Raw genomic sequence first — 57671 nt, forward strand, 5'->3', positions numbered from 1 at the left:
CGGTGATCGTCATACCGGTAAATAACCTGCGTCGGTATCTCAGCGGGGCGGCCATGACATGCGGACACGATGAAAACCCCCGCCAGACTGGCGACAATGCGTGAAATCATTTTCATTTTGCCGTCAGCCCTAAATCTGGGTTGCACTTCATGTGATCCCATCCCTGATAATTTTTAACCTTGGGGACTTTTTGCGGGGCGTCTTGCCAGTTGGAAAGAAATCCCGATGTAGAATTTATTAAGTGTGTGTTTTGAATAAATTGAAGCCCCCAACCATTGGTAATATGTCCTGCATCTAAATGCACTTTTTCGCCGTCAATAATATAATCAATGCCCGTTCCCCCTTTCATTGCACGCGGATCATCAAACGGCGCAGAACTGGTATATAACCGCCCGTCTTTTGCGAGCCAATACGCCCGATCATCAACAACGGTTAAAGAATGAAATTCTCTGTTATTGGGTTGGCGACCTCCTGACATTGATACAGGTTGCCATGTTTTACCATAATCTTTTGATACTGTTCCGTCTCCGTAATCATCCCAGTTAGTGACAACCATATAGCGCTCAGACGGATGAATATATATTTGACTAAATGCCTGATAAAACTGGTCAAAAATTTCTGTTTTAATGCCGCGTTTTGTGTCCGTGTACCACAACGCCCCCTGACAATAAAACCCCTTTAATTCTAAATAACGGTGATCGTCATACCGGTAAATAACCTGCGTCGGTATCTCAGCGGGGCGGCCATGACATGCGGACACGATGAAAGCCCCCGCCAGACTGGCGGCAATGCGTGAAATCATTTTCATTTTCTGTTTAATTCCTTTTCATTTAACCTTGGCGGCATAGACCACTGATAAACGGGTTCATCAGTGTTATAGGGTTCATTACGTTGCGCAGGTTTAACGCGGGTTCGCGGGCCATAGTCATTCAGTACCCCAAAATCACCGGCGGCTAAAAATTTATCCGGTTTGTTCATGAATTTTTTTGTAGTATCAAATGGAAGTTTTCCGCTTTTATAATATTCATAAGTTCTTTGATCATAACTCCGTCGCCAGTCCGCATCTTGTAACAATTTCCGCCAGAACGCGCCGTTCTCAATTACGTGAGATTTGCACTGGCCGATTGCCAGATCGTAAGCCATTGCATGAGACGGCGCTTTATCACTCATAACGATTGATGAGTGCTGACTCAGTAAGATTGATTCCGCGCCGCCGATTTCTTTTGCGATTTCTTCGTGTGTTTTGGTGCGTAAATATGAAAAATGCCTTGTCCCTGCTAATTCCACTATAGAGGCTTGAGTTATGGTGATTGATGGATTTCCCGCATAAAGGTTATACGTTAAAAGCGCACACTCTTCTTCCGTGAAATTTTTGTTGGTATCCATTGATCTGTATGGCTCATAAATCGATGCCGGTCTGTATTCATGTACCGTTGTTTGACTGGCAAGGTTTGCGCTGGCTATATCCACATCCGGGCCGCTCATTTTTGAATGATATTTTTCCGCCCCTTCGTTACCCTGGCCTTGCAATGCAAACATGAAAGAATCGGGCAATTCCTCCCCCGTTATGCTCACATCACGGAACGTGTAAGCGACATTAACGACGCCATGCATAAAACCAGAATAATTATCACCGGCGTTTGTTATCGGCCCCGCAAACTGGTACGGCTCAGTGCGTTTAACCCCAACAAATTCATCCTGCGCAAAAACGCGCTGACGCAAATTAGGTATTGTGCTGGCGATTTTGTCAGGCACGCCACGCCATCCGAAACCCTGTATAGGCCGCATAGATACGGTCTGATCGTTCGGACAAAAGTAGTTATAAACCTTGCCAAAATTGTTACGCCGGTTACGCGGATCCTGATACCACGCCCCCGCTTTTTTAATGCAAATCGTATCGTATAATTTTTGGGTTTCGGCATCCGTGTGCAACCCGTCCCCCTCCCTGTAATTCTTATTATCCCGCATGATTGCGCAGAAGTTTTTAAACGTTTCTTCACGGCCTTCCGTTGTTTGCTGATTATCCGGCATCCCGTTTTCTAACATGAGATCAGTTAATGAATAAGGGGAATGATTGAAAATGACGCAATCTGCGGGATATTTCCCCCGTTGTTTAAGAATCATATTTGCTAACATGGTGATAATCGTCCCCTGGCTATGAGCGACGACGTTGATCACGTCTTTTGCAGTTATTGGGTTATCGCGAATTTCAAACATCAGATTCGCCAAACGTTGCGCCGCGAATACCTGATAAATCCGGTGCGGGTTGTCGTAAATCGGATGGGTTCGATCACGCGCATCGTTTTGCGTCTGGCTTTTGATTGGTTTCATTATGAAGCCATTTGCACCTGGCCCGAACATGTCCGGGATATTGGTCGTTGCATTGGCAAACATCCCGCCGCATTTCGCGAAATTCAGGTCTAAAACGTTGCAAAAATTATCAATCTTTTTCCCGTCAAACCTTTTTAAAATATGTTCTTCGTATTCCTGAAAGGCGTCATAAGGTAACGGTATTTCCTGACTGCCATACATTCCCCGCATTTTGTCTATATAGTCTTTCTGGTCTTGTACGTAGGTATCATGATCAACCGGCTTGTAACCCCAGTAAAACGGAATGACCGGCGACGCTACATCAGATAACACTTCCTTTTGTTTTTTGTCCGTGACTGTCTGGCGTTTTCCGTCCGCGTCTGTGATTTGGAATTCTTTTTCTGACCATTCGTGACACACTAAATCATCACGGCCTAAGCGCTTATTCAGCCCCGCTATAATTCCGCGTTCCTGATTCTGGTATGCCTCCCCGACATCGTTCACGCCGTGGACCAGGATCACAATGCAGGGCATCGGGCGCGGGACTTCACATTTAGTGACGTAAGACGACGGCCCCGCATCGGTCGGCACGCCGATACAACCGACGGCCAAATACTGCGGCGGGCGTGCAGGGGCTTTTTTATCTGTGCTGTCTGACATAGTGATTTCCTTATTCGTCGTCGTGTATCAGTTTAATGGAATAGCTTTCCAGCTCGGACGGCCTGAGCAAATCCGAATGACCGTTAGCGTCGGTTATTCCTGCGGTCTTTACGCCATTTTTGAAGATTTCAAATTTCTGATTTGGCAGACCGTGATCCGGTTCGCCTGGTGCGTGGAGTAAAAATTGATGTGACAATTCACCCTCTTTGAAAACGGGTAACGTTTCCTGAATGCTGTCTTTCGGTAAATAACGCACGTCCATAGTTTTAAACGTCACCCCTTGCGGCGCGATGATCTCAACCTCGCCGTTCTTTATGCGCAGCCCGGCCCCGCCGCACATCAAAACCACTTCTTTTTTTGCATTGAAAGAAATACGCCCGCTTGAACTGGTTGTGATCACATCACCAAACGCGGTCAGCTTGATTTCATCCTTTTGCGCTTTTAAATGAATGGGGCCGCCCGCCGCTGTGAGCAGAATCCCCGCTTTACGCACGAACACAGAAACCAATTCCGCCGCCGCGACAGTGAAGCGCCCAAAGGCGTTTAATGAAGTGTCTTTATGCGATGTGGTGATCACGTTTTCACCGGCGCTGATCTGCGCGGTTTTCGGCGTCGTCTGGGCGATCCCCGCGTCACCGTAAAGCGCAATCACCGGCGCGGCCAGCTGGTTAACGCCCTGGCTTAATGCCTGCTGTTTTCCGGCATCCGTGGCGGGCGTGTCGCAGCTGGTGGCACTGGCGGCCAGAGATTTAGCCAGCGTTAATGCGGCGGTCAGCTGGGCAACCGTAGCGGCCATGTCTAATTGTTTGCCGTTGGCTCTCAGCTGGGTTTCTGTGGTGATGTGCAAACCCTTGTCAGCACGTAACGCGCCGTAAAAGTCGGTGCGAACCTCGAAACCCTCCCCGCGTTTCTGGCCGCTGCTGTCAACTAAATGGCCGGTGTTTACCTGCGTTTTGCCGTATTCCGTCGCCAGCTTGATATGTTCCTGATCCCGCTTATCCTCCATCCGCAGTTTGTTATTACGCGGCGTGCGGATCACATTGCGTGTGTTGTTTTGGTTTGTGACTAAATCGGGGTTTGTGGCATCGTGCAGGGCGTGCGCAATGTATGGCCGTTCGGGATCGCCCTGGTCAAAAGCAATTGCAACTTCTGTGTTATCGAGTAAAGGAAAATGAAAACCGTAAGTATCACCGGCATAAGGGCGGGCCAGCCTCACGGCGGCGCTTTCAAATCCCTTTTTCCATTCGGCTAAATCAAAATGAAATTTGATGCGGTAGCGTCCGAACGCGTCAATATGTGCCGTTGCGCCGTTGTATTCCATCGCTGAAACGCGGGCGGGAACCGTGCCGGTAATAACGGGGCGCGGCAGGCGCTCCGGCCTGTAACACACATCTTCACTGTACGGAATGCCGCTTAATTCTGACCTGTACGCATTTTTGCGGGAACCGCTGGCCGTCATGGCCGTTACAACAAAACCGTTTGTGAACGCCGCCGGAAGGTTGCCATCAATGTCTAACTCCTTCCCTGGTGTTACGTCCGGGCTATCTGTTATCGCGGTGAGCCGGGTTTGTGCATTTAAAAAAAGCTCATGCCTGATCCGTGCGTAAAAATAGCTGGTTTCCGCCATCTGGCCGTTGCCGATTTCGTACCGGTTGCCCGGTTCGTTGTGAATGTCAGAATAAAAGTATTGTTCGCCGTGTGTGGTGTCGTCTCCGCGTGTTGCGTCTGCGGTTTCCGTGGTGGTGTCGTAGTTGCGCAGCGGGTAATGATAGTTTTTCACCATCACACTGGCCGTGGCGACGTTATGACGGGCTTTCAGTTCTTTAACAGAATAATCATTGCCAGACATTCCCGCTTCGTTGTAGAGCTTTATATGATTATTTAAAAGGTAAAGGCTTTGACTGTCTGCAAAAACCATCGTCACGATGTCGTCATGTTTTGGATGTTTTTCGAAACGGAACCAGATCCCAACCTCAGACAATAACCGGCGGATAAACTGCAAATCAGTTTCCCCCCACTGTGTGATCATTTCGCGGCGCGGATAGACCCATTTCAATTCGTCGAAATTGATTTCGTAACCTTCAAAATGATGTTCCTTGAGGATTTGTTTTACTAAATCCGGCACGGCAATATCCTGATAAATTGCAGACCGCCGCCGGTTATCCATCAGGGCCAAAGGATGGTATAAAATAACTTCATACAAGGATTCATCGGCTGACGTGCTGATCCGTTCAAAAGACGTTACGACCCCCTCAACCGTCCGGTTTTTTTGCCAGAGTGCCGAACCGGCCATGTATTCCGAATATTCGGGATTCGGTACGCGCATTTCAAAACTGGCGTATTGTTTCAGCAGACTGACGGCGGGAATATCTTTTTGATGTGAAGTAAAGCGGATTGTATACTTATACGGTTCACTTAATGCTTCATGACTGGTAAATGATTCGACATCGGCAATAACATCAGAATTTATTATATTTAATAAATATCTATTCTGACTTTCAATAGGATTGAATATATTAGGGACGAGGGATATCACCTGATCTGACATGTTTTTTCCTTGTGTGCAATTTCCATTTATACCTGGTGTTATTATACCCCCCAATTTCTACCGAAAATAAAAGGATTTTAAAAATGACATCCCCGTTGATTGTAACCGGCGACACGACAACGCATGGCGGAACGTTGGGCGAAGGTGATATGAATTTTTATGTAGACGGTCATTACGCAGTATTAACCGGTCATGGTTTTATGTGCCCGCTGTGTAAAGTAAGGGCTGTTTTCTATTCCGGTGCGCCTAACATTGAAATCAATGGAAAGCAGCGCATCAGGCAGGGTGACGCTGCCAGCTGCGGCGCAAAGGCATTACACAAGGGCGACGGCGTGCCTGAAATGGGGTGATTATGTTTTTATGAAATTATGAAAAATACATAAAAAAAACCGCCTAAGCGGGTAATGCTGATCGGTTAATAATCCGTTGAGCTAACCAGACGGTCATTCACCGCGCTCAGCTCTGTGATTGCTGGCCAAAAACACCCGGTGAAGACGCCATCCGGGTCCTGTTTGATATTACTCAACAACGCTGGCACGAAGAGGCCAGGCCCCCCCTCTGGCATGGGTTGACGCTCAATGCTGTCGATGGCGTTGTCTGGCATACGCAGGACAACGCTGAAAATGCCGAGGCCTTCGGCAAAGCGTCTAATCAGCATGGTGAATGCGGTTATCTTGCTGACTTATAATCTTATTCGCTACCAGATGATCAAGATGGCGTTCAGTCTGAAGGGGGATTATCTGCCGTACCAGTTGAGTTATGCGAGGAAAGTGAGGGAAAAGTGGTCGAAATATCCCTTAAAAAACAATGCCGGCCACCTTAAGTGACCGGCATTAGGCCGAAGCCTCCCTTCTCAGACCCCGACAATGCTTACCATTAATGGCTACGCATGTACTCGTCCATGTCTGTTTTCAGGTTATCGGACTTGGTGCCGAAGATTGCCTGAACACCAGAACCCGCCACAACCACACCTGCCGCACCCAGTTTTTTCAGGCCAGCCTGATCAACTTTGGATACGTCGGCTACGCTGACGCGCAGACGGGTGATACAGGCATCAAGGTTTGTGATGTTTTCTTTGCCACCGAAGGCCTCGACCAGAGAAGCTGACATTTCTGAGCCACCCTGTGTTGAGGTTTCGCTGCTTGAGTCTTCGCGGCCAGGAGTTTTCAGATCCAGTTTAGCAATCAGGAAACGGAAGACGCTGTAGTAAATCACTGCATAGACCGCACCCACGATTGGGAACAACCAGATTTTGCTGCTGTTGCCGCTCAGTACGATAAAGTCAATCAGACCGTGGGAGAAGCTGGTACCGTCACGCATGCCCAACAGGATACAGATTGGGAAGGCCAGACCGGCCAGAATCGCGTGGATCACATACAGGATCGGCGCCACGAACATGAAGGAGAATTCGATTGGCTCGGTGATACCGGTCAGGAACGCGGTCAGCGCAGCGGAGATCATGATCCCGCCGACTTTTGCACGGTTCTCAGGTTTCGCTGAGTGCCAGATAGCAACTGCTGCAGCTGGCAGACCGTACATTTTGAACAGGAAGCCGCCTGACAGTTTACCCGCAGTTGGGTCACCCGCCATGTAACGTGGGATGTCGCCGTGGAAGACCTGACCGGCAGAGTTCACGTACTCACCGATTTGCATCTGGAATGGAACGTTCCAGATGTGGTGCAGACCAAACGGAACCAGCGCACGTTCAACAACGCCGTAGATACCGAATGCCACAACCGGGTTCTGATAAGCAGCCCACTGTGAGAAAGTTTGGATACCTGTACCGATTGGCGGCCAGATGAAGGACAGAACCACACCCAGAATGATGGCAGCCAGACCAGAAATGATCGGAACAAAACGTTTACCCGCGAAGAAGCCCAGATATTCAGGCAGCTTGATGCGATAGAAACGATTGAACATGTATGCCGCAATCGCACCGGAGATAATACCGCCCAGTACGCCGGTATCCGCTAAGTGCTTAGCGGCAATTTCGTCAGCCGGCAAATGCAGAACCAGAGGTGCGACAACCGCCATGGTTTTCACCATGATGCCGTACGCAACAACCGCAGCCAGTGCGGAAACACCGTCGTTATTGGTGAAACCTAATGCCACACCGATAGCGAAAATCAGAGGCATGTTAGCGAAGACTGAACCACCGGCTTCGGCCATAACATGGGAAACGATCATTGGCAGCCAGCTAAAGTTTGCAGAACCGACGCCCAGCAGGATACCTGCGATTGGGAGTACGGAAACTGGCAGCATTAGCGATTTACCGACCTTTTGAAGGTTTGCAAACGCGTTCTTAAACATAATTGAGTGTGCTCCTGAGTAATGATGCTTTTTGTTACTTCATGCGATTTCGCTTAGTAGCGAACCGCTTTGCAAAGGCTCTGAGAGCCTTTTGCTGTCGGGTGTCTAAGCACCCCTTTTAATTTTTACGAAGGGTAAAATAATTCGCTTTGTTAATGTTTGATGGCAGTCACGTTTTTCTGAAAAATGCGGTAACAGTGTATTAAAAACCCGCACTTACCCACACAAAATCCGAAAAACACTCCCCTGGCATCGTGAAAAACGGGGCCAAGATACCCCATTAAGGTGATTAATTACGAGATGAAAAATAAATCCGAGACAAATGACTAAGCGAAAGCTTAGGTCAGGGAAGATGCATCGATGTGAAATAATCGTGAAAAGTTTGCTGTTGTCACTTCGGCCAGCTGTTCGACGCTAACGCCTTTCAGAACAGCCATGTAATCGGCCACATCACGCACGTATGCAGGCTGGTTTTCTTTACCGCGATGCGGAACCGGTGCCAGATACGGAGAGTCGGTTTCTACCAGAAGACGGTCTAACGGCACATAACGGGCGACTTCGCGTAAGGATTCAGCATTTCGGAAAGTCAGGATGCCGGAGAAGGAGATGTAGAAACCGAGGTCTAACAGGAATTCTGCGGTCGGGATATCTTCGGTAAAGCAGTGCAGAACGCCTCCGCATTCACCGGCTTTCTCTTCTTTCAGGATATCGAGTGTGTCCTGACGCGCGTCACGGGTATGGACGATCACTGGTTTGTTCAGCTCGCGACCAATGCGGATGTGCTCACGGAAAGAATCCTGCTGCAATTTCAGCTGATGTGCTTCTTTCTGATAGAAATAATCCAGACCCGTTTCCCCCATCGCCACCACTTTCGGGCCGGCAGCCAGACGTTTCAGCTCAGCGAAATCATAGCCATCATCGATGTTTAACGGGTGAACACCACAGGAAAATGCCACGTCCGGGCGTTCGCCAATCTGCTGTGTCATTGCCTGATAACCGGGCAGCGTCGTTGCAACAGCCAGCATAAATTTAACATCGCGCTCGCGGGCTTTTTCCAGCACGTCATCAACGCCGGAGTGCAGCTCGTTATAATCCAGGCTGTCGAGATGACAATGGGAATCGACTAAAAACATAATAGTTAACTCATTACTTAGTAAAAGGATTCAGCGCGAAAGCGCGGAACTGAAAATAGAGGGGGAAACAGCGCCCTGAAGCATCTGTTCCCATTCCAGCAGTTGTTCGGTCAGCAACAGTTCGCGATTAACCCCCACGATGGAGAGTAACTGCTGGCGGCAGTGCATCCAGGCGGTGACAGACTGTTGCAACGAAACATTAGATTGCGCACCGGCAAGCAGACTTATCAGTGGTTGCTGGTCATGATTAATGATGAATTGCCCAGCCCGTTGCTGCCATTTGATAGCATCAAGCAGCAGCGTCGCCAGCCAGTACAGACGGTCAGCGGCATCGTCATGGTTGAGTTGCGGCAACAGTGAGAGCATATCCTGCTGCTGGCACTGTGTATAAAGCTGCTGACACAGTATCACGCGTTGTTTCCAGCGCTCCGGTTGCAACAGCGCCATCGCCGAAAGCGGCGCACCGTTGCTCAGCCGCAAGGCGGTCTTAATCGCCACCGGATCCGCGCTGAGCTGGCGGTTGATCCACTGTACGGATAACGCCTCTTCCGGCACCGGCAGATGCCAGTAGAAACAGCGGCTGCGGATAGTGGCCAGCAACGCTGAAGGTTCACGGCATCCCAGCAGAAAATAAGTCCCGGCTGGTGGTTCTTCCAGCGTTTTGAGTAAGGCGTTGGCGGCGGCCTCCGTCAGCATTTCCATCTGCGGGATCCACACGACTTTCGCACCGCCCTGCTGCGAGTAATTATACAACGTTTCAATCAGTTGGCGGACAGGGTCGATACCCAGCGAACTCTTACCTTTTTCAGGCAGCAGGGTATGCCAGTCAGGATGGTTTCCGGCGATCATCAGCTGGCAGCTGTGGCATTTACCGCAACTTTTTTCCCCATCTTTATGCTGGCAAAGCAACCAGCGGCTCAGGCCATAGACCAGTGCGTCATCGCCCATTCCCGCCGCAACGTGCATCAGCAGGGAATGATGACCACGCCCGGTCTGATATTGCCCGATTAACTGGCGGTAAGGGCCGCTGAGCCACGGATACCAACTCATGACATCTGGCCTTTTGCAGTTTGTTCATCGAACCAGTTTTTTAACGTCAGTTCGATAGAGGCTTTGACCTGTTCAATGGTCTGCGACGCATCAATGGTTTTGATGCGGCTGTCGGCGGCGGCGAGTTCGAGATAACGCGCACGCGTACGCTCAAAGAAGGGCAGCGCTTCCTGCTCGATACGATCCAGCTCACCGCGCGCACGGGCGCGTTGCAGACCAATAGCCGGTGGTAAGTCGAGATAAAGCGTGAGATCAGGGCGGAAATCGCCCAGCACGGTGTCGCGCAAAGAACTCATCAGTTTTGCATCAATACCGCGTCCGCCGCCCTGATAGGCTTGCGAAGAGAGATCATGGCGATCTCCTACAACCCAGGCGCCACGCGCCAGAGCAGGTAAAATCACGGTTTCAACCAGCTGGACGCGCGCGGCATAAAGCATCAGTACTTCCGCCTTCACGGTAGGTTTTTCACCGTCAACGCCGCGTTTGAACAAATCACGCAGCTTTTCGGCCAGTGGCGTACCGCCAGGCTCACGGGTAAACACAATTTCTTGCACCCCATGCTGGCGCAACGCATTCACAACCACGTCATGTGCGGTGGTCTTCCCTGCCCCTTCAAGGCCTTCGATTACAATGAAGTTACTTTTCATTCTTGTTTTTCAGAGCCTCTAAATACACACGAACCGCCTTGTTGTGGTTCACAAGGTTAGTGCTGAAAGTATGCCCGCCTTTGCCGTCAGCGACAAAATAAAGATACGGCGTTTTTGCCGGATTCGCCGCAGCCTGGAGCGACGCTTCGCCCGGCATCGCAATTGGTGATGGCGGCAAACCGGTAATGACGTAGGTATTGTAAGGCGTCGGCGTTTCTAAATCTTTTTTGGTGATATTGCCGGTGTAACTTTCGCCCATTCCATAGATAACCGTCGGGTCAGTTTGCAGACGCATTCCGATACGAAGACGGTTAATAAAGACAGAGGCCACTTCAGGGCGTTCATCTTTTACGGCGGTTTCTTTTTCGATAATCGACGCCATCGTCACCATATCGGCGGGTGTTTTATACGGCAGCGAATCGGCCCGGCCTTTCCAGATGTCGGCAACGGTTTTTTCCATCCGTACATGCGCACGTTTGAGCAAAGAAACATCGGTCATCCCGGCGGTGTAGTGATAAGTGTCAGGATACAGCCAGCCTTCTGGATTTTTGCTGTCAGTCATCCCTAACGCTGCGGCAATCTCTTCGCTGCTTTTACCGCTCAGCTCATGCTTAAGATATTCCGATTTATCCAGCACCTTCATCCAGTCGCTCAGTTTGAAACCTTCCACAAAGCGAATGCTGAACTGCGCTTCTTTACCGCTTTTCAGCAACTCCAGCATCTGGCGAACGGTCATTCCTTTCTCAAGACGATACGTCCCGGCTTTGAACTCGCTCAGTTCAGGCTCGAGGCGCAATAACCACGGGAACCAGTGACTTGATTTAATCAGTTTTTTATCAATGAGCAGCGTTTCCAGCGCCACACGCCCCGTACCGGCTGGCAGGGTGAAAATGGTTTCGCTGCTGACGTTGATCGGGCGGTCGGCGAACTGCTTCACTTTATGGTAACTCAGCGCCGCCAGCCCAAGCAGGATCAGGACAATCAGGGCGAAAAATTTCGTTTTTTTGTTTTTCATTGTCGGTTCACTTTTTAACAGCTTTGGTGCAGGAAATCGTACAAATCACGTGAAGAATAATGCCGTCTGTCCACCTGCGACACAGGCAAAACGGGCATCAGTGCGTTACAAATTAGGATCTCATCAGCATCGGACAGAATTTCAGGCGGCTCACTGACAATGTGCAAAGCCCACGTGGTCGCTTCAAGCACCCGGAGCAGGTGCTGACGCATAATGCCGTCAACGCCGGACTGCGATAAATCCGGCGTAAAAACCTGATTTCCCTTACGCCAGAATAAATTGGCCGCACAGCATTCTACCAGGCAACCGGAAGTGTTAACGACCAGCGCCTCATTAGCATCTGTCTGGTCCAGATCCATGCGGATCATCACTTGTTCCAGGCGATTCAGATGCTTTATCCCAGCCAGCAACGGGTTTTGGCTCAGGGCCACCGGGCTCAGCGTTAACTTCACACCCTGTTGCCGCCAGAGCGAGTATTGCACCGGATAATCGGAAACGGAGACAATACGGGTCGGTTCGCTGCATCCTGCAGCACTGTAACCACGCCCGCCCTTTCCCCGGGTCAGAATAGCTTTAACAACTGCCTCACTTCGTTGCCCGGCAGCCTGGCGCATTTCATGCTCCAGTGCTCCCCAGTCAACCCCCGTAATCCGCAAAACAGAGGCAGCCTGTTGCATACGCCGGATGTGTTTTGCAAGAAATTGAATTTCGCCGTGGATCACTCTGGCTGTCGTAAAGCACCCGTCGCCAAATTGTACCGAGCGATCTCCTGCCGGCAATGTCGTTTGCGCCACACCGTTAATCCACATGGTTACTTCCTCCGGGCATTAAGGTTCTCTGAGAGAAGAGCCTGCGTGAGCGGGCTTACTGCATCAAGTGGAGCATTCTTACTTTATCGTACCGGGCCACACTGAGAGCTGAAACACGCGGTTTGTTGAGCTGCCGTTTGGCACAAACCGGGTCATTTGTGCAGACAGCAAAAAGGCCCAATAGCGGGCCTTTTACGGACGAACAGGTTTTGACCGGATTCAGATCTTGCGGAATACCAGCGAACCATTGGTACCGCCAAAACCGAACGAATTACACAGTGAGTAATCCAACGCTTTTACCTGACGCGCTTCATGCGGCACGAAGTCCAGATCACAACCTTCATCCGGATTATCCAGATTGATGGTTGGAGGAACAGCCTGATCGCGCAAAGCAAGCAAGGTAAAGATGGATTCCACTGCGCCCGCTGCGCCCAGCAAATGCCCGGTCATGGATTTAGTCGAACTGACCAGCACTTTCTTCGCATCCGCACCGAAGACAGACTTAACGGCCTGCGCTTCAGCTTTATCACCGGCAGCGGTAGATGTCCCGTGCGCGTTGATGTAACCAATCTCGGAAGCAGAAATACCGGCATCGCGCAGTGCATTTTCCATTGCCAGAGCAGCACCCGCGCCGTCTTCCGGCGGTGAAGTCATGTGGAAGGCATCGCTGCTCATGCCAAAACCAACAATCTCAGCATAAATTTTCGCACCACGTTTGCGGGCATGTTCGTACTCTTCCAGCACCATAATGCCTGCGCCATCGCCGAGGACGAAACCATCACGATCTTTATCCCAAGGACGGCTCGCCGCCTGAGGATTATCATTACGGGTTGAAAGCGCACGTGCCGCGCCAAAACCACCCACACCCAACGGTGTACTGGCTTTTTCTGCGCCACCGGCCAGCATGACGTCAGCATCGTTATAAGCAATGATACGTGCCGCATGACCAATATTGTGCACGCCAGATGTACAAGCCGTAGCAATAGAAATACTCGGTCCACGCAACCCAAACATAATGCTCAGATGACCGGCAATCATGTTAACGATGGTTGAGGGAACGAAGAAAGGACTAATTTTACGCGGCCCGCCGTTAACCAATGAGGAATGGTTTTCTTCAATCAGACCGAGTCCGCCAATACCAGAACCGATCGCCGCACCAATGCGTGTCGCGTTCTCAGCAGTGATTTCAAGCCCGGAGTCCTGCATCGCTTGAATACCGGCAGCAATACCATACTGAATAAAGGCATCCATCTTGCGGGCATCTTTGCGCGCGATGAAGTCTTCACAGTTAAAATCTTTTACTAAGCCAGCAAAGCGCGTTGCATAGGCACTAGTATCAAAATGGTCGATTAGGCTAATGCCACTCTGACCGGCAAGGAGAGCGTTCCAAGTGGACTCTACAGTATTGCCGACAGGAGACAGCATGCCCAGTCCAGTCACTACAACTCGACGCTTAGACACGTGTGTCCTCCAGGGAGGGAAAAAAGTAGTAATACCGTGGGATATAAAAAACTTAGGCGGTCAAATGACCGCCTAACTATCTAAACTTAAAGCATGTACGCTTACTGTTGGCTAGCGTTGATAAAATCAATAGCTGCCTGAACAGTAGTGATTTTTTCAGCTTCTTCGTCAGGGATCTCGGTATCAAACTCTTCTTCCAGAGCCATAACCAGCTCAACGGTGTCGAGAGAATCAGCGCCAAGGTCGTCTACGAAAGATGCAGCATTCACTACTTCTTCCTGTTTAACACCCAGCTGTTCAACGATGATTTTCTTAACGCGTTCTTCGATAGTGCTCATACTCTTAAATTTCCTATCAAAACTCGCTTTCGCGATGGTTTTCGTAGTGTATAAAATGTTGAAAAAGATGCAACTAAATCCAGGCTGGTCAAACCACGAATTTGCTCTATTTTGCGGTTTTTACCGCAAAAAACGCAAATAATTTCGTAATTTTTAAATCATGTACATGCCGCCATTGACATGTAATGTTTCACCCGTGATGTAGCTGGCCTCGTCAGAGGCTAAAAAAGCAACGGCGCTGGCAATTTCTTTGGCATCGCCCAACCGGTTGGCTGGAACTGATGACAAAATGCCTGCGCGTTGATCATCTGTCAACGCCCTTGTCATATCCGTCTCAATAAAGCCGGGAGCGACGACGTTGACAGTAATGCCACGTGAAGCGACTTCACGTGCCAAAGACTTACTAAAACCAATCAAGCCAGCTTTAGCCGCCGCGTAGTTCGCCTGCCCTGCGTTACCCATGGTGCCAACAACGGAACCAATTGTAATAATCCGTCCACACCGTTTCTTCATCATAGCCCGCATGACAGCTTTTGACAGCCGAAACACTGAAGTCAGGTTCGTGTCCAGGATATCCTGCCACTCATCGTCCTTCATTCGCATGAGAAGGTTATCACGGGTAATGCCGGCATTATTAACTAAAATATCAATTTCGCCAAATTCAGCTCGAATCGTCGCCAATACTTGCTCAATAGATGCAGAATCAACCACATTGAGCATAATACCTTTGCCGTTTTCGCCTAAATATTCGCCGATTGCTTCAGCGCCTTTTTCGCTGGTCGCGGTGCCGATCACTTTTGCGCCGCCAGCAACCAGCTTTTCAGCGATTGCGCGACCAATGCCACGGCTCGCACCCGTTACCAGTGCAATTTTGCCTTCGAAGCTCATACTCATCCTCTTAATTACTGCTCAAGCGCCGCAGTCAGGCTTGCCGTGTCGTTTACCGCGGCCGCCGTCAGGGTGTCTACAATACGTTTAGTCAGACCGGTCAGAACTTTACCTGGTCCCACTTCTAATAACTGTTCAACGCCTTGTGCTGCCATGAATTCGACAGATTCAGTCCAGCGTACCGGGCTGTATAACTGACGAACCAGCGCACTGCGGATTGCTTCCGCAGATGTTTCAACTTTCACGTCTACGTTGTTCACGACGGAATATTGTGGCGCACTGAAGGTCACATTTTCCAGCGCAACGGCCAGTTTATCAGCAGCAGGCTTCATTAATGCGCAGTGTGAAGGCACGCTGACAGGTAACGGCAGAGCTCGTTTTGCACCTGCGGCTTTACAAGCAGCACCGGCACGCTCAACGGCTTCTTTGTTACCCGCGATAACAACCTGGCCCGGCGAGTTAAAGTTCACCGGCGAAACAACCTGGCCTTGCGCAGATTCTTCACACGCTTTAGCGATGGCATCGTTATCCAGACCGATGATAGCGTACATAGCACCAGTACCTGCCGGCACCGCTTCCTGCATCAGTTTGCCGCGCAGTTCAACCAGAGAAATAGCCTGTTTGAAATCCAGCACACCCGCGCAAACCAGCGCCGAGTACTCGCCCAGGCTGTGGCCGGCCATCAGAACAGGCTGAGTGCCGTTCTGCTGCTGCCAGACGCGCCAGATAGCGACGGACGCTGCCAGTAAAGCAGGCTGTGTCTGCCAGGTTTTATTCAATTCTTCAGCCGGCCCCTGCTGCACCAACTGCCATAAATCATACCCCAGCGCCGAAGAAGCTTCGGCAAATGTCTCTTCAACAACCGGGTGTGCTGTGGCTAAATCAGCCAGCATACCGAGCGTCTGAGAACCCTGACCAGGGAAAACAACTGCTATTTTTGTCATTTTTATCTTCCTGTTAAATCAGAAACGTACCAGCGCCGAGCCCCAGGTAAAGCCACCGCCAAATGCTTCGAGCAGCACTAACTGCCCGCGCTGAATTCTGCCATCACGCACCGCCTCGTCAAGCGCCGCCGGCACGGAAGCCGCTGACGTATTGCCATGACGATCGAGGGTGACAACGACTTTATCCATCCCCATGCCCAGCTTTTTCGCTGTTGCACTGATGATGCGCAGGTTCGCCTGATGCGGAACCAGCCAGTCGAGTTCGGAGCGATCGAGATTATTGGCCGTCAGGGTTTCATCAACAATGTGCGCCAGTTCAGTCACGGCCACTTTGAAGACTTCATTACCCGCCATGGTCACGTAAGCCGGTTTTTCAGGCTCTGACTGACTTGGATAAGCCAGCGTCAGCAGGTTGCCGTAATGACCATCTGCATGCATATGCGTGGAAATAATGCCCTGCTCTTCGGACGCGCCCAGCAATACTGCGCCAGCACCATCGCCAAAGAGGATTACTGTGCCGCGATCTTCAGGATCGAGTTTACGGGACAGCACGTCAGAGCCGATCACCAGCGCATATTTCACGGCGCCGTTTTTAATGTACTGATCGGCAACGCTCAGTGCGTAGGTGAAACCAGCACAAGCAGCGGCCAGATCGAACGCTGCAGAATCCTTGATGCCCAGCATGTTCTGCACCTGGCAGGCTGAACTCGGGAATGCATGTGAAGATGAGGTTGTTGCAACAATGATCAAACCCACGTCGCTCGCGCTGACGCCGGCCATTTCGAGTGCTTTCTCTGCTGCGTGCAGGCCCATTGTGGCCACAGTCTCATCCGGTGCAGCGATACGACGTTCACGAATACCTGTACGGGTGACAATCCACTCGTCGGAGGTATCCACCATTTTTTCTAAGTCGGCATTAGACCGGACTTGCACGGGCAAATAGCTCCCCGTACCGAGAATCTTTGTATACATGTACGATCAGTCACTCTTGGGTAATACAGCTTCAAGGCGCGCGGCGATCCGCTGAGGGACCTGCCGCTGCACCGCCTGCACAGCCTGTTCGATAGCAACAGCAAACGCACGCTGGTTTGCTCCGCCGTGGCTTTTAATAACGATGCCCCGTAATCCTAACAAACATGCGCCATTATACTGGTCGGGGTTGAGATGGCTAAAACGCTTTAGCAATTTCTTCTGTACTATCCGACCTAACCATTTCAGCCACCAGGCCTTCTTGCCACCCTCGCCTGAGGATTTTAACAGTGACAAAAACATCCTTATTACACCTTCCATGGTTTTGAGCGTAACGTTACCCACAAAGCCGTCACACACCATCACGTCAGTCTTACCGGTCAGAAGGTCATTGCCTTCAAGATAGCCGATATAGTTGATTAGTGCGGTATTTTTTAAAATGGCAGCGGCTTCGCGGATGTTATCCAGCCCTTTGCTTTCCTCTTCACCGATATTCAGCAAGGCAACGCGGGGGTTAGGAATACCCACGACCTGCTCGGCCATTACTGCGCCCATAACGGCAAACTGGACCAGCATTGTGCTGTCACACTCAACGTTGGCTCCCAGATCCAGCACCACGGTTTTACTACGCTGCTGATTGGGTAATACGCTCATCAGCGCTGGCCGCTCAATGCCATCCAGAGGCTTTACAACCAGTTTAGCTAATCCCATCAGCGCACCGGTATTCCCGGCACTGACGCACGCCTGAGCGTCACCACTTTTGATCAGTTCCAACGCCACACGCATTGAGCTTCCTTTACTGGCCCGTATAGCTTGCGACGCGCGAAGGTCACTGGCTATTACTGATTCAGCAGGAATTATCCGAATTCGTTCTGTTACAGAAGGATCGGCTTTGGCTAAGAAAGGTGTGATTGCGTCGGGATTGCCGACCAGAAGAAGGTTTAATTCAGAATTAGAAATCAGTGCCTGCAATGAAGCAGGCACTGTGACGGAAGGACCGAAATCCCCGCCCATTACATCTAACGCGAGGGTCAGACGATTCAAGGTATCGCCTTGCCAGCACTTATCACGTGAATAAGTTGCAGGCAAATATCAGCCGATTACCTTGCGACCGCGGTAGAAACCGTCGGCAGTGATGTGGTGACGCAGGTGAGTTTCACCAGAAGTCTTGTCCACAGACAGAGTGGAAGTGGTCAGAGCGTCATGTGAACGACGCATGCCACGTTTAGAACGGGTTGGTTTATTCTGTTGTACGGCCATGGACCTTACTCCTTAAGTACTTTTCTTTAAACTCGCTAATACGGCAAATGGATTTGGTTTCTCCGCCTCTTCCGGCAGTTTACCAAATACCATATCCGCTTCGGACACTTCACAGTGTTCAGATTCATGTACCGGAACGACAGGCAGTGAAAGAATAATTTCGTCTTCAATCATTGCCAGCAAATCGACTTCGCCAAAATCATCGACTTCGATCGGCTCATACGCTTCCGGTAATGCCTCAGCCTGTTCATCATTTTGGACAGGACTAAAACAATACGTTGTGTGAACCTGATGTTCAAACGTCTTACCGCATCTCTGGCATTCCAGAGTCACAGCAACATCGGAGTGGCCGGTAATCACCGCCAGGCGCTGATTGTCGATATTAAACGACAAAGAGGTTTGTACGTCAGAATCCACGCTAACCACTGATTGGGCAACACGCGTAACCTGGTCAGCAGTATAGACACCTGTATAGTCTAAACGCTTCTGGGCTGTGCGGACCGCATCAAGGGTCAGGGGTAATTTTACTTTTTGCATAGGGCGCGCATATTAACTTTGTAACGACAGAGAGTCAAAGAAAAAGGCCTTAAAACCGCACCTTTCACCAATATTCGCTTCCGCAGCGGCCAACAGTTTAAAATGTGTGATTCAATAACGCTACGCTTTGTGAAAAAAAATTATGCAGACCTCCCCGAAAAAAATACTTTTAGCCTCTACTTCGGTGTACCGGCAAGCCCTGCTGGCGAAGACGGGCCTTGCATTTACATGCGCATCGCCAAACATTGATGAAACACCGACTGCGGATGAAAAACCCGATGAACTGGTTAAACGGCTGGCACAGTCTAAAGCCGTCGCACTGAGCGGCCAGTATCCAGAACATCTCATTATAGGCTCTGATCAGGTTTGCTTTATTGACGGACACATTACCGGCAAGCCCCATATTTTCGACAATGCCTTTCGCCAGTTACGTGCGGCAAGTGGCAAGACTGTCACGTTTTATACCGGTCTGAGCCTCTACGATAGCCAGAAGCAACTGGCGCAGACATTGTGCGAAACATTCGATGTCGTTTTCCGGGAATTAACAGACGAAGAGATTTCAGGATATTTACATCGCGAAGAGCCTTATGACTGCGCGGGAAGTTTTAAATCCGAGGGGTTGGGTATTACGCTGTTTGACAACCTTTCAGGACGTGACCCAAATACGCTCATCGGATTACCGCTCATCGCCCTGCTGGAGTTGCTGCGAGCACACGGTGTGAATCCGCTGTTGTAGATGAACAGAAAAGGGGCGCAATCTGTGCGCCCCTTGTTATGAAATGCAGAAACGTTAGCGTTAAGTGCTTTTACTGCGCAGAACTTTCAGGCAATTACGCAGTTTGGCATCCATCGGTGCTTCAATGCGCAACGTTTCACCGGTGTTCGGGTGTTCAAATCGCAAAGCCGCTGCATGCAGGAATAAACGATTCAACCCCGTACCCGCTAATTTTGCGTCAAAACCACGATCGCCATAACGGTCATCAAAAGCAATCGGATGGCCCGCATGTAAGGCGTGGACACGAATCTGGTGCGTTCTGCCAGTTACCGGGCTGGCTTTGACCAGTGTCGCAAACTCGTAACGCTCTTCGATTTTAAAACGCGTTTCAGAAGGTTTACCCTCTGCATTAACACGCACAACACGTTCGCCACTTTGCAGTATATTTTTCAACAACGGTGCCTGCACCACTTTGCAATGTGACGGCCATTCACCGCGCACCAACGCCAGATAATCTTTCTGCATAGTTTTCAGACGCAGTTGTTCGTGCAGGGAACGTAATGCTGAGCGTTTTTTCGCAACCAGCAAAACGCCTGAGGTATCACGATCCAGACGATGAACCAGCTCCAGGAAACGTGCTTCCGGGCGAAGTGCGCGTAGCCCTTCTATTACGCCAAAGCTCAGTCCGCTGCCGCCATGCACTGCCGTCCCGGACGGTTTATTCAGAATCAGCAAATGATCGTCTTCATACAAAATGCAGTCAGCTAAAGCGGCGACTTTATCCAGCTTTGCTGAAACCGGGGCTTCGTCTCTTTCAGCGACGCGAACAGGCGGTACGCGCACCTCATCACCGGCGATTAATTTGTATTCTGGCTTAATTCTTTTTTTATTAACCCGCACTTCTCCCTTGCGCACGATCCGATAGATCATGCTCTTAGGCACGCCTTTAAGGATTTTAAGTAAGAAGTTGTCAATACGCTGACCGGCTTCGTCTTCAGAAATGGGGATTAATTGTACAGTTGGATTCTCAGTTTTCATGGCTCGCGATTCTAAATATCCGGCACGGTTCGCGCCACTCATTTTTATGTGCTTAACTCTTACTTTATCAGTAACCACCGAGGAAAACCTTCACGCTTCACCTGTTTTTAACGAAAGCTAAAGTTCAGACAATGCGGCACATCTCTCATTGAGGTAAATATCTTACCCGCTTGGGAAAAGTCACCTTGCTATCACAGTGCCTGCAATGGAATAATGAAGTCACTTTCGGCGTTGTTTCTCTTAAGTTAGGGAAAACGCAGGAATTATAGATTTGCCTGATCGCACAAAAACGCAGCAATGGCGTAAGACGTAATGTGAAATCAAGCAATTAGCGGGCTGCGGGTTGCAGCTTGGCCGGCAAACGGAATGAGATCTGTTAACGTAAATTCAGAAGCTATTCCCCTAATAAAAGTGCTGCTTTCATAACGCTGGTGCCTTTAACACAGCAAAAGCAGACTTACCGAAATAATGCGCCCCTATGCAAGCGACAGCCGTGAGGTTGACGATTTGCGAGAAGACTCGGGGCCAACGGTTTATCCGGTCATGAGGTCATTTTGCCCGCAGCTCTGTCAATAATGGAATAATAATGAGTAAGTTAAGATGAAAAGAATGTTGATCAACGCGACTCAGCAAGAAGAGTTGCGCGTTGCCTTGGTAGATGGACAGCGACTGTATGATTTGGATATTGAAAGTCCGGGCCATGAACAGAAAAAAGCGAACATTTACAAAGGTAAAATCACCCGCATTGAACCAAGTCTGGAAGCGGCATTCGTAGATTACGGTGCGGAAAGGCATGGTTTCCTCCCTCTGAAAGAAATTTCCCGCGAATATTTCCCAAGTAACTATTCCTCCCATGGCCGCCCGAACATCAAAGATGTTTTGCGCGAAGGTCAGGAAGTGATCGTTCAGGTTGATAAAGAAGAGCGTGGAAATAAAGGCGCAGCGCTGACGACGTTTATCAGCCTGGCCGGTAGTTACCTGGTTCTGATGCCAAACAATCCACGTGCTGGGGGAATTTCCCGCCGTATTGAAGGCGACGACCGTACAGAATTGAAAGAAGCGCTGTCTTCACTGCAATTGCCCGATGGCATGGGTCTGATTGTTCGTACCGCAGGCGTTGGCAAATCGGCTGAAGCTCTGCAGTGGGATCTGACTTTCCGCCTCAAGCACTGGGATGCCATCAAGAAAGCCGCTGAAGGCCGCCCTGCTCCTTTCCTGATCCATCAGGAAAGTAATGTTATTGTCCGCGCATTCCGTGATTACCTGCGCCCGGACATCGGTGAAATCCTCATCGATAACCCGAAAATTCTCGATCTGGCAAAAGAGCACATTGCTGCGCTTGGCCGTCCTGATTTCAGCAGCAAGATTAAACCTTATGTTGGTGAGATCCCGCTGTTCAGCCATTATCAGATTGAATCCCAGATTGAGTCTGCTTTCCAGCGTGAAGTGCGCCTGCCTTCCGGCGGTTCGATTGTTATCGACAGCACCGAAGCCCTGACGGCTATCGATATCAACTCCGCACGCGCAACCCGTGGCGGCGATATCGAAGAAACCGCATTCAATACCAACCTGGAAGCCGCCGATGAAATTGCCCGTCAGTTACGTCTGCGTGACCTCGGTGGTTTGATTGTTATCGACTTCATCGATATGACGCCAGTTCGCCACCAGCGCGAAGTGGAAAACCGTCTGCGTGATGCCGTTCGTCAGGATCGCGCACGTATTCAGATTGGTCGCATTTCCCGCTTTGGTTTGCTGGAAATGTCCCGTCAGCGCCTCAGCCCGTCGCTGGGTGAATCAACGCATCACATCTGCCCACGTTGCGCAGGTACAGGCACCGTTCGTGACAACGAATCCCTGTCGCTGTCGATTCTTCGTCTGATTGAAGAAGAAGCGCTGAAAGAAAATACCAAAGAAGTTCATGCGATCGTCCCGGTCCCTATTGCTTCTTACCTGCTGAACGAAAAACGTGAGTCGGTGAATGCCATCGAAAAACGTCAGGGTGGAGTACGTGCAGTGATCGTTCCTAACGATCAGATGCAAACCCCGCACTACCACGTTCTGCGCGTACGTAAAGGCGAGGAAATCTCTGCGCTGAGCTATCTGTTGCCACAGATTCACGAAGCAGAAATGCTGCAACCTTCTGAAGAGTTGCCAACTGAGCGCCGTCGCCCTGAGCAACCCGCTCTGGCTGCTTTTGCCCTGCAAAGTGAAGCGCCACCGTCCAGCTTTGAGCAGGAAACAGCTGTTGAAGAACCGGTTAAAACCCGTACCACAACGGTTAATGCACCTGCCGCGCCTGCTGTTGAGAAATCCGGTTTTGTCAGCCGTCTGCTGAGCGGGCTAAAAAGCTTGTTCGCACCGGAACCGCAGCAGGAAGTGACACCTGTTGAAGCACCGAAAGAAGCTGAAGCCACTGAAACAGAAAATCGTCGCAACAACGAACGCCGTAACCAGCGTCGTCAGGGCGGACGTCGCGATCGCAACGGTGAACGTGGCGAGCGTAATGACCGCGGCAACCGTGGTGAAGGCCGTGAGAATAATCGTGATAATCGTGGCGAAAGCCGTGACAACCGCGAAAATAATCGCGAACAGCGTGATGATCAACGCCGTAACCGCCGTAACCAGGAGCCGGTTGTCAGTGAAAGCCGTAACGAAGACGTTGAAACTGCACCGCGCGAAGAGCAGCAGCAACCTCGTCGTGAGCGTTCACGCCGCCGTTCAGAAGATAAGCGCAAAACTCAGACTGAAGAAAAAATTCAGGATGCTGTTGTTGTAGAGCAAATCGCCGCGCCGGTCAGTGACGAAACTGAACAAGAAGATCGTCAACCAGCTCAGCGCCGCCAGCGTCGTCAGCTCACGCAGAAAGTTCGCTTCGAGTCAGAAGAAGTTGATCACGAGGAAGAAGCCGCTGCACAGTTGCTGATCACCGGTACCCGCCCTGCGGCTCCGGTTGTTGCTGAACAGGATCCCGTTGAAGCTGAAACGGCTAATACAGCAGAAGGCGAAGAGAATCAGAACGACAACAACCGTGAAAACGGTATGCCACGTCGCTCACGTCGTTCTCCGCGCCACCTGCGTGTAAGCGGTCAGCGCCGCCGCCGTTACCGTGATGAGCGTTACCCGACTCAGTCGCCAATGCCTCTGACCGGTGCGTTTGTGTCTCCGGAAATGGCGTCAGGTAAAGTCTGGATCACTTACCCGGTTGCGCAGTCATCTGAACAGCAGTTTGCAGAAACTGAAGTGCCAGAAGTGCTGACACAGCAAGTCGAAATTGCTCAGGCGAATACGCCGGTTCTGAACGAAACGACTGAAGTTGAAGCAGCACCAGTTGAGCAAACACCTGCGGCTGAAGAAGCACCTGTTGCTGAACCAGTGCAGCAGGAAGCGCCAGCAGCAGAAGATGTCGTGCCGGAAATTGCACAACCTGTTGCCGAAGAACCTGTTCTGGTTGAACCTGAAACTGCAGAGCCAGTTGAAGAGACACCGCGTGTTGAAGTTGCAACGCAAGCGCACGAGCCGGTTGCTGTTGAGCCAGAGCCTGTTGTTGCTGAATCTGAAGTTCAGGCGCCGGTCGCAGAAGAACCTGCGGTTAACGCCGAACCTGTTGCTCCGGTATCACACGCCACAGAAACAGCGCCAGAGGTGGAAACCCCTGTTCATGCTGAAGCTGTTGTCTCTGAGATTGTTGCTGCTGAACCGCGCTTTAAACATCATGCCACGGCACCGATGACCAAAGCACCAGCACCTCAGTATGTTCCTGAAGCTGCCCGCCAAAGCGACTGGGTTCGTCCTGAGTTCGGCTTTGAGGGTAAAGGTTCTGCCGGTGGTCACGCAGCTGTAAGCACTGCGACGGCGCCAGCAACTAAACCTGAAATGCCTTCTGAGTGATGCGTTGAAAATGTTCTAAACAAAAAACCCGCTTCGGCGGGTTTTTTGTTATTAAAGGATAATGACTGGCTGAGTATGCCGTTTTCAGGCCAGAGTCTTCAGGCGCCGGATAGTGAGTTCATCCAGCTTACCTTCCAGGGTTCTGGCGAAATGCTGAAAATGCTCTGTCTTGTTGTGCTGCTTCAGCGCGTCCTCAGAAGCCCAACGTTCGTAAAATACGAATGTTCCTTCCTTATCAAGATCCCCGTGCAGTTCATACTGCAGGCACCCAACCTCCTGACGGCTGGGCTCAATAACGTCAAGCAAAGCTTCTGTTACCTGTTTTTTAAACTCTGGTTTAGTAACAATTGTGGCAACAACTCTGATTTCCATGCTGGTTCTCCTGTTGTTTTTTGTCTTGCTTCCACAGTGCCAGGAAGCACTTTGACTAAAATCTGCTCCCACTATGAACCTTTCGACACATTGATTTCAATACGAACTTTATTTAACAGATGCAACACAACGATTTTACGCTTATTCTTGTTCCCCGCTGTTAATGCTCCCATTACCGCACCTGATTCCCAACATCTTGTCTCTCAATGCCGGAGTTTTGCCTGATGACCGCCACACCGCAAGTATTGAAAATCCGCCGCCCAGATGACTGGCATATTCACCTTCGTGATGATGAAATGCTCAGCACCGTGCTGCCTTTCACCAGCGAAGTCTTTGGCCGCGCGATTGTTATGCCTAACCTGACGCCTCCGGTGGCAACTGTCGCAGCGGCAATCGCCTACCGCGAACGTATTATGGCTGCGCTGCCGAAAGAACATAACTTCACCCCGTTGCTGACCTGCTATCTGACCGATTCTTTAGATCCCGATGAAATCTCTCAGGGTTTCGAGCAAGGTGTTTTTACAGCCGCAAAACTCTATCCGGCCAATGCAACGACAAACTCTCAGCACGGCGTCTCGGATGTTAAGGCGATTTATCCGGTACTGGAGCGCATGCAAAAAATTGGCATGCCTTTACTGATTCACGGTGAAGTCACTCACAGCGATGTAGATATTTTTGACCGCGAAGCGCGCTTTATTGATGAAGTGATGGATCCCGTTCGCCGCCAGTTCCCGGAATTAAAAATCGTGTTCGAACACATCACGACCAAAGAAGCGGCGCAGTACGTTCTGTCCGGCAATCAGTATCTCGGTGCGACCATCACACCTCAGCATCTGATGTTCAACCGCAACCACATGCTGGTCGGTGGTGTACGCCCGCACCTGTTCTGCCTGCCAATCCTGAAACGTAATGTTCATCAGCAGGCTCTGCGTGAAGTGATTGCCAGCGGTGCTGAGCGCTTCTTCCTGGGCACGGATTCTGCGCCGCATACCAAAGGCCGTAAAGAATCGAGCTGCGGTTGTGCAGGCTGCTTCAACGCACCACTAGCACTTTCCGCTTACGCGACTGTTTTCGAGGAAATGGATGCACTTCAACATCTTGAAGCTTTCTGCTCCCTGAATGGTCCACGCTTCTACGGGTTACCGCTCAATGAAGGCTTCATCGAACTGACGCGCACGCCAGTCACCCAGCCTGAAGAAATTGAACTGGGTAATGAGTGCGTTGTGCCATTCCTCGCAGGGCAGACGCTCAACTGGAAAGTGACTTCGTACTAAAATACGATTCTCTTCAACTCTGTATTGCACCAACCAGGATTTGACTGTATAAATATACAGTCAAATCTATTCAGGAGGTCCTATGCGTGTTGAAGTCACAATCGATAAAACCAAGCCTCTGCCTGTGGGAGCTTTAGACGCTCTATCAGGTGAATTAAGTAAAAGAATTAACAAACAGTTCTCCGATCGCGAAAATAAAATTCAGGTTCGCTATGCCGGTGCAAATAGCCTGTCCGTACTGGGGGGAGCCAAAACAGATCGTGATCTTATCGAAGAGATTCTCCAGGAAACCTGGGAAAGTGCGGATGATTGGTTTTCAAATCTCAATGATGACTAACCGTATGAATTTTCTAAGAACGTGGCCTCATTCTATACTCTATTAATAATAATCAGGTTTATTAAAACCCGCCGCAAGGCTATTTTTGTATTTCACCGGGCGTCGCAGTCCGGTTTTTTTACTTCTTCCACTGTATAAAAAACAGACATGCGGAAAATTAATTTAGGTTAATCTCCGGATTATTTTGACTCACGGGTTATCGATACAAATTATTTACAATTAAAAACCTTCAAACCCCTCCATAAATTGATTTAACTGTTTATACTGAAATAGCTCACCTGATAATGAGCCGCATTGATCCTCAGATAGTCACTCACGTCAGTCACTACAATATAAGGGGTCTATATGGACAGAAATGATGAAGTTATTCAGACACACCCGCTTGTTGGTTGGGATATCAGTACCGTTGACTCTTATGACGCTATGATGATCCGCCTTCATTACCTGTCTTCAAAAGACCAAACCCCCGAAGATGCTCAGGTAGACAGAACCTTGTGGTTAACTACCGACGTTGCACGGCAGCTGATTAACATTCTTGAAGCTGGCATCGAAAAGATCGAGTCTAACGAGTACGAATACAGTGATCACCGAAAACACTAATTTTTGCCCGGCAGTCTGAGGCACCAGCGATTTTATCCTGGTGCCTTTTTCTTTGCTTTTACCCTGCTTGCCTTCGCCGCCATAAACTCTCTATCATGACCGTAGCCAATTTGTTAAAAAATCTCACCACAGGAATTTTTAGAATATGGATTACGATCTCATCATCGTCGGCAGTGGTTCAGTAGGCTCGGCAGCAGGCTACTACGCCACCCGCTCAGGATTAAAAGTTTTGATGATTGACAGTGCCATGCCGCCCCATCAGGCAGGCAGTCATCATGGTGAAACCCGACTTATACGCCATGCTTACGGTGAGGGTGCACGCTATGTTCCGATGCTGCTGAGAGCGCAAGCTCTATGGGATGAACTGGCGGAAATCAGCGGTGAGAAAATCTTTCATCGCTGCGGAGTACTCAACATTGGCCCTGAAAACTCTGAATTCATTGGTAATGTCAGGCACAGCGCAGAAACTTATAATCTGACTACACACGCCATGAATGCGGCCGAAATCCGCGGAAAATGGCCGTTGTTTACCTTACCCGATGGCTACTGTGGTGTGTTTGAACCCAATTCCGGCTATCTGCAGTGCGAAATGGCTGTCGCAGCCTACATCCGTCTGGCTCGCGAAGCTGGCTGTGCGCAATTGTTCAATTGCCCTGTTGAAAGTATCAGTTGGATGGATGAATGCGTCGAAGTAAAAACTATCGACGGTATATACCGGGGTGCAAAACTGGTCGTCGCTGCGGGTACCTGGGTAACCAAACTTCTTCCCGAGTTACCTGTTAAAACTTTGCGTAAGGTGTTTGCATGGTTTCATGCTGATGGTCGCTATAGTGAAGAAAATCACTTTCCTGCCTTTACCCTTGAAACGCAACAAGGTGATCAGTACTACGGTTTCCCATCAATTGGAGACGCGTTAAAACTGGGTAAACATAACGGAGGGCAGTGGATTTCGGCACCCGAAGAACGAAAACCTTTTGGCCGGTTTGCTGAAGATGGCACTGAGTCTTTCAACTTTTTCCGTCATTTCCTTCCGGGCGTCGGGGTCAGCCTGCGAGGCTCGTCATGTACTTATGATATGACTGCGGATGAAGACTTTATTATTGATACGCTGCCAGGCAGAGAAAATACATTAGTCATTTCCGGCTTAAGTGGCCACGGGTTTAAATTTGCCAGTGTTTTAGGTGAGATAGTTACTCACTTCGGTAACAATCATCCTATTCCTTTCGATGTAAAACCTTTTTCTCTTTCCCGATTCAATTAATGTAAAGATGTTTCAATCCTCGATAATATTTAACGGGGATTGTCATTTTACGTTTATATGTATTATCTCAAAATTTTGTTTTGAACGGGATCAATAGAATGGTATTTCCGAATTGACAGCAATATAGAAAAAAAACTATGCTGGCGCTAGAAATCACAGGAGTGGTTTCTATCGCGTAATGATACGCATAACAAGGAAGTGCTATGAAAATATCCATCATTGAACCCTGTGGTTTTACACGCTTAGGCATTTTTTCTTATCTTGTTGAGAATAATAATCTCGACATTATTGATAGTGTGAATATTTCTCAGGCACTCAAGACGATCCCTGAATTCAAGCCCGATATTATCTTAGTGAATATGACAACATATTGTCATAATGTAGAATTATGTGAAGAACTGAAAACCTTCTTTGAATTCCGCCATACGGCGCGAATTTATTGTTATATTGATGCAAATTATCCTGACTCTGATACCCCGCTGTCCATTACCCGTGAGGTGTCTATTCTCAACAAGCAATCATTAACATACTTATTACAGCGGATTGCGTCAGACCCGGAAGTGTTCATGCCGGTCAATAGCTTTGGGATACCGAAGACATTATTCAGCGATCAGGAAATTCTGGTGATGAGTTACTGGATGTCTGAGATGCCAAACTACCGTATCGCCAGAAAACTGAATATCAGCAGCCGGACCGTATATGTGCATAAACGCCACCTGGCACAGAAAATCAAAGTCCGTAACCGCCTGGAATTCTGCTTTATTTACAACTTCATAAAATATTTATTCTGGCCTATTGATGACATTTCAGTGTCTCCTATCAGTCGCCAGATTAAAGATGATCTTCAGATAATTTACAAAATGTACAGCTGAGTTAATCCACACTGAATACCCTGAACCGTCAGGGTATTTTATAAAATGCCTGCCTTCATCCTGGCGAAAACCACACTTTAAATTTTACGGCCCGGTTGCACTCCGCGCTAAGAGGAATACAATCAATTTAGGATTAGCAGCCTAATTTTGAGCAACCTCATATAATGACACAATCGCTAAGCAAAGATGCAACCCCAACAGAAATTACAGAAACATTGCTTTCCGTAATGCGTCTGATGCGCAAACAAGTGGATGCAGCAATGTCCGCGCAGGGCCTTTCCCTGGCTCGCGGAAAACTTCTGTCCGCCATCGCGCATGAAGGTACCTGCCGCCCCGCAGAACTGGCTCTGGTGCTTCAGCAATCTCCCCGAACCATCACCGATGCGATTGATGCCATGGACCGGGACGGTTTGCTGGTGCGTAAACGTCATCCGACAGATCGCCGTTCACAATTGCTGGAATTAACGGAAGCAGGAAAGCAGGCGTTAGAACAGACTAAAAAACCGAAGCAGGAAGCCATCGACCGGTTGTTTGGCGGGCTGGATTTACCGGCCCGTCAGCAACTCATGGCCTCTTTGCAAAGCATTGAAACGCACGCAGTACGCATTGAAGAGTTAAACAAGCTTTAGCGTTTTCTTGCGGCGCCATCACCCAGCAGAACGGCAATCTTATGCCCGGCGGCCGTGGGTTCCAGCGCTATTTTCAGCACGATGGTCAGCGGCACAGAGAGCAGCATTCCGACCGGCCCCATCAGCCATCCCCAGAAAATCAGGGACATAAAGACCACCAGCGTCGAAAGCCCTAACCCGCGCCCCAGAATTTTGGGGTCGATGATGCTGCCAAAAACTAGATTAATCAGCACATATCCGCCTGCTACGACAATCCCTTCACTGAAGCCGTTGAACAAGAACGCCTGAACAACCGGCGGGATTGCCGCCAGAAAAGAACCAATATTAGGAATGTAATTCAGCGCAAACGCCAGCATTCCCCACAGAAACGCAAACCGGATCCCCGTCGCTGCCAGCAGCGCCCAGACCGCCAGCCCGGTGACCACGCTGATTAACGTTTTGATCACCAGATAACGCGTCACGCTGTCGAGCGCCCGCTGAACGTTTGCCATCCCCTTTCCCGGTTCATCCGACATCTGTTCAATTTTGTACGGCAACTGCGGCACTTCAAGCAGCATAAATGCCACCGTCATCAGTAACAGAAACAAACCCGCCATCGCATTAGACAGATAGCTAATGAGTTTACTGACCAGGTTCAACGTCGCTGCCGGGTCGATATAACTGGCCAGCTGTTCAGGCGATAACGTCAGATCGCTTTGCCCGGACAGTTCCTCGAGATAACTGAGTTTTTCGACGATCAGGCCGCGATACTGCGGCAGCGTGCGCGCAAATTCATTGAGCGTCACCAGCAGTTTGGTGGTCATGAATGCCATCAGGCAGATCACCAGCGTCGCCACCAGCAAAACGGCGAGTGCGCGCGGCACCCGACATTTCCCCAGCAGCACAATCAGCGGATTCAAAACAAAAGCCAGAAACAGCGCCAGAATGAAGGGTACAATAATGTCCGCCGCAGATTTAATTCCCGCGAAAATCACCACCAGCATCGCCATCATTACGACGATTTTCAGTCCCTGAGTCGTCACGATCGTTTTACGCAAATCTTCCTCCTGATGCGGCCCGGTTTTTTAACGGGATTTCACCCGTTCCCGCAGACGCTGAACATGTACATACAGCGACGGGATGAACAAGATCCCCACCGTCGTGGACAACAGCATTCCGCTAAATACCGTGACACCAATGATGTGCCTGCTCATCGCGCCAGCACCCGATGCCAGTACCAGCGGCAAGACGCCCAGAATGAACGAGATTGCGGTCATCATGACAGCGCGGAAACGTTGCTTCGCGCCGTCCTGCGCCGCTTCACGGATAGTGGCGCCCTCTTCCCTTCTGGCTTTCGAAAACTCGACAATCAGTATGGCATTTTTCGCCGCCAGCCCGATGAGCAACACCATACCAATCTGGGCATATACGTCGTTGCTCAGACCGGCCAGATGCAGACCACCGACAGCGCCAAACACCGCAAAAATCACCGAGATCATCACCACCAGCGGTATGCTCCAGCTTTCATACTGGGCAACCAGGAACAGATAGGCGAAAAGCAGCGCCGCGGCATAAATCACGATAGCCTGCCCGCCCGCCTGAATTTCCTGCAACGACATACCGGTCCACTGATGACCATAACCGGCGGGCAGTTTTTCGCTGAGGATATGTTCCATTTGCGTCATCGCCTCCCCGGAACTCACGCCCGGCGCAGCAGAGCCACTGATCGCCAGTGACGGGAACTGGTTATATTGCGTAATAAACGGAGCCCCGAGAGACGGCGTCAGGCTGACCATTTTCCCCAGACTGACCAGAGAGCCGTTATCGCTGCGCACGGTCAGCGCCGAGATTTGATCTGCACGCTGGCGATCTTCCATCTCATTTTGCATCTGCACGTTGAACAAGCGGTTGTTGATGATGAAATCGCTGACGTTAACCCCGCCGAGCGATGTCTGCAACGTACCGAAGATCCTGCTGACCGGAACCTGCAATTGCGCAGCACGATCGCGATCCACGCTGAGTGCAATTTCAGGCACGGACGCACTGAATGTCGTGAAGACGCGGCTCAGTTGCGGATCCTGATTTGCCGCCAGAATAAGCGCCTGTCCGGTCGCAGCCAGTTCCTGCGGTGATTGTCCGCGTAACGCCTGTAAGCGCAAATCCAGCCCGGAAGCCGTACCCAGCCCGGAAATGGCTGGCGGGTTTATCGCCATAATCATCGCAGAAGGAATGCCCGCCATCGCCGGTTGTAACCGTCCGATGACCTGATCCACACTGCTGCGCTCACCCCAGGGTTTCAGCAAGACAATACCAAAGGCAGAATTCGGTGAACTCCCGCCGCTCAGCAGGCTGAATCCGCTGATCGCGATGACATCTTCAACCGCATCATCTTTCACGAGGATTGCCTTCATCGGCCCGAGCACCGTATCGGTACGGTTAAGGGACGCGCCGTCCGGTAGCTGCACATTCACGAAGAAATAGCCCTGGTCTTCATCTGGCAGGAAAGATTTCGGCAAACTGCTGTAACCCCATGCACACAAACCGGCGATTACAATCACGCTCACAATACTGGTCAGCACATTTCTGCTGATCCCACGCGCGGCTTTGACATAGGTATCGCGCACGCTGTCCAGCCCGTTATTAAAAAGCTGGAAGAAGCGCGCAGGTTTCTCCGGACGGGGCTTGAGTAATGTTGCGCACAGCGCCGGAGTCAGCGTTAATGCATTAATACTGGAAAGCACCACCGCCGCAGAAAGCGTCACCGCAAACTGACGGTACAGCGCACCGGTAATCCCCGGCAGCACTGCAATCGGCACAAATACCGCCAGCAGAACTACAGTAGTGGCAATAACCGGTCCGGCAATTTGTTTCAGCGCCAGACGGGTTGCGGCTACCCGCCCGAGCGACGGGTCTTCAACCATCAGCCGTTCGACATTTTCGACCACGACAATCGCATCATCGACCACGACCGTCAGCGCCAGAATAATAGCGAACAGACTCAGTGTATTGGCCGAATACCCAAAGATGTAGAGCACGGCAAAAGTGCCGAGCAAAGAGACGGGAATGGTCAGTGCAACAATGAATGTGGCCCGCAGACTTTGCAGGAACAGGAAAACAATGGTCAGAACGACGATGAACGTCAGTACCAAAGACACGACGATTTCATCCAGCGTCGCGCTGACAAACCGTGTGGAGTCGAATTTAATTTCATAGGTCAGATCGTCCGGGAAATACCCCGCCTGACGTTCCATTTCCGCGCGCACCGCATTGGCCACATTCAGCGCATTGGCACCCGGAGCCGGATAAACCGACAGGAAAGCGGACGGCGTCTGATTCAGCGTGGCGTTGACCTGATAATCCTGTGCGCCCAGTTCAATGCGCGCGACGTCATGCAAACGCACCGTCCCGCCGCTAGCATTTTTACGGACAATAATATTGCCGAACTCTTCCGGCGTACTGAGACGTCCGGCCCCGCTGATGGTGAGCGTTTGTTGCTGCAGGGACGGGCTTGGCGAAGCACCAATCTGACCGGCCGCCGCCTGCACGTTCTGGCTCTGGATTGCCGAACTGATTTCCATGCTGCTGACATCCAGTGCTTCCATCTTGCGCGGATCGAGCCAGATTCGCATGCTGTAGTCACGGGAACCAAACACGCGAACATCGCCGACGCCGTCGATACGCGCTAAAGCATCGCGCAGCTGGATGCTGGCGAAATTGCTGATAAACAGCATGTCGTGGGTATGTTTCGGGGATAACAGGCTGATCCCGAGTAAAATATTGGATGCCTGCTTACGTACGGAAACGCCGGTATTCAGCACTTCCGGCGGGAGCTGAGAGCTGACCTGAGAGATACGGTTTTGTACTTCAACAGCCGCAGTATCAGGGTCCGTTCCGCTGGCAAAGGTAATCGTCAGCGAGTAACTGCCGTTATTGCCGCTGTTTGAGGACATATAGAGCATGTTGCTGACGCCGTTGACCTGCGCTTCAATGGGCGCAGCAACAGATTCCGCCACGTCACGCGCACTGGCACCGGGGTAAATCGCGCTGACAGAAACGACGGGCGGCGTGATGTCCGGATATTGTTCTACCGGGATCACCTTGAGCGCCACGGCACCTATCAGCGCCGTGACCAGCGCGATGACCACCGCAAAGCGCGGTCTTTTAATGAATTGCTCGAGCATCGTTATTCCTTAACCTTTTTTTGCCGGCGTCGCCGGAGCACCTGAGGTGTCCCGCGTATTCACTTTCATCCCGGGCTGGATCCATTGCAGCCCTTCTGTGACCACTTTTTCCCCACCCTGCAAACCTTCAAGAACGAAATATCCCTGTCCGGTCTGTGCGCCCAGGCGGACAGCCCGTTTCTCAACCTGCTGCTCAGCATTCACCAGCAAAACAAAGTGGCCGGTAGCGTCCTGCTGTAAAGCCGCGGCTGGCAGAACCGGAAGTTTCTGTCCGGAGCGCGGTGCTGCCAGCACGTTAACAGAGCCACCCGGCAATAAACGGTGATCCGGATTTTCAACGGTCAGCCTGACGGGCAGCGTGCCGGTTTGTGTATCAATACGGTTCCCAAGGGATTCAAATTTCGGTGTTTTCAGGTACGGCGAACCGTCCGATAAACGCAGCGAAAGCGTCATGTTATCCGCCGCGAAAGCGTCCTCAAGCGAACCGCTGCTCTGGCTGGCACTGAGCACATCGCGTTCGTTAACGGAAATCACCACGCGAACCGGATCGAGCTGAACAATTTCAGTCAGCGCGCCGCTCGCCGGATTCACCAGACTGCCGGTGTGATAATGACTCACGCCAATGCGCCCGGAAATAGGTGCCGTAATGCGGGTAAAGCTTAGCTGTAATTCCTGAGTTTTCAGGGCGGCCTGAGCCTGCGCGACGGCGGCCCGGGCGGTATCGCGTGCGGCAAGTGCGGTATCGACATCGGACTGACTGACCGTCCGTGCATCGCCCAGACGCTGAATACGGTTCAGATGCGTCTGCGCATGTCGGGCCGTGGCGTTCGCACTGTCGAGCTGCGCTTTCGCCTGCGCCACTGCGGAGTGATGCAGCGCGGGGTCGATTTCATAAAGGACATCCCCCTCTTTAACCAGCTGACCTTCCTGGAAAGCCCGCTTAGAAATAAAGCCTTCCGTGCGGCTGACAACATTCACCGCCTGAACAGCCTCAAGGCGGCCAAGATAAGTACGGCTGACGCCATCAGTTTGCGTTGCGATAGTCGATGTCGTAACCGTCGGAACAGATTGCGCATTCGCGACAACCGGAAGGGATAAAAACAGGGCCAGAAGTGGGGATAAAAGTGCATAACGGCATATTGCAGGAAACATGGTGTCACTCTCCGTGTCAGGTCGGATGCCGGTTCTGTAAGGTCAGGAAAGTGCACGCACCGGCTCATATCCATTTTAGTAGATAAAAAAAATCCTAATCAGAATTTTCGGAGATTATAGAGGTGATGACTTTCCATAAACTGATCCCGATCAGTTTGTATAATATCCCGTGATTTCTTTACGTTATATTTAAGGAATATTTAGAATTAATATTCCGAAGAGTCTTATCCGCTAAATCAGATAACGTTTTTCATTTTAGTCATCATCCAAAAATAACAATCACGGATGAAATTAATTTTTTTACTCAAATTTTTAGTAATAAAACAAACTTTACCGTCGATGACAAAACCTGACAAACCCGCACCCAGACTGAACCACAGCCCATCACAGCCGTTCTGATGAATCAAAAACGAATAAGCTGAACAAGATAACCTTAATCAGTTCAAAAATAGTGAACAAGTTAAATTAATCATCTAATTTGAAAATAATAGTTTGCCAGAATGTTTCCAAATGTTTACTTTCCAAAAATAACTCTCACGATGAGCGGCCAAATTATGTTTTGGAAAAATACGACTGTGCGCTTCGGACATATTTCAATTCTGATCCACTGGATTGTTGCGCTGGCCGTTTATGGCCTTTTCGCACTGGGATTATGGATGGTCGGGCTGGGCTATTACGACACCTGGTATCACCGCGCGCCGGAAATTCATAAAAGCATTGGCGTGCTGGTTTTCGCGGCCATGGTATTCCGGCTGGCCTGGCGCTTTATTTCGCCGCCTCCAAAACCGCTGGACAGCTACAGCGCCAAAACCCGGCTCGGGGCCTGGCTCGCGCATGTTCTGCTCTTTGCCGGTCTGTTCGGGATCCTGCTCAGCGGCTATCTCATTTCGACCGCCGAAGGCCAGCCGGTCAGCGTTTTCGGCTGGTTTGATATTCCGGCCACGCTGTTCGGGCTGGAGCAACAGGCGGACATCGCCGGCACCGTACATCTGTGGATGGCGTGGGGAATTGTGATTATCTCTGCGTTCCACGCGCTGGCCGCACTCAAACATCATTTCATCGACCGTGACAGCACGCTGACACGCATGCTGGGGCGCTGAACTGTTTCACCTTGCGATTCACTTAATGGATAAATGGAGAATAACCATGCTGAAAAAAACCACTCTGGGCCTGACACTGGCATCCCTGTTGCTGGCCGCAGGCACCGCAAGTGCAGCGAATTACAAAATCGACAAAGAAGGACAGCACGCGTTTATTGAGTTCCGCATCAAGCATCTGGGCTACAGCTGGCTTTACGGCAGTTTTAACGATTTTGACGGCGGCTTTACCTTTGACGAGAAAGACCCGGCAGCGGATAAAGTGAACGTGACCATCAACACCACCAGCGTGTTCACGAACCATGCCGAACGTGATAAACACCTGCGCAGCGCGGAATTCCTCAATGTGAGCAAGCATCCGCAGGCCACATTTAAATCCACGTCGGTGAAAAAAGAGGGCGATAACCTGGCCGTTACCGGTGATTTCACCCTGAATGGCGTGACGAAACCATTAACCCTCCAGGCGAAATTGCTGGGTCAGGGTAAGGATCCGTGGGGCGGTTATCGCGCCGGGTTTGAAGCCGCAGGCACAATTGCGCTGAAGGATTACGGGATCACCACCGATCTCGGCCCTGCATCGCAGGATGTCGAGCTGATCATTTCCGTGGAAGGCGTGCAGGAGAAATAATCCGCATCGCCAAAACAAAAGGCCCTGACGGTTTTAAATCGTCAGGGCCTTTTTTACGACGGATCAAAAGTTCAGTCGTTTTCCGGTGCCGGAATGTGCATGGTCGTTTGCAACAGCCCTTTGGACTTGTTGAAAATCTTGATCCCATTTTCACGGCCAGCACGCAGCGCACGCTGTTCTTCAACCGGTAGTTTCAGCTCAGTCATACAGATTTCGCTGCAACAACCGTCGAACTTCGCCGCACAGGTCGGGCACTGAATGAACAGCAAATGGCAGCCGTCATTTTTACAGTTGGTATGGTTATCACACGCCGCGCCACACTGATGACAATGCGCGATCACATCGTCAGAAATGCGTTCGCCCATGCGCTCATCAAAGACAAAGTTTTTACCTTTGAATTTAACCGGCAGACCCTGCTCTTTCGCACGGCGCGCATATTCGATAATGCCGCCTTCCACGTGGTACACGTTTTTAAAACCGTTATGCAGCATGTAGGCGCTGGCTTTTTCACAGCGAATACCACCGGTACAATACATGACGATTTTCTTGTCTTTGTCTTCTTTCAGCATATCAACGGCCATTGGCAGCTGATCGCGGAAAGTGTCAGACGGGACTTCAATCGCTTTATCGAAATGCCCCACTTCATATTCGTAGTGGTTACGCATATCGACAAACAGCGTGTCCGGGTCGTCAATCATAGCGTTGACCTGCTCGGCTTTCAGGTACTCGCCGATATTCGATGGATCGAACGACTCATCATCAATGCCGTCCGCCACAATACGGTCACGCACTTTCAGACGCAGAACCCAGAAGGATTTGCCGTCATCTTCCAGCGCCACGTTCAGGCGGATGTTATCCAGCGCCGGATGGCTGGAAAACAGCTCGGTTTTGAACGCGTCAAACTGGCTTTGCGGCACGCTGATCTGCGCGTTAATCCCTTCTTTTGCCACGTAAATACGGCCAAACACATTCAGGCGTGTCAGGCTGATATACAAGGCATCACGAAAAGCTTTCGGATCTTCGAGCTGGAAATACTTATAAAAAGAAACCGTCGTGCGGGGCTCTGTTTCAGCCAGCATGCGCGCTCTGAGTTCCTCGTTAGAAATACGGTTATGTAACACTGGCATGGTGTACGTTCCTGTCTTTCAGGGGGATTTAACTATTGGAAACCAATTAGCTACTTTTGAAGCGGCAAGATTATACATTAAAGCAACACCGGCGACATCTTCCGTTGCAAATTCATGATAAGAAAAACACCTGCTGCTTCTTGCCCTTTTTCTAAATGCGGTAACCTGTTCTCAGATGTTAACCATACTTGTGATCTATACCCAAAATAATTCAAGTTGCTTGAAGGCGGCAAAGCCGTGAATCCCCAGGAGCTTACTCAAGTAAGTGACTGGGGTGAGCGGTTGCAGCCAACGCATAAGCAGCTTGAAGTATGACGGGTATATCCACCACATTGATTTTTTAAGGGGCAGGAAACATGAGCAAGCTTTTTGAACCGATTTCTTTGGGCGGCCTGACGCTCCCTAACCGCATTGTTATCGCACCAATGTGCCAGTACTCTTCCGACGAGGGGAAAGCGACTTCGTGGCACCACGCGCATCTCGGGCAATTGTCATTTTCCGGCGCCGGTCTGCTGATCCTCGAAGCCACAGCGGTGGAAGCCGCCGGGCGCATATCGGCGCAGGATTTAGGGCTGTGGGATGATGAAACTGAAACCGCGCTGAAAGATCTCGTCGACGGCCTGCGCGAAAACAGCAACATTCCGCTCGGTTTGCAGCTCGGCCACGCAGGACGCAAAGCGTCTCACGCCGCACCTTGGAAAGGCGGCGCGCAAATCCCTCAGTCAGCCGGTGGCTGGCAAACTGTCGCACCTTCCGCCATTCCTTTTGCCGAAGGAACAGAAGCCCCCGCAGCGCTTTCTGCTGAACGCATCAGCGAACTGAAAAAAGCGTACGTGGATAGCGTACGACGCGCCGACCGCCTCGGGTTTGATCTGCTGGAACTACACGGTGCGCACGGTTATCTTCTGCACCAGTTCCTGTCTCCGCTTTCCAACCAGCGCACCGATCAGTACGGCGGCTCTCTGGAAAATCGCATGCGGCTGCTGCTGGAAATCTTCCAGGAAATTCGCGCGGCCTTCCCGGCAGAAAAACCGATCGGCGTACGTATCTCCGCAACAGACTGGGTGGAAGGCGGCTGGGATCTGGAGCAATCCATCGAACTCGCCAAAGCACTGGATAAGCTGGGGTGCAGCTATATTCATGTGTCCAGCGGCGGCCTCAGCCAGCATCAGAAAATCTCCGTTGGACCTAATTATCAGGTGCCCTTCGCCGACAGCATCAAACAGCACGTCAAAATGCCGGTGATCGCCGTCGGCTTAATCACTGAACCGGAACAGGCCGAAGCGATTGTCGGCACCGGTCAGGCTGACATGATCGCGCTGGCTCGCGGCATTTTATATAACCCGCGCTGGCCATGGCATGCAGCAGCAAAACTGGGGGCAAAAGTTTACGCGCCTAAACAATACTGGCGAAGTGAACCTCACAGCGTGAAAGGGCTTTTCCTGCCGGAATAAAAATCAGATATCCGGATCGACAAATGACGTGGTCGCGGGCAGCAAAACAGCTGCCCGTTTCATTGACAAAATGCGTTTTCCTGCTGATATTTGATTTGGTCGCTATCGAAAAACGAAGCTGAGTTTATCAGTCACCACACGGTTTCCCATACACTCACTCCTTAAGTGAAATGAGGTATTAGTGCCGTGAATTTTCACCTCATACAAAAAAAGTGCCACAATAAAACACTTTGCTGCAATGAATAACGAATAACACACATTTCATTGATGAATATGTGACGTATTTCTGTGGCGGGCTGCTGCATCAGACAGAGCTTATAAACTTTCTACTTCGATACATTGACGCAGAGAATCTATGACTCAGGTACCTACTTTTAATCGTTCGTTATTGCATCCACGCTACTGGATCACCTGGATAGGTCTGGGGCTGTTGTACGCGCTGGTGTTATTACCCTATCCGGTCATTTATCGCATTGGCACCGGGCTTGGGCGCTTCTCAATGCGCTTTCTGAAACGCCGCTATAAAATCGCGCAACGTAATATCGAATTATGTTTCCCTGATATGCATCCTGAACAGCGGGAAGATATGGTGGTGAAAAATTTCGAATCAGTCGGGATGGGGCTGTTTGAAACTGGCATGGCATGGTTCTGGCCTGACTGGCGTATTGAACGCTGGTTTAAAGTCAGCGGCCTGGAACATATCCAGCGCGCGCGTGAGAATCAGCAAGGCGTCCTGCTGATTGGTGTCCATTTCCTGACGCTGGAGCTGGGCGCCCGTATTTTCGGCATTCACAATCCAGGCGTTGGCGTTTACCGCCCTCATGACAACAAACTGATGGACTGGATCCAGACCAAAGGCCGTATGCGCTCGAATAAGGGCATGCTCGATCGCAAAGATCTCAAAGGGATGATACGCAGCCTGAAACAGGGTGACATCATCTGGTACGCACCGGATCATGACTACGGCCCGCGAGCCAGCGTATTTGTGCCCTTCTTTGCCGTCGATAAAGCCGCGACAACCACCGGGACTTATCTGCTGGCGCGAATGGGCAAACCGGCCATCATTCCGTTTACGCCGCGTCGTCTGGCCGACGGGAAAGGCTATGAGATGATTATCCATCCGCAGGTCGCTGATTTCCCGCTTGATGATGAAGTAGTTGCCGCCGCTTATATGAACAAAGTGGTGGAAGACGAAATACGCCAGGCGCCGGAACAGTACATGTGGCTGCACCGCCGCTTCAAAACCCGGCCACAGGGTGAGCCTTCGTTATACAAGGCGCTCAGCGATTAATGTCATATGCCGGTTCATGGCTCCCTGAACCGGTTTTTTGATTTGCTTCGACAATTTTTTTGACAGACTTCTTCAAAGTTATCAGATTTTATCCCATCCCGTTTAGGCCAATACTCTCCCCATGATTTCTCCACGTGATTACTCCCGCGCCGATTGGGAGCCGCGTGACCACTTTGTGACCTTCAAAAGGAATACATCATGTTGGCTAAACTGAATACTGCTTTTACCCGCGTTACCGATCATCCGGATTTTGGTAAGTTACTGTTGCGTCTCACATTCGGGATTCTGATTTTATTCCACGGCGTGGCGAAAATGGAAAATGGCGTAGGCTGGATTGCCAAGATGCTTCAGGCTGACGGCTTACCGGGATTCATCGCTTACGGGGCTTACATCGGTGAAGTGATTGCACCAGTTCTGATTATTCTGGGCATCTTCACCCGTCCTGCCGCACTGGTAATGGCATTCAACATTTTAGTAGCAGTTTTACTGGTGGTTGCCGGTAAATTCTTCACCGTCACCGATGTGGGGGCCTGGGGTCTGGAAGGCGAAGCGATGTACTTCCTGGGCGGTCTGGTGATCATGTTCCTGGGTAGCGGTCGTTATTCAGTCATGAAAAACGAAGCTCTGCGTTAATCCCCTGTTTTATTGCTGTGTCTGTTTTTTTGTTTGTATTTTAATTCTGTGTCTGTCGCGGCCAGCCTCATCGCTGGCCGTTTTTTTGTATTTTCCTCTTTGTCTTGATCTGCTTCATCCCGCCAAATTTTTTAAACCTCTATTTTAGTTCCTTTGTTACAGTCCATTAACATCATTGAAGCGGATGATAATTAGGCGCATAATTATCCAGCCAATTGATTGTTACTTGTGCTCTGCCTTGTTCACAACTGTCATTCCAGAGCGAATCTGACCTCTTTTTTCGGTAATTTATGACTTCGGCACCTGAATCTGAAACCGCACCAGAACCCATAAACTGGAAACGTAATCTGTATGTCGCCTGGATTGGCTGCTTTCTTACCGGCGCAGCATTCAGCCTGATCATGCCTTTCCTGCCCCTTTACGTAGAAACCCTCGGTGTTACTGGCCATGAGTCGCTGAATATGTGGTCCGGGCTGGTTTTCAGTATCACCTTTTTGTTTTCGGCGATAGCGTCACCTTTTTGGGGCGGGCTTGCTGATAGAAAAGGGCGAAAGATCATGCTGCTTCGCTCAGCACTCGGCATGGCTATCGTCATGGCGCTTATGGGAGTGGCGCAAAATATCTGGCAGTTCCTGATTTTGCGTGCCCTTCTGGGCTTACTCGGCGGCTTTGTCCCTAATGCTAATGCGCTGATCGCCACGCAGATCCCACGTAATAAAAGTGGTTGGGCGCTGGGGACATTGTCTACCGGTGCCGTCAGTGGCGCATTGATCGGCCCGCTGGTCGGTGGTTTACTCGCAGACAGTTATGGTTTGCGCCCGGTTTTCTTCATCACCGCCACTGTCTTGTTCCTGTGTTTCCTGATGACGCTCTATTTCATCCGCGAGCAATTTGTTCCGGTGAATAAAAAAGACATGCTTAACCGTAAGCAAGTTTTCGCTTCGCTGAAAAACCCTAAGCTGGTGTTATGCCTGTTCGTCACAACGCTGATTATTCAGGTAGCTACAGGCTCGATTGCACCGATCCTGACACTGTATGTCCGCGAGCTGGCCGGAAATACGCAAAATCTGGCGTTTATCAGCGGCATGATTGCTTCTGTACCGGGTGTCGCTGCGCTCATGAGTGCACCGAGGCTGGGTAAACTGGGGGACAGAATCGGGCCTGAAAGGATTTTGGTGGCAATGATGGGCGTTTCCGTTCTGCTATTGATTCCGATGGCGTTTGTGCAAACCCCGCTGCAACTGGGGATTTTACGATTCCTGCTCGGTGCGGCTGACGGTGCGTTACTACCGGCGGTACAAACGCTGCTGATTTATAACTGCACCAATCAGGTGGCGGGAAGGGTCTTCAGCTATAACCAATCGTTTCGTGATGTCGGGAATGTTACCGGCCCCTTATTAGGCGCCGCGGTTTCGGCAAGCTACGGGTTCCGCACCGTGTTTTGCGTCACGGCGCTTGTGGTTCTGTTTAACGCCGTATATTCCTACTGGTGCCTGCAACGCCGGCCGCATCAGGCGATGGTCGATTAATACCGGCCAGCATTTTTAAACGACTTATTTGTTTTTATCTGCCTGCGGAGGCATCGGCAGGTGGTCAGGCACTTCGACGACCGCCAGGCGGACTTCGTAATGTTTTCCCGCCGTTGTCGCCGGCAGTACTGAAGTCAGTTTCTGAATCGTTTCTGTTGGATTATCGCTCGCCACGCTTGCACAGAATAATGCCCCAGGATGACAGAGCCCCATCATCGGCGGCGGCGGAGGCAACATACCCTCATGGTCAAATGGCGGCATACCGTGGGCATGTTCCACTGGTGGTTGTGGATGCGTGCTGTCAGCTGCCATACCGGCGACGCTGAAAAACAAGCCAAAACCACACAGTGGCATAAGCAGAGTACGGGAAAGAATCTTCATAGCTGTAACCTTATTCTTGAAAGTTCACCGTCACTCTACCCGCCAATTCTTCCCCGGATTGGCGGTTTGCTAAACTTTTACCCTCTGCCACCGCCCTCTTTGCAAAGCTGAAGTTCTTCTGACATTTCTCTCTAGACGCTCCAGTCCCGCGAGGCCAGCACTACGCGATAACCGTCTAAATCTTCAAACGTCTGCCCATTTTCATCCCAGTACGGATTGTACGAAGGAACAGAAATAAACCCGGCCTCCAGCATCGCGTCACACTGCGCCTGCCATTGCTCAGCCTGCGGAATATAAAACACCAGCAGGTTATCCTGCGTCGGTGCGCGCCCGACGGTTGTGCCGTGATGATGCGTAAACTCCAGATGATAATGATGGTGCGGATGCCCGACCAGAACGCCATCAAAATTCCGATGGTCGCTAAAACTGCCTATCACTTCAAAGCCCAGTCCCTGACTGTACATCGCCGAAATCTGCTCAAGATTATCGGTCGGGCGGGCAATCCGCAGCACTGCATTTCGTGAAACCATAGTAATCATCACTCCTTCAGATCATCGTTCTCCGGTATCAAGACTCAGAGAATAGCAGAAGAACGGCGGCCTGTTTTTTCATCTGAAAACTTGCATCCTGTCAGTTATCGACAACAATAATTTAATCAGAGTTTTCACTGCCAGATGGTTATTACTTCTTCATTCATAACGCTATTTATTATCAAGACCATTGATTATTTCCCCTCATAAAACTCAGGAGACAATGATGAGCATGTACGCAACGCTTGAAGAAGCGATTGACGCCGCGCGCGAAGAATTTATCGAAGCGGCACAGGACAGGATCCATGACGATGAAGAGCCGCTTCCGGATCAGTTCAATCTGCAAAAATACATCATGCAGGATGGCGATATTATGTGGCAGGCGGAATTTCTCAGCGGAGACGGAGACTCTATCGACGCACTGACTTTCCGCAACGGTGCGGCGGCTCAGGCCATCTTTGATGAGGACTATGATCAGATAGAACTTGAAGAAGAATGGGATGAAGAAGCAACGCTGTATGAATGGGACGAAGGCGAATTCCAGCATGAACCGCAACTCGATACTGAAGAAGGGGAAGCAGCGGCTGAAGAATGGGACGACGAGGATGATTATCCCGGTCGCGATATTGACTGAAGGAATTTGCTCAAACTTATTCGTAAGGGCCGTGGCGCGCGTCAATGGGTAACATGAAGGTGTCGACAATCATCGATAGCGGAACATCGATAACAGTGACATAACGCCACGGGCTGTCACGTAAATCCCACTGCACACCGGGATAATACTGATTGCCATGCCCCTGCCCCGGCACGGTCCGGCTGATAATACTGCCGCAACCTGTCAGCACAGTCACCAGTAACGCCAGTGTACATCCGCGAATAACTACCCGATTAATCACTTACCCAACCTGTCGATTCAAATCAAAAGAAGCGCTTTTTAAGCGCTGAACACCGCTCTCAGCTTAGCACGCACAATCACTCCCTTTACGTTAAGGGGAAGTAAAATTTTATACGCTGCAAGCTAAAGAGTCACCTGCAGTCCTTCCTGCCTGATGACCCACGTATGTCTGTGATCGTGAGGCAATAAAAAGGGCAGCATGTTTTCACATACTGCCCTTTCCGTTCGCTAATTAACTCAGGCCGGTTTAACTTCCAGCGTCTGGGTGACAGGGAAAGCCTGCACGTTACGCGGAAGCTGGTCGTAATAAGCGACCCACGCCTGCTGATCGGGTTGCGTCCACACCGCAGAGTGTAAACGCGCCATCAGTACCGGGTCGCTTAGCAACACCAGACGATCAGCCTTACCCAAGTCTTTAGGGCCGACTTTCAGCGCCTGTTCCAGACGGGCACGGCGGCCATTCTCCACCGCATCTCGCAACAGGTGGCGGGATGTTGCCATCGCCGTAGCCAGTGCGTTGAAGCCCGGATCGAAGACCGCATGCATAAAGCCGTTTTGCAGCTTACGTTCGCGGTTAAGCGCCAGATATTCCTCGGTCGCTACCAGTTCACGTGGCGGATCGTACTCTTCCGGGATCAGGAACAACCTGGCTTTCTTACTCTTCATCCCCAGCGTTGCGCGGCTCGACAGTACTGAGACGATCGGCGACAGGATCAGTGAGAAGACGATTGGCGCCAGCCACAACAGGAAGCGTAAGTCCAGCCATGCCATACCGGCAGCCCAGACTGCGCCCAGCAACAACTGAGAACCGTGGCGTTTGAAGGCTTCGCCCCATGGCGTGTCATCATCGTCACGCTGTGGAGAGTTCCAGACCACTTCCCAACCCAGGAATGCACTGACCACGAAAACGGTGTGGAACAACATACGCACTGGTGCCAGAAGAACCGAGAAGAGCATCTCCAGGAACATAGAAATCAGCAGGCGGAATGCGCCGCCAAACTGTTTTGCGCCCTTCGCCCAGATAAGGACGATGCTCAGTAGTTTTGGCAGGAACAGCAGAACCATTGTCGTCGAGAACAGGGCAATCGCCAGCTCAGGACGCCACTGCGGCCATACTGGGAACAACTGACGCGGCTGCAGGAAGTACGTCGGTTCCATCAGCGTGTGCACCACCTGCAATGCGGTGGACAGCGCAAGGAACGTAAACCACAGCGGCGCAGAAAGATAGGACATCACGCCGGTCAGAAATACCGCACGATGAACCGGGTGCATACCTTTTACCAGGAACAGACGGAAGTTCATCAGGTTGCCGTGACACCAGCGGCGATCGCGTTTCAGCTCGTCGAGCAGGTTAGGCGGTAACTCTTCATAACTGCCCGGCAGATCATAAGCGATCCACACACCCCATCCGGCACGGCGCATCAGTGCAGCTTCCACAAAGTCGTGGGACATAATGGAACCCGCGAAAGAACCCTCACCCGGCAATGGCGCAAGTGCACAATGCTCGATGAACGGCTTCACACGGATAATGGCGTTGTGCCCCCAGTAGTGGGATTCACCCAACTGCCAGAAGTGCAGACCAGCGGTAAACAGAGGGCCGTAAACACGGGTCGCAAACTGCTGGCAACGCGCATACAGCGTATCCATGCCTGACGCTTTTGGCGCAGACTGAATAATACCGGCATTCGGGTTAGCATCCATCAGACGGGCAAGGCCGGTCAGACATTCGCCGCTCATGACGCTGTCGGCATCGAGAATGACCATGTAGGCATATTCTCCGCCCCAGCGACGGCACCAGTCATCAATGTTACCGCTTTTACGTTTCACACGGCGACGGCGGCGGCGATAGAAGATTCGCCCGTGACCATCAACGTCGCGGCAGACTTCCATCCAGGCTTTTTGTTCTGCGACACAGATATCCGGGTCATAGCTGTCGCTAAGGACATAAATATCAAACTGATCCAAATCGCCGGTCGCTTTGACTGATTCATATGTTGCACGAAGACCTGCGAAAACGCGCTCCACGTCTTCGTTACAAATCGGCATGATCAGCGCAGTACGGTTATTCGGATTCAGCGGCTCATTGCCCTTCGTCGATGCCGTAATACTGTATTTGTCACGACCAATGAGCAATTGTAAAAAGCCCATCAGTGCGGTCCAAAAACCGGCCGAAACCCAGCAGAACAGAATGGCAAACAGCACCAGAATCCCGGTCTGCAACACGTATGGCAGTAATTGCAAAACCGACTGCAACCAGTCCTGATTCAGCATATCTGCGGGGTCGATGAGCGCCCAGCCCTGATAAGGCAGAATCGTTTTCATATACCAGGTGGCGATCGCCGTTTGTACCAGCATCAGGATCAGCAGGATATAGCGGCGAACGGAACCGGCGTGACGCCAGCGTTTTTCCGATTCTGGCATATGCGAAGTCGTGTGGCGGGAAACCGCACTACGACCCATCAGGTTATCCCAAAAGCGGCCCACCGGGTTGGTGCGCCAGACATCAGGAAACATGCTGGAACGTTTCACCGGTGGCATCGCACTGGCGATAGTACGGCCTTCGTCATCAACCTCATCCAGAGCCCCTTTTGCAAGAGCATCCGGCCAGCTAGCGCCCACACGGGCTTTCACTGATACCAGCGGGGCATCAGGATCGGGCGCGCCAACAGAGGCGGTAACATCACCGCCGAGGCGGTGATGTACGGTAGCAAAAGCCTGCTCTTCCCCAGCCGGGAGCTGCTGAGCGAGCGCCGCTTTCTGTTCATCAGTAAGCGGCAAAGCTTCTACATAATCTTGAGTAGAGTGCGTTGACTTATTCATTTGCAGGCAGCTGGTAGCTCCAGGTTTCACTCAGTGTTTTGTCGCCATTGGCCAGAGAAGCGCGCATTTCGATGGCTTTCTTCGGATCTTTCACTTTCAGGCGCAGCGTCAGACGCCAGCCCTTCGTTACCGGATTATAGCGGACGGAGTTTTCAACCAGATCGCCGTTGTCACCCACGCTGACCTGAGAAGCCACCGGAGTGTCGCTTTTCAGTGCTTTCAGGTTTGGACCGACAAAATCAATCAGGAAAGCAATGCTGCCATCTGGCTCACGGATTAAGTTCGACTGTTTCACATCACCGGTAGAGCGCATAGTGCGTTCGACCCATGCCAGATCAGGAGAATGCAATTTGTCTTCTTCACGGGTGAAATGCAGACGATAGTTCAGGCTCAGCGGTTTACCCGCATCCGGTAATTGTTCCGGCGTCCAGAAGGCCACGATGTTGTCATTGGTTTCATCAGCGGTAGGAATTTCTACCAGCTCAACTTTACCTTTACCCCAGTCGCCTTTGGTCTCAACCCAACCGCTTGGACGCAAGTCGTAGCGATCGTCTAAATCTTCGAAGTTAGCGAAATTGCGACCGCGCTGCAGCAGACCAAAGCCCTTCGGGTTCTCCATTGAGAACTGGCTGACGGCGAGGTGTTTCGGATTGTTCAGCGGGCGCCAGATCCATTCACCGTTTCCAGCATGGATAGACAGGCCATTCGAATCATGCAGCGCCGGGCGATAGTTCAGTACCGGAGAAGGCTGGTTCGCACCAAACAAGAACATGCTGGTCAATGGCGCAACGCCCAGTTTGCCTACTTTGTCACGCAGATAAACCTGTGACTGCACGTCAACGGTCGCTTCTTTACCCGGATAGACATCCAGACGATAAGCGCCAGTCGCACGAGGTGAATCGAGCAAAGCATAAATTACTAAATGCTTTTCATCAGGATTAGGACGCTCGATCCAGAATTCACGGAAACGCGGGAACTCTTCGCCAGAAGCCAGGGCGGTATCAATCGCCAGACCACGGGCAGACAGGCCATAAACCTGGCCTTTACCGATGACGCGGAAGTAGCTGGCACCCAGCACACTCATAATTTCATCATCTTTGTCTGCTTTATTGATGGGATAAAGCACTTTGAAACCGGCAAACCCGAGGTTCTTCACTGAGTCAGCATCATGTTTAACGTTGCCAAAGTTGAAGTAATCCGGGCTGTATTTGATTTCTTTGACGGAGTCAGCCGTCACTTCGTTAATTTTTACCGGAGTGTCGAAGTACATTCCCTGATGGTAGAACTCAAGCTTGAAAGGCGTGTTCAGGTTTTTCCAGTACGCCTTGTCATGATTGAATTGAATTTGTTGGTAGTCTGCGAATTTGAGATCGCGGAATTGAGACGGAAGATTGCTTTTCGGCGCTTCGTAGCCTTTATCGGCTAACGCCTTCGCTTGTTTGGCAACATCATCTATAGAAAAAGCCCAGGCAGATGAGGTGAACATGGTCATCAACACTGCGGCACTTAGCAAACGGACTTTGATCATACGTGACCCTATGGAAAAATTTTTATCCGACACCTTGTCTCCTTTACGCGCGCTTAACTCACTCGCTGTAACTATTTTAAGGGAAGTGTCAGGTTTCCGACAACTTGAGCAGTCGATGGTTCAGCCATTGATGAACCGTTTAAGCGCTACAGGGTACAAGGATATCAATTCGTTGAAAGTCCGGCTATGGAAACTTGTCCGATAACAAGGCATGTTTTAAAGTTAGAAACTAAACTAATGTCAACGATAGTCATCTTTGCTTACCTGAGAAATTAGCACCAAAGGCAAATTACGCTCTAAAATAGGATGAGCGACTTACAACGGATACGTAATGAAACCACAGAAACCACAACGTGAGTTTTTCTTAGACTCCATCCGCGCATATTTGATGCTGCTGGGTATTCCTTTTCATATATCATTGATTTACTCCAGTCATATCTGGGCAGTAAACAGTGCCATACCCTCGCACGGCCTGACAATATTCAATGATATTATCCACGCTTTCCGGATGCAGGTATTCTTTGTTATCTCGGGCTATTTTTCTTATATGCTGTATGAGCGCTACGACTCACACCAGTGGCTGAAGGTGCGCCTGGAGCGGGTCGCTATCCCGCTGGCAGCGGCCTTCCCGCTGATCACCCTCCCACAGCTTTATTTCCTGATGAAATTCACCGATAAGTTTTCCGACTGGGGAAATATGGATTTCTATCAAAAGATTAACATTACCGTCTGGGAATTAGTGTCCCATTTATGGTTCCTGTTAACGTTAGTTATTCTGACCAGTATTTGTTTTTACCTCTTCAAATTTATTAAAGAAATTAAGACTAATCGCATTCAGAAAATAAAAAGCCGAACCAACACGTTAGGAAAACTCTCAATTATATTTTTATTTATCGGCTTAATTTACGCTGCGTTTAACCGAGGGCTGTATCTTTTTGCACCTGATTTACTTTCTAACGGTGCGTTTAATTTCATCGTTATGCAGACATTGTTTTATCTGCCATTTTTCATCATCGGTGCGTTTGCTTATAAATTCTCCTGGTTGAAAGAACTGTTCCTGAAACCTTCAGCAACGGCTGGCGTGGTGAGCATCTTCCTGTTCGCTGCCTACATGTTCAACCAGCACGTGAATACTCCGCAGCTGTACTCGATGGAAATTGACGCTATCATCACGACCCTGCTGGGGATCCTGATGGTTAACGTGGTGTTCTCGTTCAGCCATTATCTGCTTAACTTCCAGGCTCCCTGGATCACCTATCTGGTGAACTCCTCTCTGTTTATCTATCTGATACACCACCCATTAACATTGATTTATGGGGCGTTTATCACCCCCAAAATCCACAGCGACTGGCTGGGCTTCTGGCTGGGTCTGGTGTTTGTCTTCGGCATCGCGTTCTTACTTTATGAAGTGCATAAGCGCATCCCGATACTACGATTCCTGTTCTCAGGTAAACCACAGCATACGGTGAAAAAAGATTCATCTGACAGCACGCCACCGCAAAACCAGGTTTCCTGACAGATAAAAAGGCGGGCGTGCTATCACACACGCCCGCCTTTTTACTCAAACAATCAAAGTGTTAATGCGAGGCTGTTTCAATGGTTGGGATGACTGACATCCCAACTTTAAGACGCTGTGCATCAGGCTGGTTGGCATCAAGCAGGATTTTCACCGCCAGACGCTGGACGACTTTAGTGTAATTGCCGGTGGCATTGTCAGGCGAAATGGGCGAAAACGTCACCCCTGTCGCGGGTGAAATGCTGTCGACGGTCCCTTTTAAAACCACGCCAGGTAATGCATCAACCTTAATATCTACAGGTTGGCGGGGCTGCACGTCACCCAATTGCGTTTCCAGGTAATTCGCCACAATGTAGGCATTTTTCAGCGGAACGATGGCCAGAACCCGTGTTCCGGCGCTGACATATCCGCCAATACGCAGCGAGCGTTGCCCGACTACCCCCTCTACCGGCGCAACAATTTCGGTATAAGAAAGATTCAGTTTTGCCTGAGCCAGAGCCGTTGTTGCTAAATCGATTGCGGCTTTCGCTTGCGCCTGCTGCGCTTTCAATACATCAACCTGCTTCTCAGCCCCCTGTACCGCGGCCATATCACTTTGCTGGGAAGCCAGTTTAGAGCGCAGATTGGCATCTGACTCATCACGCGCATCTGCTGTGCCCGAACCGTTTTGCAACAGACGTTTGTAACGGTCAGCGCTCTGACGTGCATAGGCAATACTGGCTGCGTCGGCCTCCACCACAGCCTGTGCCTGCAAAATCGTCTGTTGCTGTTTGACCAGCTGCGCTGTCAGACTGAGCATCTGCGCATTCGCAGTTTCCACGTTGGCCTCCGCGGTCAGAACGGCATTGCGATAATCACGATCGTCGATCCGCGCCAGCACATCTCCTGCTTTCACCGTCTGGTTATCCTGTACATAAACATTGGCGAGGGTGCCGGAAATTCGTGGTGCTACCAGCGTAGAATCCGCAGAGACAAAAGCATCGTCGGTAACCGGGCGGCTGCCATCTTTGAGGATCCAGAGGGCAATTCCAACCAAAAATAACACCACCACGGCGGCAATCAGCCAGCTCAGGCGGACAGGTGAGGTTTTTATCATAAGTCTCTTCTCTCGTACTTTCTTATCGTGGAAATCAATTGTTCAGGTGATATTTAATTCAGGAACGCCTCGCCAGAGACTGAGGCGGATAGGCTCGTTTTGGCAGAATCGCAGCTAAGATCACCAGAAGCAGTGCTAGCCCGATAATCGCCATATAGGTATCAGCCAGCCCCAGTACCAACGCCTGCTGCTTCACCCCTTTGGAAAATTGAGTAATGACCTCAGTTGAAATGGCCGCACCATTGCCATTTAAAGGGGCAAGAAAACTGCTATCACCCCCGTATGGCTGGGACAGCAGATAGCTGACACTACCGGCATGATTGAGCAAAATATTTGAATGGAACTGTTCACGGTGGCTGACGAAAACGGCCAGCAGCGAACTTCCCATAACGCTGCCCAATCCGCGGGTTGTATTAAACATCGCCGAAGCAAAAGGCCCCTCCGGCGGCTGCACCACGCTGGTTGCACTCATCAGGATCGGCAATACCGCCATCGGTTGCCCAATGGCCTGCATAATCTGAATCAGATAGAAGTTATCGCGCGCCCATACGCTGGTAATATGCGTGCCCCAGTAACATGAGCCCGCGACCAGCCCAAGTCCGCAGGCCAGCACCCAGCGGCTGTCAACCCAACGCATCGTCAGCACAAACGCGACCAGCGGTGCCAGCAACAGCTGCGGCAAACCTATCGTCAGCGCCAGCGGGCCAACCTGCACCGCACGGAATCCCCCCACCTGTTCCATATAGCTGGAAGGCAGAGCTGAACCCGATAAAAAGAGGAACATCAATCCAAACAACGTAATTAAACCGTGTGCAAGATTATGTCGCCGGAGCATTTGTAGTTTGAAAAGCGGCAGCGGATGGTGCCATTCATTGACCAGAAAAATAGTCAGTAGTGCGAGTGCGGCAAAAAACATCAGGGTAATCATTGGAGAATTAAACCAGTCGAGACGCTCTCCCTGCTGCAACGCCAGCACCAGCAGGGAAATTCCTGCCGGGCCGGTCAGCATCCCCACGAAATCCATCTGCCGGAAACGTTCAAAACGCAAGGGGTCCTGCGGCAAACCGTAACCTATCATCGCTGCCGCCAGGAGGCACGGCGGGATGACTTGCCAGAAAACCCACTCCCAGCCGACATAATCCGTCCAGATTGCCGCCAGTGAGGTCGCCAAATTAGGCCCAAACGTTGCCGTCAGCGCATAAGCGCTCAACCCATATAACTTATATTGCGGCGGCATAAAACGCAGAGCGGAGGTCATCAGCAAAGGCGGTAATGCGCCACCAAATACCCCCTGCACCGCACGCAGCGCAATAAAAACCGGCAGGTTTGGTGCGTACGGCAAAATGGCGGCCAGCAGCAGGAAAGCCAGGGTTACGGCGACGGTAAACCGGCGCAATGAGAATGTCATCGCAAACCACGGCGCCAGCATCATGGCAGAAACCTCGGCGGCCTGATAAGCACCAATCAGCCATGATCCCTGATCGGTGCTGATACTCAGTGCCCCACGAACATCCGCCAGTGCAATATCGGTAACACGGTCATTCAGGCCTGAGCACAACGATGCGATCAATACGCCCAATAGCCCTATAACCAGCCTGAGTGTAAAAGGTGGCGGAGCAGGCATCACCGCACTGCCGGCGGCAGATGCCGTCGTGGTTGACTGATTCATAATTAAGCTCGTTAACTCCACCACTTTATGAGTGCGGCGATAGTGAGAAGGCAGGTTCTGTGTTGTGGGAGTGCAAATACGCGATCAATGTCACTTATTTTTCGGTGCAATGCACCACATTACGATACACATAAAAAATACTATAATACGGTGCACTGTATTGCAATGTGATTAGGAATTGTTTTTCAGCCGGGCAGCCATTACATTGGCAGTTCAGGATCTTGGTAAGGATCACCCGCGGTGACAAAGGAGAAATGATGGCTCAGGAGATTTCGGCAGATGAAGAACGCAGCGGTGGGATCCAGGTGATCTCACGGGCGGCGACGATCCTCAATGCGCTGGGTAAACACCCGCAGGGTATGAGCCTTGGGTCAATCGCCAATGAAGTCGACTTGCCGCGTTCAACTGTTCAAAGGATCGTTGCCGCGCTGGCTGAAGAAGGTTTGGTTCGCTCAGAAGGCAGCAGCGGCGTCCGTCTGGGCCCGACTTTGCTAAAGCTGGTTTCAACCGTGCACACCGATGTCATCGCTATCGCCTCTCCTTTTCTGCGTCAACTTTGTGATTCAACAGAAGAAACCGTTTCGCTTGGACGAGCAAGTGGCCGCCAGATTGCCAATATCCATAGCATCGTGGCAGAAAGAGAACTCCGCGTGGTCCCCCGCGTCGGTCTCAACCTGCCGATTTACAGTACGTCAGGCGGCCGCGCATTGCTGTCGCTGAAAACCGATGAAGAGATCCGCATTATTGTCGGTGATGTGCTGGAGCCCGCGACTGAAAATACTGTGCGCACAGTGGATTCGCTACTGGAAAAAGTCGCAGGCGTTCGCGAAAGCGGGATCTCAATGGAAGAAGGCGAAACGGTGAGCGGTGTTACTACGCTGGCCGTGGCGATAGATACGATCTTAGGACGTTATTCCGTCTCAGTGCTTTTCCCCACCTCCCGCCGCGCTGCCAAAGAGGCTCAGATTCGTGAAGCCTTGCTGGCGTGCAAAATTGCCCTGATTGGCGAAATTGGCAAACTGAGTGAAAAATAAATAGAAACAGGAGTGCTTCCGTGTTTGATATCATTTTGTTGGCCGTAGACGGCTCAAAGCAATCCCCTTTCGTGATTGATCTCGCCTGCCAACTGGCAAAAGGTCAGCAATCAATGGTGTATGTCACTTGCTGCATTGATGAATCTTACGCACTGGAAGATAACGGTGATGCTCCCGGCCAGATCGTCGATTATCCCCCCGCAGAAGAAGAACAAAACACGGCGCGCGCCGTCGTGGGCCGTGCGCTGGAAACACTGGCTCTGGCGGGCATCAACGCGACGGGCAATCTGATTGTAGGGGCTGCGGGAGAAGCGCTTGTCAAAGAAGCAGTGAAAAAAAATGCATCCGTCATCGTCATTGGTCATCGTCAGCTTTCGGCTTTTGGTCGCATGATAAAAGGCTCGGTCAGCGCAGAAGTTATTGCCGGCTCCCCCTGCCCCGTATTAGTCGAAGTCCGGGGAAATTGACGTCTTTATAAGGAAAACTAAAAAAGCGCAGAACGCGCTTTTTAATCATGGCTCACCGTCAGTAATAAGCGTTACCTGATACTCAGCAGCCCCATAGACTTAGCCCATTCACTTATTTGTTGACGATAAAAGAACGTAATATCGTAATCGAGAGCAGTTATCTTCGAAGGCGTCACAGTCCCTAAACATGGATACTCTTGCGGACGATATTCAAAAAGAAAATCATCAAGTTCCTCCTCTGTTAACAGCTTATCGCCTTCAATCGAATCTTGACAGAAGTAAGCTTCCATCATCCACATCCGGTATTCATAATCATTACTAATCAATTGCATAGGGATTATCTCGGTAAAAGATATGTTACATACCTGACAAAAAATCCCTCTGAATTCATGAATATCGTATCAGGCACGCGTAGCGCTCGAGCCATCCATTGCCGATTTAGTATAACAAGAAATTAACATAAAATAATTTGCCAGCAAAATGCATTTACTCTTAAAAGTACGATTTTTAAAATTACTGACCATTAATTAAATTAAACTATAAATTTCATGAATAAATTCATATTTAATATTTATTTGGTGATTAATTACTTAAGGAATATTAATGGCGGGAGGAATATGAAAGGAACAGAATTGACATTGGGGATGCATTTGCATCGCCACTGCCAACCCTGTTCCCAAAATCTGTTTTTGCTGCCTGTTATCTAACGGGTCAGTTTATTATTACCAGCGGCCCGGAGGTGGACCTTCGCGCCAGTGTCCCGGAGGACCATCATGCCAGTAACCTGGAGGAGGCCCTTCATGCCAGTGCTCATGGTGCCAGTAGCGCGGCGGTGGCGGCGGTGCCGGCTCGTAATAGACCCAGTGCCCACGGCCCTCATCACGATAATGGTTATCCCACCAGCCTGGCGGACGCCAGTCTCCACCATCCCAATAATATCCACGGTTGTCGCGATCGCCGATATGCAATGACAAGCCAGGCATGTTAACTCCAAGTTCGACGTCTGCCTGTGCGATGGCTGGCAAAGTTAGCAAAACGGCGAAAACAAAAATCAGTTTTTTCATTGTGAACCTCACAACCTGCTTATCAGGTGGTGACAAATTACCGCCAGCTATCTTCCTGTTCTATAGGAATTTATCCCAAAAAAAATGCCCTGACGATATCCTTACATTTGCGTCAGAACCTCTTGTGAAAAAACCTGCCGCAACGCTATGTCAGTAAAGGAGATTCAGATAAAAAAGACGGCCAGGCAATAAATCACAGACACAAAAAAACCGCCGAAGCGGTTTTCTGTTTGCTGAAAAGTTGTGCAAAATCAGATCTTGCAACCTTCACAGTCACTTTCGTCCTGAACGGCGTCAGGCACTGCCGCTGCTTTTTCGGCCGCTTTCTCTTCGGCTTTTTCCAGTGCAGCATCAATGTCAAAATCAAAAATATCGTCGCTCATTCTCATCACCTTAATTATTCTAAACCGGCCTCAGTATAAACGACACATTCAGACCCGTATCCGTTTTTTGTGCCCTGAGGGAGGGATATCTTAGCTGTCGAAGCCAAACCCCATCTTATGTGCCCACTCAAAGACTTGTTCTTTGTAGAAAAAACGCGGTTCACATACGCCGGGTTCGCCAGGCGTTTGAATCATTACAGCCACGCAAGGGTAGGCTACAGGGCGTGCATCAAAGATAAAATCATCTACTTCCTGATCGGCAAACTCAGAGGTTTCGCTTACCGCGCTTGCCTGGAATATCTCATCCATTATCCACTGACGGTATTCAAATTCGTTGCTGATAAATTTCATCATTCACCTCTGTTCGGCCTTTACTCTACATTTAGTCAGTACCGGATAAAAATTAATAGTGCACGTCACCGCCACAACAGGGGCAAACCTCAGCGCGGGAAACCGACATTTCGGCGCTGCCGTCACAATCCCATTCGACTCTCAAAGGTTTTCCCGTATCGCTATCAGCTTTGATGAAACGATCGAAATGCACAGCCTGCCCGGTCATCGTTTCAGTCAGCAGCAGTTCATCGCCAGCATAAATGCGTGCGACAGCCTGAGCATCCTGCTTTTCGCCTGAAATGATTTTGTGCAAATGATGAATAGTGAGTTTGATTCGTTCCACTGCTGCTCCTGTAACGGCTTAACATCACTTTTCGCACAGATGAAATCCATTCACGAAAATGATATCCAGCCGCTATTTTATCAGAGCACGCAGGGTAACGTCATGGCCTGTTGCCATGTTGAAACGCGGAATTAATGAGCTAACTGTGCTGTTCCGGTAAGATCCGGCAACTGACTTTCAAGCCGCGCCAGATCATACACATCATAAAAGTCGACGAAACCTTTATGGCTGACGATGGATTCAATGCGGTTTTTAACCCGGGTACTTACGCTGGCTGCGCTGAGGATCTGTTCCACAGCATCCGCTGATAATTCCCGGCTGAAATACCATTCGCCGTTATAGCAAACACGCAAATCCAGAACACCGATATCTTCGTAACGGTAAACCGGCTTGATTTCCAGCAGCAACATGACCGACATAAAGATCAGAAAAGCGGTAAAACCGATAAACCAACCGAGCCCCATATACGGAGAAACGTACATAACGATGCCTACTGCGATATAACCGGCCAACATCGCCAGGCATAACCACGGGTGGTTCACGAAAAATTCTGCGTTGATCCGCGCCTTGCCGTCGCGCCCTTCCTGGCGGTTGATGCGATCAATTTCACTGTTTAATACGTTTTTGATTACGTCCATCTCATAACCTCACTGCGTCACGACTATAATGCAATCTG

At 50.5% G+C, this 57671-nt stretch carries 55 protein-coding genes and 2 pseudogenes; 21 read left to right on the forward strand and 36 right to left on the reverse strand.

All coding sequences use genetic code 11. The annotated features are described in order from the left end of the window. Positions 1–112: 112 nt before the first annotated feature. From CWS43_RS12125 to CWS43_RS12135, 3 genes are read right to left on the reverse strand one after another with little or no spacing between them, the layout of a single operon-like run. Entirely contained in the window at positions 113–808 is a 696-nt protein-coding gene (locus tag CWS43_RS12125; protein WP_101077195.1) for a hypothetical protein, read from the reverse strand. Further along, complete coding sequence (locus CWS43_RS12130; RefSeq protein WP_101077196.1) at positions 805–2970, reverse strand: DUF3274 domain-containing protein; 2166 nt, start codon at positions 2968–2970, stop codon at positions 805–807. The genes CWS43_RS12125 and CWS43_RS12130 overlap by 4 nt, the downstream gene beginning before the upstream one ends. 10 nt (positions 2971–2980) lie before the next feature. After that, positions 2981–5518 (reverse strand): type VI secretion system Vgr family protein, encoded by a 2538-nt coding sequence (locus tag CWS43_RS12135; RefSeq protein WP_101077197.1) that lies wholly within the window; start codon positions 5516–5518, stop codon positions 2981–2983. An 83-nt stretch (positions 5519–5601) separates the two neighbouring features. Here CWS43_RS12135 and CWS43_RS12140 point away from each other — a divergent pair, with 83 nt between their 5' ends. The 3 genes and pseudogenes from CWS43_RS12140 to CWS43_RS27780 all read left to right on the forward strand — a co-directional run. Beyond that, a complete protein-coding gene (locus CWS43_RS12140) occupies positions 5602–5868 on the forward strand; it encodes a PAAR domain-containing protein (RefSeq protein ID WP_101077198.1) in 267 nt (88 codons plus the stop codon). A gap of 75 nt (positions 5869–5943) precedes the next feature. Next, positions 5944–6191 (forward strand): annotated as a pseudogene (locus tag CWS43_RS27775) (IS4 family transposase); the annotation flags it as partial. Then, a pseudogene (locus CWS43_RS27780) lies at positions 6190–6279 on the forward strand (hypothetical protein); the annotation flags it as partial. The pseudogenes CWS43_RS27775 and CWS43_RS27780, both read left to right, overlap by 2 nt. A 115-nt stretch (positions 6280–6394) precedes the next feature. Here the strand turns inward: CWS43_RS27780 and ptsG are convergent. From ptsG to yceD, 14 genes are all read right to left on the reverse strand, one after another. After that, positions 6395–7828, reverse strand: coding sequence for a PTS glucose transporter subunit IIBC (gene ptsG, locus CWS43_RS12150; protein WP_101077199.1), 1434 nt, complete (start codon positions 7826–7828; stop codon positions 6395–6397). Between the two features lie 338 nt (positions 7829–8166). Then, the gene (locus CWS43_RS12155) at positions 8167–8961 is read right to left on the reverse strand and encodes a metal-dependent hydrolase (RefSeq protein ID WP_101077200.1); all 795 of its coding nucleotides are present in this window, start codon (positions 8959–8961) and stop codon (positions 8167–8169) included. Positions 8962–8991: 30 nt separating this feature from the next. Further along, positions 8992–10011, reverse strand: a complete 1020-nt coding sequence (holB, locus tag CWS43_RS12160; protein WP_101077201.1) for a DNA polymerase III subunit delta' — start codon at positions 10009–10011, stop codon at positions 8992–8994. Next, positions 10008–10658: a dTMP kinase gene (tmk, locus tag CWS43_RS12165; RefSeq protein ID WP_101077202.1), complete on the reverse strand. Its 651-nt coding sequence runs from the start codon at positions 10656–10658 to the stop codon at positions 10008–10010. The genes holB and tmk overlap by 4 nt, the downstream gene beginning before the upstream one ends. Beyond that, positions 10648–11673, reverse strand: coding sequence for an endolytic transglycosylase MltG (gene mltG / locus CWS43_RS12170; protein WP_101077203.1), 1026 nt, complete (start codon positions 11671–11673; stop codon positions 10648–10650). Before mltG ends, tmk begins: the two co-directional genes overlap by 11 nt. A gap of 14 nt (positions 11674–11687) precedes the next feature. Beyond that, a complete protein-coding gene (gene pabC / locus CWS43_RS12175) occupies positions 11688–12482 on the reverse strand; it encodes an aminodeoxychorismate lyase (RefSeq protein WP_101077204.1) in 795 nt (264 codons plus the stop codon). A gap of 219 nt (positions 12483–12701) precedes the next feature. Next, positions 12702–13943, reverse strand: a complete 1242-nt coding sequence (gene fabF, locus CWS43_RS12180) for a beta-ketoacyl-ACP synthase II (protein WP_101077205.1) — start codon at positions 13941–13943, stop codon at positions 12702–12704. A 101-nt stretch (positions 13944–14044) separates the two neighbouring features. Continuing rightward, positions 14045–14281, reverse strand: a complete 237-nt coding sequence (acpP, locus tag CWS43_RS12185; RefSeq protein ID WP_015690190.1) for an acyl carrier protein — start codon at positions 14279–14281, stop codon at positions 14045–14047. A gap of 153 nt (positions 14282–14434) precedes the next feature. Next, positions 14435–15169: a 3-oxoacyl-ACP reductase FabG gene (gene fabG / locus CWS43_RS12190; protein WP_013576245.1), complete on the reverse strand. Its 735-nt coding sequence runs from the start codon at positions 15167–15169 to the stop codon at positions 14435–14437. A gap of 14 nt (positions 15170–15183) precedes the next feature. After that, positions 15184–16113, reverse strand: a complete 930-nt coding sequence (fabD, locus tag CWS43_RS12195; RefSeq protein ID WP_101077206.1) for an ACP S-malonyltransferase — start codon at positions 16111–16113, stop codon at positions 15184–15186. A gap of 18 nt (positions 16114–16131) precedes the next feature. Next, positions 16132–17085, reverse strand: a complete 954-nt coding sequence (locus tag CWS43_RS12200) for a beta-ketoacyl-ACP synthase III (protein ID WP_101077207.1) — start codon at positions 17083–17085, stop codon at positions 16132–16134. A gap of 6 nt (positions 17086–17091) precedes the next feature. Further along, positions 17092–18126, reverse strand: coding sequence for a phosphate acyltransferase PlsX (gene plsX, locus CWS43_RS12205; RefSeq protein ID WP_101077208.1), 1035 nt, complete (start codon positions 18124–18126; stop codon positions 17092–17094). 48 nt (positions 18127–18174) lie between these two features. Then, positions 18175–18342: a 50S ribosomal protein L32 gene (rpmF, locus tag CWS43_RS12210; RefSeq protein ID WP_013576249.1), complete on the reverse strand. Its 168-nt coding sequence runs from the start codon at positions 18340–18342 to the stop codon at positions 18175–18177. 12 nt (positions 18343–18354) lie between these two features. Then, positions 18355–18879, reverse strand: a complete 525-nt coding sequence (gene yceD, locus CWS43_RS12215; protein ID WP_101077209.1) for a 23S rRNA accumulation protein YceD — start codon at positions 18877–18879, stop codon at positions 18355–18357. A gap of 142 nt (positions 18880–19021) precedes the next feature. On the opposite strand from yceD, the gene CWS43_RS12220 reads away from it, so the two are divergent. Next, entirely contained in the window at positions 19022–19615 is a 594-nt protein-coding gene (locus tag CWS43_RS12220; RefSeq protein WP_101077210.1) for a nucleoside triphosphate pyrophosphatase, read from the forward strand. 60 nt (positions 19616–19675) lie between these two features. Here CWS43_RS12220 and rluC read toward each other — a convergent pair whose 3' ends face one another. After that, positions 19676–20632, reverse strand: coding sequence for a 23S rRNA pseudouridine(955/2504/2580) synthase RluC (gene rluC, locus CWS43_RS12225; RefSeq protein WP_101077211.1), 957 nt, complete (start codon positions 20630–20632; stop codon positions 19676–19678). Between the two features lie 600 nt (positions 20633–21232). On the opposite strand from rluC, the gene rne reads away from it, so the two are divergent. Then, positions 21233–24520, forward strand: coding sequence for a ribonuclease E (gene rne / locus CWS43_RS12230; RefSeq protein WP_101077212.1), 3288 nt, complete (start codon positions 21233–21235; stop codon positions 24518–24520). An 84-nt stretch (positions 24521–24604) separates the two neighbouring features. Here the strand turns inward: rne and CWS43_RS12235 are convergent, their stop codons facing one another. Next, entirely contained in the window at positions 24605–24892 is a 288-nt protein-coding gene (locus tag CWS43_RS12235) for a putative quinol monooxygenase (protein WP_101077213.1), read from the reverse strand. Positions 24893–25116: 224 nt separating this feature from the next. Here CWS43_RS12235 and pyrC point away from each other — a divergent pair, with 224 nt between their 5' ends. From pyrC to CWS43_RS12265, 6 genes are all read left to right on the forward strand, one after another. Beyond that, positions 25117–26166 carry a dihydroorotase gene (gene pyrC, locus CWS43_RS12240; RefSeq protein ID WP_101077214.1) on the forward strand — a complete coding sequence of 350 codons (1050 nt, stop codon included), beginning with the start codon at positions 25117–25119 and terminating at the stop codon, positions 26164–26166. A gap of 82 nt (positions 26167–26248) precedes the next feature. Then, the gene (gene dinI, locus CWS43_RS12245) at positions 26249–26503 is read left to right on the forward strand and encodes a DNA damage-inducible protein I (RefSeq protein ID WP_101077215.1); all 255 of its coding nucleotides are present in this window, start codon (positions 26249–26251) and stop codon (positions 26501–26503) included. Positions 26504–26848: 345 nt separating this feature from the next. After that, on the forward strand, positions 26849–27103 hold the full coding sequence (gene bssS, locus CWS43_RS12250) for a biofilm formation regulator BssS (RefSeq protein WP_013576258.1): 255 nt from the start codon (positions 26849–26851) through the stop codon (positions 27101–27103). Between the two features lie 145 nt (positions 27104–27248). Further along, positions 27249–28364: an N-methyl-L-tryptophan oxidase gene (gene solA, locus CWS43_RS12255; RefSeq protein ID WP_101077216.1), complete on the forward strand. Its 1116-nt coding sequence runs from the start codon at positions 27249–27251 to the stop codon at positions 28362–28364. Positions 28365–28567: 203 nt separating this feature from the next. After that, positions 28568–29236: a LuxR C-terminal-related transcriptional regulator gene (locus CWS43_RS12260; RefSeq protein ID WP_101077217.1), complete on the forward strand. Its 669-nt coding sequence runs from the start codon at positions 28568–28570 to the stop codon at positions 29234–29236. Positions 29237–29400: 164 nt separating this feature from the next. Continuing rightward, positions 29401–29865 carry a MarR family winged helix-turn-helix transcriptional regulator gene (locus CWS43_RS12265; protein ID WP_101077218.1) on the forward strand — a complete coding sequence of 155 codons (465 nt, stop codon included), beginning with the start codon at positions 29401–29403 and terminating at the stop codon, positions 29863–29865. On the opposite strand, the gene CWS43_RS12270 is transcribed toward CWS43_RS12265, so the two are convergent. From CWS43_RS12270 to CWS43_RS12280, 3 genes are read right to left on the reverse strand one after another with little or no spacing between them, the layout of a single operon-like run. Next, positions 29862–30902: an AI-2E family transporter gene (locus CWS43_RS12270; protein WP_101077219.1), complete on the reverse strand. Its 1041-nt coding sequence runs from the start codon at positions 30900–30902 to the stop codon at positions 29862–29864. The genes CWS43_RS12265 and CWS43_RS12270 overlap by 4 nt on opposite strands. A 27-nt stretch (positions 30903–30929) precedes the next feature. Next, on the reverse strand, positions 30930–34025 hold the full coding sequence (locus CWS43_RS12275; RefSeq protein ID WP_101077220.1) for an efflux RND transporter permease subunit: 3096 nt from the start codon (positions 34023–34025) through the stop codon (positions 30930–30932). A 9-nt stretch (positions 34026–34034) separates the two neighbouring features. Then, the gene (locus CWS43_RS12280; RefSeq protein WP_101077221.1) at positions 34035–35177 is read right to left on the reverse strand and encodes an efflux RND transporter periplasmic adaptor subunit; all 1143 of its coding nucleotides are present in this window, start codon (positions 35175–35177) and stop codon (positions 34035–34037) included. 554 nt (positions 35178–35731) lie between these two features. Between CWS43_RS12280 and CWS43_RS12285 the strand changes: the two genes are divergently transcribed. Next, a complete protein-coding gene (locus CWS43_RS12285) occupies positions 35732–36277 on the forward strand; it encodes a cytochrome b (protein ID WP_101077222.1) in 546 nt (181 codons plus the stop codon). A 46-nt stretch (positions 36278–36323) separates the two neighbouring features. Beyond that, positions 36324–36902 (forward strand): YceI family protein, encoded by a 579-nt coding sequence (locus CWS43_RS12290; RefSeq protein ID WP_101077223.1) that lies wholly within the window; start codon positions 36324–36326, stop codon positions 36900–36902. A gap of 71 nt (positions 36903–36973) precedes the next feature. On the opposite strand, the gene CWS43_RS12295 is transcribed toward CWS43_RS12290, so the two are convergent. Beyond that, positions 36974–38029, reverse strand: a complete 1056-nt coding sequence (locus CWS43_RS12295) for a rhodanese-related sulfurtransferase (RefSeq protein ID WP_101077224.1) — start codon at positions 38027–38029, stop codon at positions 36974–36976. 356 nt (positions 38030–38385) lie between these two features. Here CWS43_RS12295 and CWS43_RS12305 point away from each other — a divergent pair, with 356 nt between their 5' ends. From CWS43_RS12305 to mdtG, 4 genes are all read left to right on the forward strand, one after another. Beyond that, positions 38386–39483: an NADH:flavin oxidoreductase/NADH oxidase gene (locus CWS43_RS12305; protein ID WP_101077225.1), complete on the forward strand. Its 1098-nt coding sequence runs from the start codon at positions 38386–38388 to the stop codon at positions 39481–39483. A 355-nt stretch (positions 39484–39838) separates the two neighbouring features. After that, positions 39839–40774: a Kdo(2)-lipid IV(A) acyltransferase gene (locus tag CWS43_RS12310; RefSeq protein ID WP_101077226.1), complete on the forward strand. Its 936-nt coding sequence runs from the start codon at positions 39839–39841 to the stop codon at positions 40772–40774. Between the two features lie 198 nt (positions 40775–40972). Continuing rightward, complete coding sequence (locus CWS43_RS12315) at positions 40973–41407, forward strand: DoxX family protein (RefSeq protein ID WP_101077227.1); 435 nt, start codon at positions 40973–40975, stop codon at positions 41405–41407. 290 nt (positions 41408–41697) lie between these two features. Further along, on the forward strand, positions 41698–42936 hold the full coding sequence (mdtG, locus tag CWS43_RS12320; RefSeq protein ID WP_101077228.1) for a multidrug efflux MFS transporter MdtG: 1239 nt from the start codon (positions 41698–41700) through the stop codon (positions 42934–42936). Between the two features lie 24 nt (positions 42937–42960). On the opposite strand, the gene CWS43_RS12325 is transcribed toward mdtG, so the two are convergent. Together CWS43_RS12325 and CWS43_RS12330 are read right to left on the reverse strand one after the other, a co-directional pair. Continuing rightward, positions 42961–43317, reverse strand: a complete 357-nt coding sequence (locus tag CWS43_RS12325; RefSeq protein WP_101077229.1) for a hypothetical protein — start codon at positions 43315–43317, stop codon at positions 42961–42963. A gap of 131 nt (positions 43318–43448) precedes the next feature. Further along, entirely contained in the window at positions 43449–43847 is a 399-nt protein-coding gene (locus CWS43_RS12330; RefSeq protein ID WP_101077230.1) for a VOC family protein, read from the reverse strand. Positions 43848–44073: 226 nt separating this feature from the next. Between CWS43_RS12330 and CWS43_RS12335 the strand changes: the two genes are divergently transcribed. Further along, positions 44074–44481, forward strand: a complete 408-nt coding sequence (locus CWS43_RS12335) for a MysB family protein (protein ID WP_101077231.1) — start codon at positions 44074–44076, stop codon at positions 44479–44481. A 16-nt stretch (positions 44482–44497) separates the two neighbouring features. On the opposite strand, the gene CWS43_RS12340 is transcribed toward CWS43_RS12335, so the two are convergent. The 3 genes from CWS43_RS12340 to CWS43_RS12350 form a co-directional block, all read right to left on the reverse strand. Further along, the gene (locus CWS43_RS12340; protein ID WP_101077232.1) at positions 44498–44743 is read right to left on the reverse strand and encodes a YceK/YidQ family lipoprotein; all 246 of its coding nucleotides are present in this window, start codon (positions 44741–44743) and stop codon (positions 44498–44500) included. Between the two features lie 236 nt (positions 44744–44979). Further along, positions 44980–47562, reverse strand: coding sequence for a glucans biosynthesis glucosyltransferase MdoH (gene mdoH / locus CWS43_RS12345; RefSeq protein ID WP_101077233.1), 2583 nt, complete (start codon positions 47560–47562; stop codon positions 44980–44982). Then, positions 47555–49090 (reverse strand): glucan biosynthesis protein G, encoded by a 1536-nt coding sequence (locus CWS43_RS12350; RefSeq protein ID WP_101077402.1) that lies wholly within the window; start codon positions 49088–49090, stop codon positions 47555–47557. Before CWS43_RS12350 ends, mdoH begins: the two co-directional genes overlap by 8 nt. 331 nt (positions 49091–49421) lie before the next feature. Between CWS43_RS12350 and mdoC the strand changes: the two genes are divergently transcribed. Continuing rightward, on the forward strand, positions 49422–50606 hold the full coding sequence (gene mdoC / locus CWS43_RS12355) for a glucans biosynthesis protein MdoC (RefSeq protein WP_101077234.1): 1185 nt from the start codon (positions 49422–49424) through the stop codon (positions 50604–50606). Between the two features lie 61 nt (positions 50607–50667). Here mdoC and CWS43_RS12360 read toward each other — a convergent pair whose 3' ends face one another. Together CWS43_RS12360 and CWS43_RS12365 are read right to left on the reverse strand one after the other, a co-directional pair. Next, positions 50668–51702, reverse strand: a complete 1035-nt coding sequence (locus tag CWS43_RS12360) for an HlyD family secretion protein (RefSeq protein WP_101077235.1) — start codon at positions 51700–51702, stop codon at positions 50668–50670. A 58-nt stretch (positions 51703–51760) separates the two neighbouring features. Beyond that, the gene (locus CWS43_RS12365) at positions 51761–53371 is read right to left on the reverse strand and encodes an MFS transporter (RefSeq protein ID WP_232776908.1); all 1611 of its coding nucleotides are present in this window, start codon (positions 53369–53371) and stop codon (positions 51761–51763) included. A gap of 257 nt (positions 53372–53628) precedes the next feature. Here CWS43_RS12365 and CWS43_RS12370 point away from each other — a divergent pair, with 257 nt between their 5' ends. Together CWS43_RS12370 and CWS43_RS12375 are read left to right on the forward strand one after the other, a co-directional pair. Further along, the gene (locus tag CWS43_RS12370) at positions 53629–54405 is read left to right on the forward strand and encodes an IclR family transcriptional regulator (RefSeq protein ID WP_101077236.1); all 777 of its coding nucleotides are present in this window, start codon (positions 53629–53631) and stop codon (positions 54403–54405) included. A 20-nt stretch (positions 54406–54425) separates the two neighbouring features. Beyond that, positions 54426–54872: a universal stress protein gene (locus CWS43_RS12375; protein ID WP_101077237.1), complete on the forward strand. Its 447-nt coding sequence runs from the start codon at positions 54426–54428 to the stop codon at positions 54870–54872. 71 nt (positions 54873–54943) lie between these two features. On the opposite strand, the gene CWS43_RS12380 is transcribed toward CWS43_RS12375, so the two are convergent. The 6 genes from CWS43_RS12380 to CWS43_RS12400 all read right to left on the reverse strand — a co-directional run bounded on the left by CWS43_RS12380 (position 54944) and on the right by CWS43_RS12400 (position 57633). Beyond that, entirely contained in the window at positions 54944–55204 is a 261-nt protein-coding gene (locus CWS43_RS12380) for a hypothetical protein (protein ID WP_101077238.1), read from the reverse strand. Between the two features lie 390 nt (positions 55205–55594). Continuing rightward, positions 55595–55936 (reverse strand): DUF2502 domain-containing protein, encoded by a 342-nt coding sequence (locus CWS43_RS12385; protein ID WP_101077239.1) that lies wholly within the window; start codon positions 55934–55936, stop codon positions 55595–55597. A 251-nt stretch (positions 55937–56187) separates the two neighbouring features. After that, entirely contained in the window at positions 56188–56319 is a 132-nt protein-coding gene (locus CWS43_RS27690) for a hypothetical protein (protein WP_255414158.1), read from the reverse strand. 90 nt (positions 56320–56409) lie between these two features. Further along, positions 56410–56673, reverse strand: coding sequence for a hypothetical protein (locus CWS43_RS12390; protein WP_232776910.1), 264 nt, complete (start codon positions 56671–56673; stop codon positions 56410–56412). A 49-nt stretch (positions 56674–56722) separates the two neighbouring features. Beyond that, a complete protein-coding gene (locus tag CWS43_RS12395; protein WP_101077241.1) occupies positions 56723–56995 on the reverse strand; it encodes a hypothetical protein in 273 nt (90 codons plus the stop codon). A 131-nt stretch (positions 56996–57126) separates the two neighbouring features. After that, the gene (locus tag CWS43_RS12400; protein WP_101077242.1) at positions 57127–57633 is read right to left on the reverse strand and encodes a YlaC family protein; all 507 of its coding nucleotides are present in this window, start codon (positions 57631–57633) and stop codon (positions 57127–57129) included. Between the last annotated feature and the right edge of the window lie 38 nt (positions 57634–57671).

This window comes from Rahnella sp. AA, assembly GCF_002834385.1.
GTDB lineage: Bacteria > Pseudomonadota > Gammaproteobacteria > Enterobacterales > Enterobacteriaceae > Rahnella.

Coding starts and splice junctions, on each gene's coding strand:
- CWS43_RS12125 (WP_101077195.1), bottom strand. CDS start 808: ATGAAAATGATTTCACGCATTGCCGCCAGTCTGGCGGGGGCTTTCATC.
- CWS43_RS12130 (WP_101077196.1), bottom strand. CDS start 2,970: ATGTCAGACAGCACAGATAAAAAAGCCCCTGCACGCCCGCCGCAGTAT.
- CWS43_RS12135 (WP_101077197.1), bottom strand. CDS start 5,518: ATGTCAGATCAGGTGATATCCCTCGTCCCTAATATATTCAATCCTATT.
- CWS43_RS12140 (WP_101077198.1), top strand. CDS start 5,602: ATGACATCCCCGTTGATTGTAACCGGCGACACGACAACGCATGGCGGA.
- ptsG (WP_101077199.1), bottom strand. CDS start 7,828: ATGTTTAAGAACGCGTTTGCAAACCTTCAAAAGGTCGGTAAATCGCTA.
- CWS43_RS12155 (WP_101077200.1), bottom strand. CDS start 8,961: ATGTTTTTAGTCGATTCCCATTGTCATCTCGACAGCCTGGATTATAAC.
- holB (WP_101077201.1), bottom strand. CDS start 10,011: ATGAGTTGGTATCCGTGGCTCAGCGGCCCTTACCGCCAGTTAATCGGG.
- tmk (WP_101077202.1), bottom strand. CDS start 10,658: ATGAAAAGTAACTTCATTGTAATCGAAGGCCTTGAAGGGGCAGGGAAG.
- mltG (WP_101077203.1), bottom strand. CDS start 11,673: ATGAAAAACAAAAAAACGAAATTTTTCGCCCTGATTGTCCTGATCCTG.
- pabC (WP_101077204.1), bottom strand. CDS start 12,482: ATGTGGATTAACGGTGTGGCGCAAACGACATTGCCGGCAGGAGATCGC.
- acpP (WP_015690190.1), bottom strand. CDS start 14,281: ATGAGCACTATCGAAGAACGCGTTAAGAAAATCATCGTTGAACAGCTG.
- fabG (WP_013576245.1), bottom strand. CDS start 15,169: ATGAGCTTCGAAGGCAAAATTGCACTGGTAACGGGTGCGAGCCGTGGC.
- fabD (WP_101077206.1), bottom strand. CDS start 16,113: ATGACAAAAATAGCAGTTGTTTTCCCTGGTCAGGGTTCTCAGACGCTC.
- CWS43_RS12200 (WP_101077207.1), bottom strand. CDS start 17,085: ATGTATACAAAGATTCTCGGTACGGGGAGCTATTTGCCCGTGCAAGTC.
- rpmF (WP_013576249.1), bottom strand. CDS start 18,342: ATGGCCGTACAACAGAATAAACCAACCCGTTCTAAACGTGGCATGCGT.
- yceD (WP_101077209.1), bottom strand. CDS start 18,879: ATGCAAAAAGTAAAATTACCCCTGACCCTTGATGCGGTCCGCACAGCC.
- CWS43_RS12220 (WP_101077210.1), top strand. CDS start 19,022: ATGCAGACCTCCCCGAAAAAAATACTTTTAGCCTCTACTTCGGTGTAC.
- rluC (WP_101077211.1), bottom strand. CDS start 20,632: ATGAAAACTGAGAATCCAACTGTACAATTAATCCCCATTTCTGAAGAC.
- rne (WP_101077212.1), top strand. CDS start 21,233: ATGAAAAGAATGTTGATCAACGCGACTCAGCAAGAAGAGTTGCGCGTT.
- CWS43_RS12235 (WP_101077213.1), bottom strand. CDS start 24,892: ATGGAAATCAGAGTTGTTGCCACAATTGTTACTAAACCAGAGTTTAAA.
- pyrC (WP_101077214.1), top strand. CDS start 25,117: ATGACCGCCACACCGCAAGTATTGAAAATCCGCCGCCCAGATGACTGG.
- dinI (WP_101077215.1), top strand. CDS start 26,249: ATGCGTGTTGAAGTCACAATCGATAAAACCAAGCCTCTGCCTGTGGGA.
- bssS (WP_013576258.1), top strand. CDS start 26,849: ATGGACAGAAATGATGAAGTTATTCAGACACACCCGCTTGTTGGTTGG.
- solA (WP_101077216.1), top strand. CDS start 27,249: ATGGATTACGATCTCATCATCGTCGGCAGTGGTTCAGTAGGCTCGGCA.
- CWS43_RS12260 (WP_101077217.1), top strand. CDS start 28,568: ATGAAAATATCCATCATTGAACCCTGTGGTTTTACACGCTTAGGCATT.
- CWS43_RS12265 (WP_101077218.1), top strand. CDS start 29,401: ATGACACAATCGCTAAGCAAAGATGCAACCCCAACAGAAATTACAGAA.
- CWS43_RS12275 (WP_101077220.1), bottom strand. CDS start 34,025: ATGCTCGAGCAATTCATTAAAAGACCGCGCTTTGCGGTGGTCATCGCG.
- CWS43_RS12280 (WP_101077221.1), bottom strand. CDS start 35,177: ATGTTTCCTGCAATATGCCGTTATGCACTTTTATCCCCACTTCTGGCC.
- CWS43_RS12285 (WP_101077222.1), top strand. CDS start 35,732: ATGTTTTGGAAAAATACGACTGTGCGCTTCGGACATATTTCAATTCTG.
- CWS43_RS12290 (WP_101077223.1), top strand. CDS start 36,324: ATGCTGAAAAAAACCACTCTGGGCCTGACACTGGCATCCCTGTTGCTG.
- CWS43_RS12295 (WP_101077224.1), bottom strand. CDS start 38,029: ATGCCAGTGTTACATAACCGTATTTCTAACGAGGAACTCAGAGCGCGC.
- CWS43_RS12305 (WP_101077225.1), top strand. CDS start 38,386: ATGAGCAAGCTTTTTGAACCGATTTCTTTGGGCGGCCTGACGCTCCCT.
- CWS43_RS12310 (WP_101077226.1), top strand. CDS start 39,839: ATGACTCAGGTACCTACTTTTAATCGTTCGTTATTGCATCCACGCTAC.
- CWS43_RS12315 (WP_101077227.1), top strand. CDS start 40,973: ATGTTGGCTAAACTGAATACTGCTTTTACCCGCGTTACCGATCATCCG.
- mdtG (WP_101077228.1), top strand. CDS start 41,698: ATGACTTCGGCACCTGAATCTGAAACCGCACCAGAACCCATAAACTGG.
- CWS43_RS12325 (WP_101077229.1), bottom strand. CDS start 43,317: ATGAAGATTCTTTCCCGTACTCTGCTTATGCCACTGTGTGGTTTTGGC.
- CWS43_RS12330 (WP_101077230.1), bottom strand. CDS start 43,847: ATGGTTTCACGAAATGCAGTGCTGCGGATTGCCCGCCCGACCGATAAT.
- CWS43_RS12335 (WP_101077231.1), top strand. CDS start 44,074: ATGAGCATGTACGCAACGCTTGAAGAAGCGATTGACGCCGCGCGCGAA.
- mdoH (WP_101077233.1), bottom strand. CDS start 47,562: ATGAATAAGTCAACGCACTCTACTCAAGATTATGTAGAAGCTTTGCCG.
- CWS43_RS12350 (WP_101077402.1), bottom strand. CDS start 49,090: ATGATCAAAGTCCGTTTGCTAAGTGCCGCAGTGTTGATGACCATGTTC.
- mdoC (WP_101077234.1), top strand. CDS start 49,422: ATGAAACCACAGAAACCACAACGTGAGTTTTTCTTAGACTCCATCCGC.
- CWS43_RS12360 (WP_101077235.1), bottom strand. CDS start 51,702: ATGATAAAAACCTCACCTGTCCGCCTGAGCTGGCTGATTGCCGCCGTG.
- CWS43_RS12365 (WP_232776908.1), bottom strand. CDS start 53,371: ATGAATCAGTCAACCACGACGGCATCTGCCGCCGGCAGTGCGGTGATG.
- CWS43_RS12370 (WP_101077236.1), top strand. CDS start 53,629: ATGGCTCAGGAGATTTCGGCAGATGAAGAACGCAGCGGTGGGATCCAG.
- CWS43_RS12380 (WP_101077238.1), bottom strand. CDS start 55,204: ATGCAATTGATTAGTAATGATTATGAATACCGGATGTGGATGATGGAA.
- CWS43_RS12385 (WP_101077239.1), bottom strand. CDS start 55,936: ATGAAAAAACTGATTTTTGTTTTCGCCGTTTTGCTAACTTTGCCAGCC.
- CWS43_RS27690 (WP_255414158.1), bottom strand. CDS start 56,319: ATGAGCGACGATATTTTTGATTTTGACATTGATGCTGCACTGGAAAAA.
- CWS43_RS12390 (WP_232776910.1), bottom strand. CDS start 56,673: ATGATGAAATTTATCAGCAACGAATTTGAATACCGTCAGTGGATAATG.
- CWS43_RS12400 (WP_101077242.1), bottom strand. CDS start 57,633: ATGGACGTAATCAAAAACGTATTAAACAGTGAAATTGATCGCATCAAC.